This is a genomic window from Paenibacillus sp. GQ49 (genome assembly GCF_059759055.1).
In genome coordinates, this window is record NZ_JCAXEL010000009.1 from 57,672 (window position 1) to 115,342 (window position 57,671).

A 57,671-nucleotide genomic window follows, 5' to 3' on the forward strand; every position below is an offset into this window, starting at 1 on the left:
GGTATCGCCACTCAAAAACCACAACAGTTCATGAATAACCGATTTGAGATGAATTCGTTTGGTTGTTACCAGCGGAAATCCTTCGGAGAGATCATAACGGAGTTGTCTGCCAAATACAGATTGTGTTCCTGTTCCTGTACGGTCTCCTTTATGCACGCCGTTGTTCAGAATATCCTGTAATAAATCGAGATAGTTTTTCATGTTGAAATCCCCTCACTAAAGAATATTTACACTTACCACTCCGATGACAGAACAACCTTCCGATCGCTGTTATCCCCAGATTTTTTTAATCTCCTTTTCCAAAGGTAAAATCCGGGGATAAAGGCGAAGCGTATGCTTCCGATGCAGCTTTCCTTCAGAAAGCTTTTAGCTCCGCTTCTTCAGGTTTTTTCTGTCCTCTACGTTCTCGTGTAAAAGGTTAGTTTAACTAAATATATAGACCGTGATTGGCTTGGAGCCACATCATGACTGATCATTACTACAGTGTACCACAATTGAGTTGTTGATAAAATCAATTCACTGAAACTTATGAGCGTGTAACTTTTCATCATATCACATACAAGAGCATCTTAAATTTCTCGGCTCTTGCTCAGAAAAAAAGAGACGAATAACGCGTTAACGTCATTCGTCTCTTCTGATATACGTATAATGCCGGACGGATCCGAAGCTTAGATGATCTTAACGGGAAATGATGTGGATCGGGTGACCCATAACCAATTCCGCAGCTTCCATCACGATTTCGCCCAAAGTTGGGTGAGCGTGAATTGTGAGAGCCAGATCTTCCAAAGTAGCGCCCATCTCAATTGCCAAACCAAGCTCAGCAATCAGGTTGGAAGCTTCCAGACCTACGATTTGGCAACCCAATACAAGGCCGCTTTCTTCGTCAGCTACGATTTTCACGAAGCCTTCAGCGTGGTTCAAAGATACAGCACGGCCGTTACCCGCATAAGGGAACTTGCCAGCTTTTACTTTGTAACCTTTTTCTTTAGCTTCTTTTTCAGTGTAACCTACGCTGGAACACTCTGGATCTGTGAACACAACAGCTGGCATACATTTGTAGTCAACTACAGATGGTTGTCCTGCGATTGCTTCAGCAGCCACTTTACCTTCATAAGAAGCTTTGTGCGCCAGAGCCAAGCCAGATACGATATCACCGATTGCGAAGATGTGAGGAATGCTTGTGCGACCTTGGTGGTCAACTTTGACAAATCCACGCTCGTCAACGTCAACACCAATCATGTCGAGACCAAGTTCTCCATCCGTGTTTGGACGACGTCCAACAGTTACCAGCAAGTAATCTGCAGTAACTTCTTTGGATTCACCATTTACGGAATATTTAACAGTTACGTCTTTGTCCGTTTGCTCAGCACTTTCTGCTTTTGCACCCGTAACGATTTCGATACCTGTTTTCTTCATGTTTTTAGCCACAAGGCTAGTCATGTCTTTATCGAAACCTGGCAGTACTGTATCCAAACCTTCGATGATTGTTACTTTTGCACCGAATTTAGAGTACATTTGACCAAGCTCAGCACCGATATATCCGCCACCGATAACGATCATGCTTTTTGGTACTTCAGGCAAGTTCAGAGCTTCTGTCGAAGACAGAATGCGTCCGCCAAACGGGAAAGGTTTCAGTTCGATTGGACGGGAACCTGTTGCAATAATTGCATTTTTAAATTTGTAACGTGGAGACTCGTGGTCATTGAATACACGAGCTTCGTTTTCGTTGATGAACATGCACTCACCGTTGAAAACTTCAACTTTGTTGCCTTTGAGCAAACCAGCTACGCCGCCAGTCATTTTCTTAACAACGCCGTTTTTGAACTCTTGAGTTTTGCTGAAGTCCACTTTTACGTTCTCAGCAGAGATACCAAAAGCTTCACCGTGAAGTGCAGACTCATATTGGTGTGCAGCAGAGATCAGGGCTTTGGATGGAATACATCCACGGTTCAAACAAACACCGCCCAGTTCGGATTTGTCTACGATCAATACGCTTTGGCCCAGTTGAGCAGCGCGGATGGCAGCTACATAGCCGCCAGGACCCGCACCAATTACTAATGTGTCGATATTGAGAGAAGCGTCGCCTACTACCATATCTTACACCTCCATAACAAGCAGCTCAGGGTTAGCGAGCAGCTGTTTAATGTAATTCATAAAGTTTTGTGCTGTTGCGCCATCGATGATACGGTGGTCAAAGCTCAGGGAAAGAGCCATTACAGGTGCTGCAACTACTTCGCCGTTTTTGATCACTGCTTTTTCGCTGATACGTCCTGTTCCGAGAATAGCAACTTCAGGGAAGTTGATGATTGGTGTGAAGAACATACCGCCAGCAGAACCGATGTTACTGATGGAGATCGTGCTTCCTCTCATTTCATTCGCGCTCAATTTGCCCTCACGACCACGAGCAGCCAGATCACGGATAGAATCAGCAATCATCCAGATGGATTTACGATCAGCATCTTTGATAACAGGAACGATCAAACCGTTGTCTGTATCTGTAGCGATACCGATGTTGTAGTATTTTTTGTAAACAATTTCGTTAGCTTCTTCATCAATCATAGCGTTCAGAGCCGGGAATTGGCGAGAAGCCGCAACCAGTGCTTTAACGATGAATGGCAGATAAGTAACTTTTGTTCCTTTTTTCTCTGCAATTGGTTTCATGCGAGTACGGAAAGCAACCAATTCAGTTACGTCCACTTCGTCCATGATTGTAACGTGAGGTGCTGTGTAAGCCGATTTAACCATCGCATTAGAGATCGCTTTACGGATACCTTTGAATGGTACGCGCTCTTCTTCAACGTGTTGATCAGCTGCAGCCGCTGCTGGTGCTGCGGATTTTTTCTCTTCTTGAGCCGGAGCTTCGGAAGATGCCGCTGCGGAAGAACCGCCACCGTTTTTGAAGGATTCAACATCTTCTTTGGTTACTTTACCGTTGTTGCCAGTGCCGTTAACCTGAGCGATGTCTACACCTTGTTCGCGAGCAAATTTACGCACGCTTGGTGTTGCCAGAACGTCTTTGGCAGGTACTGCCGGAACGCTGTTGTTGCCGCCTTCTTTAGCTGCATCCGAACTGGAAGCTGCTGCAGAAGAACCGCTTGTGTCAGCTCCGCCTTGAGCTGCATCTTTCTCTTGCTCGCCTTGATCGCCAGCAGGAGCGTCGTCTTGCTCAGGAAGTTCGCCTTCTGCATCGATGATCGCTACAACTTCACCAACGTGGCAGACTTGACCGTCTTTAGCGAATACTTCTGTAACTGTTCCGTTAACCGGACAAGGTACTTCTACAACCGCTTTGTCGTTCTGTACTTCCATGATGATGTCGTCGTCAGTTACTTTGTCACCGACTTTGATGTGCATCTTGATGATTTCGCCTTCGTGCAGGCCTTCGCCCAATTCAGGGAATTTATATTCAAATTTAGCCAACTGAAAAACCTCCTTGATTATGTGCTCAATCCTGAAAACAACCCTTAACTCCAAGAAACAACTGTTACTGCTAATGCAAATAACTGTTACTCAAGGGGCTAATGGCTGTTTACAGTGCAGCTTGCGCTGCGGTGTGAATCACCATACTGCGCCTTGCGGCATGTCAGATGATTAAATTAGAAATTTACGACTTTGTTAACCGCAGCAACGATACGCGCCGGGTTAGGCAGCCATGTATCTTCGATTTGTGCAAATGGATATACAGTGTCCGGGCCAGCTACACGCAGAACCGGTGCTTCCAAGTGCAGGATTGCTTTTTCATTGATTTGGGCAATGACTTCAGCTGCAACACCTGCGCTCTTTTGAGCTTCCTGTACAACAATTGCACGGTTTGTTTTCTTAACGGAAGCAACGATAGTATCGATGTCGATCGGGCTAACCGTACGAAGGTCGATAACTTCAACTTTGATTCCTTGTTTTTCGAGTTCATCTGCTGCTTTCACAGAAGTGTGAACCATCATACCGTAAGTAATGATTGTTACATCAGAACCTTCACGAACAACGTTCGCTTTACCCAACTCAACAACGTAATCTTCTTCAGGCACTTCAGCACGGAAAGCATGGTACAAGTTCAAGTGCTCCATGAAGAATACAGGATCGTTATCGCGAATAGAAGCGATCATCAGTCCTTTTGCATCGTAAGGGTTGGAAGGAACAACGACTTTGATACCTGGTGTTTGCGTGAGCAGACCTTCCAGGGAATCTGTATGCAATTCTGCCGCTTTTACACCGCCACCAAATGGTGTACGGAATACGATTGGAGAATTGTATTTTCCACCGGAGCGGAAACGCATACGAGCAGCTTGCACTACCATTTGGTCAAGAGCTTCGAAGATAAAACCAACGAATTGGATCTCAGCAACCGGACGGAAGCCTTGTACACCCAGACCTACAGCCAGACCACCAATAGCGGACTCAGCCAGTGGAGTATCAAACACACGCTCTTCGCCAAACTCTTTTTGCAGACCTTCCGTTACACGGAAAACGCCGCCTACATTACCTACGTCTTCACCGAAAAGCAGAACGTTAGGATCACGTTTCAACTCCACGCGAAGCGCATCACGGATTGCTTCTTTCATGTTCATTTGTGCCATTTGCTTCATTTCCTCCTTAAACATTGACAGTTCACATTTGAATTCGTACATGTATACCGGGACATTAAAGTCGCGGATGTTTATGCTTTATCGGAAAAAACTTATTGGAAATCAGCTTTTTGCTCTTCCAAGTGCTTAGGCGTTTGTTCGAACATGCTGTCGATCAAGCCTGAAATCGTCATTTTCTCGGTTTTTTCCGCTTTTTTGATCTCTTCATTTACTTTAGCTTTGGCTTCTTCTTTCACACGTGCTGTATCTTCTTCAGTCCAAAGACCTTTTTTCTCCAGATATTTAGCGAAACGTGCGATAGGATCTTTAGCAGACCATTCTGCCTCTTCTTCTTTTGTACGATACTTGGAAGCATCATCCGAAAGGGAGTGAGGACGGAAACGGTATGTTACTGCTTCGATCAATGTTGCGCCTTCTCCGTTACGTCCACGCTCAGCAGCTTCCTGAACAGCTTTGATAACAGCGAAGATGTCCATACCGTCAACTTTAACACCTTTGATACCTGCTGCTACCGCTTTGTGAGCGATGGACAGAGCTGCTGTTTGTTTAGCAAAAGGAGTTGTGATGGCATAACCATTGTTTTGTACAAAGAAGATAACAGGCAGTTTGTATACACCAGCGTAGTTCAGACCTTCATAGAAGTCACCTTCAGAAGAACCGCCATCACCTGTGTATGTGATAACAACTTGTTTTTGTTTCTTCAATTTGTAACCCATAGCGATACCCATTGCATGCAGAATTTGTGCACCAATGATGATTTGTGGCATCAATACATTAACGCCATCTGGAATTTGTCCACCATGTTGGTGTCCACGGGAGTACAAGAATGCTTGATAAAGAGGAAGTCCATGCCATACGAGTTGCGGAATGTCACGATAGCCAGGACATACAAAGTCTTCTTTTTCAATTGCAAATTCACTACCAACCATTGTCGCTTCTTGACCAGATACTGGAGCATAGAAACCAAGACGACCTTGACGGCCCAGGTTTACTGCACGGTCATCCCAAGTACGGGTAAATACCATGCGGTACATAATTTCTTTTAATTGATCATCGGAAAGTGTAGGCATCATGTCTTTGTTAACAATTTCGCCGTCAGGAGACAGCACGGACAGAGCTTCTACATCCTCTGTATACACTTCATAAGGAACCTTGCTCATTTTTTTCTTCACCTCAACAAAAAATTTGAATATCAAGTTCCGCTGTTATAATATTATTATACACCTGTTTCACTCCATACGTCAAAGAAATCCGTAATTTTTTTATGTTTCCTGCCGGATTGTATGTATAACAGGGGCTTAATATTGGTATAACAGCATAATACATGATTGCGTGTTTGACCTAACCCCGCACAAGGGTAATCTTACCGTATTGCGCGGTCGATTGCAAAAAATTAACCGAGAAAGGTGACGTTTTATGACGGATTCCCGCTATTTGAAACGCACGATTGTGAAGGAAGAGATTGAAAGTCGCTATCTCGGAGAGAAGCGAACACTCCGTATTTACCTTCCTCCGGGCTATAACGAATTGCTTAGCTACCCTGTCGTTTATTGTCAGGATGGCGAAGAATTTTTTAATTTCGGACGAATTGCTACAACAGCTAACCAAATTATTCTGGACGAAGGAGCCGAGCCTTTCATTATTGTAGGGGTTCAGGTCGATGTGTCTGTGAGAACGCAGGAATATGCTCCATTTGGAGATCGGTTCAAGGCATATACTGCTTGCTTCGCTGAAGAGATTATTCCCTATATAGAAGAGAAATATCCTGTACGCCGTTCTCCGCAGGAACGCATTCTTGCCGGAGATTCGCTCGGTGGCAGTGTTTCGCTTCATCTTGCTCTGTTATATCCGGATCTGTTCACACGTGTGATCAGCATGTCTGGCGCCTTCTACTCTGCTTCACAGGAAATCTATGCCGCAGCTGAAGATCTGTCCTGGCTCTCGATCTGGATGATCGTTGGTTTGCAGGAGACTGATTTCGAGGCAGACACGGGTACGTATAATTTTGTTCAATTAAACCGGGATACTCGAGAATTGCTCGAAAAACGTGGTGCCCTCGTCTCCTACCAGGAGAAAGACGGAAAACACCAATGGGGTTTTTGGCAGAAGGAATTGCCCGAAGCATTACTTTATTTTCTCCAGGAAAGATAAAAGGACCACTTTAACAGGCGGCTGAAATGCCGCTATTGTTTTTCATTTTAATGATACCGCTTACAATTGTAACCTGAAAAAGAAGCAGGATATCCTGCTTACTTTAAGTGCATGAATTTCGTTTGCTTTTTAGGCTAAGGAATGTTCCGCTTCAATCTTACTCAACAGAACATCGCAGCCTGCGTTAACCAGCTCGTACACCTCTTCAAAATTGCCTGTGTAATACGGGTCAGGTACTTCTCTGAGTTTTTCCTCGGGAAGCATGTCCATGAACTTGATGATGTCCGCCTCAGCTCCGCCTGGAACGTTACGCACATTATCTGCATTCGAATTATCCATACATACAATGTAATCAAATTGAGTAAAATCTTCGCTGGCGAATTGTCTCGCTGCCATATTGGCATAGGAAATCTGGTACAAATCAAGCAATTTTCGAGTCCCTTCATGCGGAGGTTTACCAACATGCCAGTCCCCTGTACCCGCAGAGTCGACACGAATCTGGTGTTCAAGCCCCTTCTCCACGACTTTGTGACGCAGAACGGCTTCAGCCATTGGTGATCTACATATATTGCCCAGACATACAAACAAAACATTAATCATATTAATCCCCCTTGCTTAGCGTACCTTGAAGTACCGACGATGCTGGCTGTGTCACAATGCTCTCCGGCTGAGGACTGACGTTCCCGGTCTCAGACGGCACCAACGAACGACGTGGTAGTTTCCATTTATAATGTACAGAACACATCCGGAAAAACACAACTGCCGCGAAACAAAGCAATAATCCGGCATTTGTTGTCAACCAACCCATACCTATAACAAAACCGGCTGTCATTGCCCATACAGCATAGATTTCGTCACGCAATACAAGCGGTTTACGTCCTGCAAGCACATCACGAATAACGCCCCCACCAATACCGGTCATTACTGCTGCAACGATAACTGCGCTAATAGGATGTCCCATGTTCGCCGCGTAGAGAGCCCCTTGAATTGCAAATGCTGCGAGTCCGATTGCATCAAACAACGCCTCTGTTCGCTTCCAGTGACTAATCCACTTGAGAGGTAATATAAATGCAATCGCTACTGATACTAAGGCTAACATAATAAGTGATCCCTGACTCCACAGTGTCGTTACAGGTATACCTATAAGTACATTCCGGATAATCCCGCCTCCGAATGCCGTGACAAGTCCAAGCACTAGTACACCCAGAATGTCATACTCCTCTTCCATTGCCACGAAGGCACCGGACATTGCAAATGCGATAGTGCCTATAATGCTGAATACTTCAAAAATGTGTAAGTCCAACTGTTCAAACCTCACTTTTCAAGTCATCTCCATGTCGCTCTACCCATTGTATCCGCGAGCACTGAAATTGTGCAACCACATTTTGTGGATTATACTGGTTTGGTGAATATATTTGTACAGGTTCCAACACTATATTTGAACAATGACCTATTTTTCTCTGAATTAGGAAGGATGAAATAAAATGACGGCGAAACGGATTATTATTTTTACAGGCGGAAACTTATCTGTAGAATTACTTCAGGAAATACGAGAAGATGATATGATCATCGCGGCCGATCGCGGTGCATTATTTTTAATTGAACACGGCATTCAGCCACACATTGCAGTTGGTGACTTCGACTCCATTAATGAAAAGGAACGTATTATTGTAAGTAACAATAGCATTCGGTTCATTACATGTGACCCTGTTCATAAGGATCTTACTGATACAGAAATGGCTTTTGAGACAGCGCTAGATTACGAACCTTCTCACATCTTAATGTTAGGTGCTACAGGTACACGTATGGATCACACACTCGCCAATGTACATATTATGGTTCGCGCGATGCAGCATCATATCTCCTGTGCCATTCAGGACAAGCACAATTACATGACACTGACCACATCCAAAGCTGTGGTTGAGCACCGTGACTATAAATATGTTTCTCTGCTCCCCTTGACTCATGAAGTTGCAGGAATAACTCTAGATGGTTTTATGTATCCGCTAGATCAAGCCACCATTCGCATGGGACAATCCTTGGGTGTAAGCAACAAGCTCTTAAGCTCCTCCGGTACAGTCACTATTGATAGCGGCTTATTACTGATTATTCAGAGCAAAGATTGAATCTATTTGCATGCTCCATAGTTATTTATTACGTTTTTGTAACCAGTGATTCAATGAATAAAATAGATTCACACATAACAAAGACCCTTGATATTCAAGGGTCTTTGTTGTTTCATCTTAATTCTTCATCCGTCAACGATTAATTTTTTGACATTTTTAATCATATTTTAATAAACATACCCAAACCATTGTGGCGCAAGGGATTACACTCCTCTATCCAATTTATAGGCTGTTACAAAGCTGTTATACTCGCTCTAGCAACTTAACGAAAACGAATTTTGGAGGTACTAACTAACATGAAAACAAACATCTTTGTCCAAAAGGCCGTAACCGTCGGGTTGTGCGCTACACTAGGTTTTGGAGCTGTACTAATGACTAACGCACCTGTTGCACAGGCAGCAACTGCTTCTGTATCCACAGGTCAACAAATTGTTAACTATGGCAAAAAATTCACTGGAACTCCATATAAATTTGGTGCTTCAACTTCAACAACCAAGGTTTTTGACTGCTCTTCTTTTATGAAATATATTTTCAAAAAGTATGGTGTAGATTTGCCGCGCACTTCCGTGAAACAATCCAAAGAAGGTAAAGCTGTGTCTAAAGCTAATCTGCGTGTCGGAGATCTGGTATTCTTCTCCAGTGGTAGCCGTTCTACCGGTTCCAATGTCACTCACGTAGGCGTTTATGCGGGAAATGGTAAGATTCTGCATACGTATGGATCTCCAGGCGTAACCCTCTCTGATCTGGATTCTGGTACTTGGAAGAGAACGTATGTTAAAGCTCGTCGTGTACTTTAGAATCACATCATAGCTAATCAGTAAGGACCGGAGGTTACTATCCGGTCTTTTATTTTTACCCTCTTTTTGCCACACTCTAAACTGGTGTTTCATGGAACTAACTTCGTAATCTAATTTTTATCATGCAGCATATAACCGATCCCACGCACAGTATGAATCAGTTTCACACTTCTTCCCTTATCCACCTTAACCCTCAAATGTTTGATATACACATCCACAACGTTGGTATCCATCGCATACTCATATCCCCATACTTCCCGCAAAATATCACTCCGGGTACATGCTTCATTCACATGCAGGGCCAGGAATTCCAGCAATTCGTACTCTTTTGGTGTTAATGTTAGGTATTCCCCCGCACGATTTACCCGTCTTGAACGCAAATTCACTTTAAGATCATGAACTACAATTACTTCTTCGCCCTCTGGTGTTGCATTCGCAAAAACACGCAATAAGTTTCGTATTCTGGCAAGCATCACGGTCAAGTGGATAGGTTCCTCCATCACGTCATTAGCTCCGTAATCCAGCCATTCCACGATGAACTGAGGAGATGCATTTGAAGTAATAACCAGTAGAGGTATAACCTGACCTTTATCTATCCATCGTTTTAACTCTAATTTCTGATTCTGACCACAATTCTTCTTCCCCTCTTCCCGGTCTACCAGGATGATTAGGTTAATATGCAGCAACGAAGGCTCGACGGATTGGTTTAGTTCGGACCACTCCATTCGTTTCACCTCATACCCTTCGCTACATAAAACATCCTGAATAAGGCTGACCTGCTCTCCTGCTCCAATCAGCAAAATTGCTGTTTTCACTCTTTTTCACCCGGCCTGTCTCTATCCCCACTGCTCGCAGCAATGGTTGGTACAGATAGCATGCCGTAAAATGAAAAAGTCCATTCCCTCAAGGGAACAGACTTTGCTTCTTTCGTGCTTTAACCAAAGTAGCGATGGACGAGCGTACGTGCTTCAGCTGTGTCTTTTGTTCCGTGTACGAGGACACGTCCATCTTGGAAAATGACCATTCTGTAGACCCCTGTTGTAAAAGAAACCAGAAACGGATTGGATTCCACTTTTCCTTCTTGAAGTCTATCCAGACGTTCCGCTGTTTGTTGAAGATCCAGATTCATGCGCCGTGCAGGTCGGATCTGAACGGTGTCCCTGCCACACAACACATCGGTTTTCTCCAGATTGGACGCAGAAAGATATGGATACGTTGCCGAAGTGCCGCAGGAAGAACAGTCTTGCTTTTTCGCACCATCCACATTGATGGATATGTATTCGTTCCTCCACACGTCAAATGACAATAACTTACGTCTCAATGCATTTGCATTGCCACTAAGTAACTTCATCGCTTCTGCTGTCTGATTTGCCGTTACCATCTGTACCGCTTGAGGTATGATGCCAGACGTATCACAGGTATCTCCACCCAGAGGAACTTCACCCAGCAAACAATTTAAACATGGCGTTTCTCCAGGCATAAACGTATAAGTGATGCCGTAACTACCTACGCATCCTCCATAAATCCAGGGAATACGGTGTTTCTGTGCGATATCGTTAATGAGTAGTCGGGTATCAAAATTATCCGTTGCATCCATGATCAAGTCTGTATGCTGAACGAGTTCTTCCAACTCATCTACTCTGACGTCCAACACTTTCCCTTCCACATGAACCGTGGAATTAATGGCAGATAAACGTTTTTCCGCTGCCATCGCCTTCGGCATCCGCTCAAACGCGTCCTGTTCTACATATAATTGCTGTCGCTGCAGGTTACTCCACTCCACATAATCACGATCCACAATCGTTAGGTGTCCGACTCCTGAACGAACTAACGTTTCTGCAATTCCTGTTCCGAGTGCGCCAGCGCCTACAATTAAAACTCGGCTGTCACTCAATCTGGCCTGGCCTTCCTTGCCAAGTGGCGCGTAACGTTCCTGTCTGGAATAACGATCGGCCTGTTCTGAGGATGTTAATTGATCTGTCATGTATGAACCATTCCTTCCACCGGACTACTGGCTGCTGCATAACGCTTTATGGGAATCATGCCTGCCTCATATGCCAATCTACCCGCTTCTACCCCCAATCGCATCGCTTTAGCCATGCTCACTGGATCCCCTGATCCGGATACGGCTGTATTTAACAACACGCCATCGGCACCAAGTTCCATCGCATAAGCAGCATCTTTTGGGGAGCGCAACCCTGCATCTACAATTACAGGTACAACGGCCTGCTCAATGATGATCTCAAGGTTATAGGGATTGATGATGCCTCTGCCCGCTCCGATGGGAGAAGCGCCAGGCATTACAGCATGTACGCCAAGCAATTGCAGCCTTTTGGCCAGAATGACATCATCTGAAATGTAAGGCAATACCGTGAAGCCCTTTTCAAGCAAAATTTCGCAGGCCGTGTACGTTTCAATCGGATCTGGGAGTAACGTAATTCCATCTCCGATGACTTCGACTTTTATCATATCACAAAGTCCTGAAGCCCGCGCAAGCTCGGCAATTCGCACCGCCTCTTCCGCAGTGGAAGCCCCAGCCGTATTCGGAAGAAGAGTGTATTTGTCCAGATCCAACGTATCCAGGAAATGCTTCTGGTTGCGTTCCTCCAGATTCAGACGACGAACAGCAAAGGTTAAAACTTCCGTTTCAGATGCTTCCACAGCCTGACTTTGCACTTTCAGATCCGAAAACTTGCCTGTTCCGAGCAACAATCTGGACTCAAACGTATATTTACCAATGTTCAACATCATCAACCGCCTCCTACAAAATGTACAATCTCAATTCGATCGCCTTCTCTTAATGCCGTTGACTCATGATACTCACGCGTTAAGATATGCTTGTTCAGCTCAACAACTACAGTCTTAACTTGCAGGTCAAAAGATTGGAGCAATTTATCCACACGATTCAATCTTTCTTCAATCTCCATCCGTTGACCATTAACGATGATATTCACTGCACCACTCCCTTTCTATTCAATCGCTCAGGGCTCAGCTCCTCAATTCCGAGTTCTTCTGAGCTTTTGCCAGCGAGCAACTCAGCGATAAGCCTGCCTGTTATCGCACTAAGCAAGATACCGTTGCGGTAATGCCCAAAGGCGGCGAACAGCCCGGGTATACTCTTGCAAGCACCTATATAAGGCAGTCCATCGGGAGTTGCCGGTCTTACGCCTGCCCACGCTCGTATAAATTGTGCTTCTTTCATCCCAGGCACCCAGTGGGTAGCCGCTGTTAACAGCTTCTGAACACCCTGTACAGAAACGTTCAGATCCGTTCTGCCTGGCAGACTGGTTGCCCCGAGCCAAACTTCTCCATTGGCTTTGGGAACAATATAGATATCCTCTGCATACACCGTTCTGTCAGGTCTGTACCCTGCATGTTCATCTGAGAACTGAACGGCGGCTATTTCACCTTTTACCGACCACACAGGCAAGCTCAGATTCACATGTCTCATCAACTCTTCACTCTGTAATCCAGCCGCTATAATGACATGTTTGCATCTCATCTCACCGATCGATGTGGTGATTCCCTGCACACCGTGTTCGTTTGCTTGCACACGTATATCCTGTATGTCCTCCATAACCCGTGCTCCCATTGCTTGAGCGGATTCGGCGTATGCCTTCGTTAGGTGGACTGGGAGAATTTCACTCTCGTAAGGTCTGTAATAGGCTCCATACGTATCTCTGTTAAGCCATGATGCCTCCTGTTGCACAACGGAACGATCCCACCACACCTCATCAGCAGAAGTAGACAACGCAGACTTCCGATTGTCCTTATAACTACTTAATTCACTGTATGAACGAAAAGGAGTTAGGAATCCCTGGCGTTGCAGACCAGTCTCTACCTCACTGAGTGTAGCCATTAGCACCTGTTGCTCGGTAAGTAACTGTCTACTCTGCCTGGCAAGCTTAGCCATCAAAGGATGAGCAAAATCCTCACTGTCGGCCGCCAGCATTCCAGCTGCTGCGCAAGAAGTGCCTCCTGCAATCACCGAACGCTCCAGCAACAGCACATCCTGTCCACGGGAAGCAAGTTCATATGCAATGGCACAACCAACAACCCCTCCGCCTACAATAATCGTTTCTGCATGAACCTTATCCGGTCTATCAGTAATGATCTTCTTCATCAGCTCATCTCCTTGATTCAGCGGCTCAGACTTTATGTATCAACGATAGCCTGCCTTAATAATGCAGCCGCCTGATCCGGGGAATCGCTCGCCCATACATTCGAGATCACAGCGACTCCCTGTGCGCCTGCAGAGCGAATAGCGTGAATGTTTCCCGGTTCGATGCCCCCAATCGCCATGACAGGAATGGAGACACCAGAGCACACTTCAGCCAGAGCATATAATCCTCTTGGTTCAAGATCAGGCTTACTGTTGGTTGAGAAGACATGCCCAAAGAATAGGTAATCGGCTCCCCGTTCTTCAGCGATTTTTGCCTCATCGATTGAATGAACAGATACACCCAGACGAAGGCGTTGCACATTGCGTATAACAGCAGGGTTATAGTTTCGTATCGCATCTTGCCCCCAATGTACACCGCCATAGATGTCATTCTGTGAAGGCAGCTCTGAACCATTGATGACGATCCGGCAAGATGGAACGCCAATGCTGCGCAGACTTTCAGCCCAACCGATCTTGTCTTGCCATGTGAGTTGTTTTTCTCGTATGTGAATATAGTCCACCCATGGCCAAACGTCCTTTGCAGCTTTTACAAAAGATGCCTGATCCCCTGAACCCGTAGATACAACATGCAGTTCAAATGATCCGTGTACATGTTCATGAGAAAATACCGTACTGTTCATCTCCTTCCAGGCATGAATGCTATGAAAACACAAAAAAGCCACTCCCGTAGGGGAGTGGCTGCGTATTAATTATAGGACCAGATGACTGACTGATACATACAGTTCATTTCGTGCAATAAAGCTATAGACCTTATAGCCATAACGTTATACACGCAACTGCATGTTTCAATTCGTTAAGCAGACGGTTGAAATCCTTTCGAATTGCCGTTTGCTGTCATTCACTGAAACGCGCTCGCCACTTCCCTACGCTGGTATGATCCAGATCAGGTGCAAAGGGTCCGGAATCGCATTCTTCCATCTCAGCCGCATCGTGCGGCCCCCCTAGTGTTCATATGAAGTTGTAGCTTATGTTACCATAGACGGATTTTTTTGTCACTGTCATTTCTGTTAAACATTGTCTTAAATCGTCTAGTTTTTCTCAGACCATTCTTCGACATTCCATGTTTTGGTGACCCAACCCTCGTAAAAATCAGGTTCATGAGATACCAGTAACACCGTTCCCTTGAATTCTTGCAAAGCACGCTGCAACTCCGCTTTAGCTGTGACATCCAGATGGTTTGTCGGCTCATCGAATAGAATCCAGTTGCTTTCACGCATCAAGAGTTTGCATAAACGAACCTTGGCTTGCTCTCCACCACTCAGCATGTTAAGCGGACGGGTAATGTGCTCGTTTTTCAACCCACAGCGAGCGAGATGACCCCGGACTTCGTTTTGGGTCAAATGTGAAAACTCATTCCAGACGTCCTCAATCGGCGTGATATTCCCAGCACGAACTTCCTGCTCAAAATAGGCCGTTTCGAGATAATCTCCCAAAAAGGTCTTTCCACTGAGTGGAGATATTTTTCCCAGGATGGTTTTCAACAGCGTCGATTTACCCACACCATTACAACCTACGATGGCAATTTTCTCACCACGTTCAATTGTCATTGTCATCTTAGGCAGCAAAGGATACGTATATCCAATTTCAAAATCAATGCCCTCAAAGACCGTTTTGCTACTCGCACGGGCATCCTTGAATTTGAATGTTGGTTTGGCCGCTTCATCTGGACGATCAATACGTTCAATTCTGTCCAGCTGTTTCTCCCGGCTCTTCGCTCGACCTGAAGTTGAAGCACGTGCCTTGTTACGCTGAATGAAATCTTCCTGCTTCTTGATGTACTCTTGCTGCTTCTCGTACGCATCAATATGCTGGGCTTTATTCATATCAGCCATCTCGAGGAACTTGTTATAGTTCGCTGCATATCTCGTTAATTTGGCAAATTCCAAATGATAAATGACATTTACGACTTCATTCATGAATTCCGTGTCATGGGAGATTAAGAGAAACGCGTGCGGGTAGTCCTTCAGGTAACGTGACAACCATTCAATGTGTTCTACATCCAGATAGTTGGTCGGCTCATCCAGCAAAAGAGCTGTAGGTTTCTCGAGCAGAAGCTTGGCAAGAAGCACCTTGGTACGTTGTCCACCACTTAGAGCTGCGACATCTCGATCAAGACCAATTGCGGACAAACCAAGTCCATTGGCCATCTCTTCCACTTTTACGTCAATCAGATAAAAGTCGCCCTGTTCCAGTTGTTCCTGAATATCGCCCATCTCTTCCAGCAACTGCTCCAGCTTGTCTGGATCTGCATCTGCCATCTGGTCCGTAATATTCATCATTTCTTTTTCTAATTCAAGCAACGGAAGGAATGCATCCTTAAGAACGTCACGAATAGTTTTGCCTGGGGTAAGCTTTGTGTGCTGATCCAGATATCCATAACGTACCTTAGGTGTCCATTCTACTTTTCCACTATCTTTAAGCAATTTACCGGTAAGGATGTTCATTAATGTGGATTTACCCACACCATTGGCACCAACAAGTCCTACGCGCTCTCCGGCAAGTAAACGAAACGATACATTTTTAAATAACGTGCGATCTCCAAAATTGTGACTTACGTTCTCTACTGACAATAAACTCATAAGATGAGGTTGCTCCTATCTATTAGACATTACTTTTGTTATTGTTCCGAAATCCTATTCTAGCACAGGTCCCGTCTTTTCTGAAAGTAATGTAAACAGTTCAGGAACCTCTTACATGATTTTATCATACAGGCTCCCCTAACGATTAGAGCATTTATATTCAAAATAGCCTTGTGCAGCTGCTTGTCTTGCGTCTGTAAACACCTCTTCAGCACGGTAACCATTACCACATGTGGAGGGGTAATAGTACTTGATACCCGTTAAAGGATCTACCCCACCTACGATGGCCGTTTTCTTCACAAGTCTGCCTCCACCGATCGCATAATTGTTGATCTTTTGGTCACCCACACCTATACCTTGGATAAAGGCCATAATCCCTGTATCGTTAATGGAGTTGTACCAATCTTCCTGCGCAATCAGGGGCATCGTAAACGTATAGGAAATACCGTTCTTTCTGGCAAACTCATTATGGCGGTTAATCACATCAGCCAGATCATCCTGTACAACAGTCACAATCCGGCTTTGTCTAACTTGCTCAAATACGCTAGTATTCTGAAGTAAAGGAATCTGTGTGCTTGAGGCCAGTTCTTTTTGGAATCCCTCAATCCATTTCCCTGCGCTTGCGTCAAAGGCATATACGTAGTCGTCCAGTGTAAAGTTAATACTGTTACCATTAGAATCTGAATATGTATAAGGTTTCTTGGGGCTCCATACTTGCCTGAAAGAATCTTCAAGGTTACCTGTCAACTCTGTTTCTGTGGACAACATATAATAGCCATCATAATCCAGAATAACCACGGCAGGAATGTAATTAAACATGTTTCGAATAGCTGCGGGATCATCCTGAATCCCCATATTCAAAGCCATCGTCTGAGTAAATGTAATCAAGGCAAGCTCCTTGTCTGCTTTAACAAACTTAGTTGAATCATAACCTGCTTCATCATTTTGTTTCTCATTCTGATGCATCACTGCACCTGCATCCATGACTGCAGTTTGAAGTGCAGATCTGTATCGTTGACCTAGATATTGAGCCTCCTCGACATCTTGCGTATGGAGTGAGATGATCCAGAAAAGCGGGAAAAAGATCAGCATGAATACAATGGAAAGCTCAGTAATCTTCATTGAGAACCATACCTCCGTATGTTACAAATACTGCTGAAGCCTGAGCCGTACCACTCAACCATTCACGAATGAGCATGGAAGGTGTACGATTTGTATTTTGGAGAGTCACGGTGAAAAAATCCCCTGTCGTCAACGTATATCTTCGGCCAGGATCATCGACCGGTATCACACCTGAAGATGGGAATAGTCTCTCTCGAATCTGAGCTGCATAATATCCATCCTGCACTACCTCATAGGTCCCGGTAAAACTGTTATTGTCCATCGGGTCTGTATAGTGAGGTACATATTTCTTATGTAAATGTTCCATCGACACCTCATACACATTGCCCGTCTGGGCCAGTTGCTCCTCAAACTCAGCCAACATTCGAGGTGAAATATACCCTTTCGTTCGGACGGCATCAACAAAACGTGTTACATTCTGAATAGCCGTCATACGTGCTATATCATCCTGCCGATCGGCTGTTTCAGCAGCTGGGTACACATAGAGCAAAAGGACTGCGAGCAATACGGCAAGCAGCTTGGATGCGGCATTAATCAATTCACACTGGCCTCCTTCCAAAAAACAATCTTGAGCAGTTCTCCATGTTCATTTCGTACATACTCAGGTCTGTAGGTGGCATCGAGCTGGACAGGAATTGTCGCTGTTTTGTTGACAAGTGGATCAATCACATACGAAGTCCCATCTACCTCCACAGGAATGCCTGTACCAGTCATCTGCCTCACGGTATGCAACACTTCTGCACCACTATACTGATACGGATTGGTGGTATGCAGTGTTGTTGTCAGCCGACCTTCCATGCCTGCTGTTGTCTGTACTCTGTCGTTCAAGGCCGCTGATAAAATCTTAACATTCTGTTGCCCGTACAGGCAGGCTGTCACAAACAGGACAACCGCCGTACAAAACAACATGAGATGCTGTGTATTCCGGGACATGTTAAACCAACTCCTGTCAGGATTGCTGGAAGATCAGCCCTCTCACCACGTTGGATCGGTCTTTTACGATAATGGCTTTGAATTTACCACTTGGATTGACATATTGATTGTCTTTTTCACTCATGGTCTGGTTAATAATCCCCACTTTATCGTCGGGTGCAATAACCGAGCCGTAGTCCGCATTATTGAGATCCTGTGAAATGTTTAATTGATTGCCGTACCATTGACCCGCTTTATTTTTACCTGTAATAACTTGAATACCGAACTGGTCCTTGTCCGCATATTTACGCAGCGCATTCGTTACCTGTGATCCACTGATGGTTGTTCCGTCATATACCGTAAATGCAGCCTGGGACAACTCGGTTTGGATATCAGCAAAATTGTTCTGGGCCGTCTTGGTTGCCTCCTGAGCCGAAATAAACAACAGAACTACAATTGTGATCAAAGCGATTGTTAAGAATATCCCTGCTGCCACCTTTAAAGCGCTTGATGCATTGTTCATGATAAATCCTCCCAAGTTATAAGTTATTAAACTATTTCAGACTGTCACACAGATGAATTGTGCTACAGTTTCTGAATTTGCTCATAATAAATGCTCATCTGTAAGAAACTCATACCGACCAATGGAATGACCAGATACAAAAAGATAAGGGCGTACATAGGTGTAAATCCGATGGTTCTGCCCCATGATGCTTTGACATCTATCATTTTGCTGTACTCCTGCTTGCGTTGTTCAAAATAAAATGCCATCATGCTCTCGAGATCATCGAAGGCTTCACGTATTGAGATTTTGCCAAGGGCAAGCTGTAATTTATCAACCAGTCGCTGGAACTCGGGCAAGCCCGCCTCTTCCTTTAATTGTTCAAGTGCAAGCTCTGGTCCATGTTCAAAATGCAACAAACATTTTTGCAGCGGGCGCTTGAAAATGACGGCAAATCGATTAAGCCACTCCAATATCTCCTCGACTGACATCCGGTCCATCTCACGTAAAATGGAAATCACTGTCTGGAATTGATAGATTTCATGTCGCATATCCAACCTTCGCATTTTCCGCTGAAATAACATGAGCCATACGGGCATGTAGTACCCTGCTACACCCATGAGAATGGCTATAATCATTTCCCACCAGCGTACATATTGCTTGTTATACACCTCAAGTTTCTGCATAATGCGCGCGATCGTCTCAGCCTGAGTATCATGGTCCAACTGAAAGGGAGATAACTGCTGTAACGCTTTGGAGACTTCTTCATATGTAGCTCCTCGGTTCATTTCTACACTTTTCAGCACGGATTGATCTAATGCTGTTTTTTCCTCAGCTTTCCTGAGATCCGCTTCAGCCATTGCACCAAACATTCGATCATCCCGGATCGGATCATGCAAGATGTGGTTACGTTCAACCTGGTGCAACAGCAAGATGCAAGCCATTGTAAGGACCAAACAACCTGCGAATAACATCACTCGTCGAATGGCAAGCCATTCATATTTCAACTCTGAACTGCTCTCCCTCATGAGCCGTATCGTTTGACTGTACTGTGCACTGCCAGGTTTTGCTGCAAACAACATTGCCAATTTCCGTATGAAGGTTTGCCTGTACAGAAACTGATCCAACCATGAATGCTTATGCCCTGACCGGTAACGGGTCTCATCGTATTGCTGGAGCCTTTGCAAAAGCAAATAAGCAAGGATGATGATGACATAGATCGATATTTTGGTAACAAAACCGATTTTGCTGCGATAAAATTCATCCATCGTTGGGAAACTGACTCTGGCCCAGCGTTCGATAGGAGCGGTGAACAATACCGGAGCTAGCGCAATGATATTAAGTCCTTTGAGCAGGTAATCCAATTTATCACGCCGCAAAATCTCCAGATGAATCTCCTGAGTCAGGTTACCCAGTCCTTTAAGATAGATAGAGCCTTGTGCTCTGTCCTTATCCCCAAACTCCATGACCATATAGGAAACGCCAGCGAATCCTTTGAGAAAACGGTTGGGAGCCACTTCATAATAACGCTCAAGTGCTTCATTTGGATCTGGAGAAGTCAGAGCTTCGTAGATCAGTCTTACCTGTTCTGCCGCTTCTCCTGTACCTGCTTCAGCGGCTTCATAGAGCGCTTCCTCAACCATGCCATGCTGATGATACCGATGCCTTACATCTGCGAAGATATCCAACATCTGCACCAGCAACCTTTTCTCCATACGACTGAGGCACATATCTAATACCAGACTGTTTAGCACCACAGCACAGAGTACAGAAAGTATTACAAAAGCGATACCCGGCTGTAGTAAAAACAGAATGACACTTATGCCTCCATAACCTCCAAGAATAATCAGAACCACTGTCATCGTCAGCCTGCGAAGTGAAGGCTCATCCCCAACATGGCGGAATGAAATACGTTTCTGAACCTGTAGAATATAAGCTGATAGCAGTGGCACTTTCATTCCAAGACGGTAGGACTGCAACAAGATTGATCCGAATCCCTTGAATCCCTTCCCGCTAGGAGCAAAAATCACGCCGGATTGAATTGCTGAACCACCTCCTCTGTGACGTAACATACTTAAAACCAGAAGTGTGATCAGCAAACCTCCTGCACAAATACTTAATACGAGGAGCAGAATCCATTTAATTGTCATACTGATCACCCCAGTGTTGCTTCATAAACTGTTCAAACTTCTCAGCATCCTGTAATGTCATCTGGTCTCGCATATCCATCATGCATCCAGAGGAGATTGGAGCTGTTGCAACATACGCTCCATCTCTGTACTCCACAACATTACGAAATGTAAAACCTGCCCTCTCTTCCACGCTGTCACCTTGATTCGCACGAGGAAGACATTCCGTAATCCGTTCGATATATCTTCGTCCCTCAGCATCTTTCTTCATATGAACATCGAAATTGATGACACTCACAACCTGCTCCTCAGCAATATGCTCATGCTGGAACATACCTGTCTTGAGCAAGGAATTACGGAGGGAGAAGACCAGATCACGAAACGTTTTGGCATGGTGGGTAAACAGGGTAAACAGACTGGCAACCTGAGACATTTGAATCATCCATGCGGCCACTTCATCACTCGCTACCTCACCAAGTATATTGACGGTACCATCCGTTTTTTTCTGCAAATCAAGCCCTTGTTGACCTGAAATGTGTTCAGTCTCTCGGAAACTCAAAATATTACGTCGGCTATAGATCCGCCTTAATTGAAGTTCAAACGCCATCTCCTGCACCCGAAGGGTGTACGATGCATAGATGTGTTTCACCATAGCCATAAGCAACGTTGTTTTACCAGAACCCTGTGCCCCGGTTACAGCTGTAATCCGGCTTCCTTTCATGAGGTATTGAAGCAATGTAATTGGCAGATCTGCGTTGTTACCCGTAACCAATTGTTCAAGTGAAGCATTCGGAATATCGAACTTCCGGACGAAGAATGCCCACGATTCTGCAAAAGGAGGTCTAACTACAACGACACGGGAGCCGTCTTTCATCTCGTTCACCTTGTAGCCACTTGCTTCCGACAACTGTCCGGGATAATTGTATTTGTAAATATTCTGGCATACCCTTTTCAGTTCACGAATACTGCCGAAGGACAGAAAGGATAGATGAATGGACTTACCTTTATAGAAAATCCAGACACTTTCCATGCCGCTAAGCGGTTCTTCATGTGCATCATCCTCCAGTCCTTGATCCAGCAAATCATTCCATGATGCCGGTTTTCGAAGTCCCATATTATGAACAGTATCAAGCATACCGCTGACACCACCACTAACGCCGTCAATACGTTGGTCCCTTATCTCATCAACAACCGAGAATCCTTTATAATGTTGGTAGATACGTTGCACGATGATATCAGTCTTTTCTCTGAATCCAAGCTCTCGATATTCGCACTCGAACACATACTGAATATCCTCCTCAGAGATATAATAACTTCCTCCATCGTCCGTACCTTCATCCATTCTCAGTCTGCCAAGATCGTAGGTATCAATCATTCGGGAGAGTGCATCCACACCGAATTGCTGTCGGTACAGATAAAATACAATTTCGAATCGGTCCTGGATCGTCAACAAATCTGGTTCTGCAAACAAAATAACTTCATCTACATTTGATTTGTTCAGCCCTATGCTTCGGGTCAGGAGATCCCCTATCAGATTTTTAACATACGTTTTGTCGCTGACACTGCCTGAGACACAGCCCTTCAGCGCTTTTCTCATCTCGGCACGTTGATTAATTCTCCGACGATATTCTTCTTCATGCAGACCCGCATCCGCGAGCTGACTATGACTAAGCTCATGAAGTGAGTTCTTCACCTTCTCAATCAACATGCCAATCGTGAATGATTCCTGTTCAGGAACACGAGCATTCTTTTCACGAAGAAACGTTCTATACTTGAACCAGATATAAGTCAGGCACAGAATCAAAATTAAACTTATCCATATGGTATTCCAGAGCATCGGAGGTTCAGGCTCCCCTTTCCAGCCTCTTCAGAACTGTGCGCATACCTGCACCGTCCATAATCAGGCGAGCGAGTTCGCTCATGCTTGCAGCAAAACTCCCTTTACGAATATCCTTATCCTCAGTCAAACTTTCCAACTGCAAGTACCTGGCGACATCTCGCCGATTCATTGCATCCAGGTATCCGGTTGTGTACGGTATCGCGGATATCGTGCCTTTATATTTGAACTGTCGCTTAATATTGGAAAGCGTTGCACGGGAATGCAAATCGTATTTGTTAATGACAACATGTATATTCTTATTGTTCATTCGTTCTGGCAGGATCTCTTCAAAGAACAACTCCAGATTTCGCATATTTTGATCGAGATTAATTACAACATAGTCCGCCTGTTGCAGCTTGAGCTGTGAATCAACATCAGCATGATCCGCATCCAGAAGAACCAGATCATAATACTCGTTAGCTACATTTAGCAGCTTTTTCACTGTCTCACCATGTTCCTGCGGGGAACGTTCCATCTCATCCATTCTTCCGGTTAAGAAATCAAGTCTTTCCTTCAGAAGTGGCTTGGTATAATCCCTGAGATTGTGCTTATTCAGACTGCCACTCGAATGCAGCCGTTCAATCGCATCCCAACCACCCTCTTCAAAGGAGAACATAAAATCCGCTGAATCCGTATCTTTGGATGGTAGAGCAGCTTCTGTGCCAGTTCCTGCAAGGCCTGCATTAACAAGTAACACTCTTGTCCTATAGTGAAGTGCCATCGCATAAGCACTAATTAATGTGCTCGAAGTGCAACCTGTACCTGCAAAAGGACTCCAAAAGGTAATGGTGCTCATGCTCTCATCCTCTCTGCTTCTTTCATCGCACGGCGACTGCGAACACTTTCCCAACCTGTTAACTGCTCGACCACGCGACACAACGATTTTTTGTAATTTCGTGACAAAGGTCCAAGATGAACTCGGCGATGATGCTCATTCTCAAGCTTAACCGCAGCTGTTAACTCATCCCAAGGAAGCACTAAGGATTCTCCTGTCCACACAAACGGACTGCCCTCCAGATACGCCCATAGATAACGAGCTTCAAGCTTGCAGTCAACCCCGTTAATTAAGAGCCGCTGAAATGACAGCTCACCAGGTAATGACTGTTCTTCAAGCAACCGCTTCAACCATCCCTTGCCACGTTCCAGATTGTAACGCTCATAATCACTCACCCAGACTCTTACATCAGCGGTTAGCCAGAGATTACGTGAAGCAAAATGCGAGGTCTCCATGTCATATAACACATAGTCATAACTGTCCAATCGCTCTCCATTTACTTCAAGATGATTCTCTACAGCTGCTGAAGTGACAAAATGACAAGCGATATCAAATCCTTCAAATTCAGTAATTCGCAAAGACTGCTGACTGTCACCTACACCGTACCCATACTTCTGTTGTAAGGTTCCATCTACGAGCAAGACCTTGTTGCCTGTTGAAGCCAATATCTTGCAAAGATATAACATCAAATCATTCTTCTCACATAAACCCGCAAAGATCCATGTATGCATAGATGTTACAACTCCTTTCTTTTTCTTAAACTCCCTGTTATCTGAATTAGACTAATGTAAACCTCGATTCGATCTCTATTCTCCGCCCGTTAGCAGGCTCTGCTGTTCATCTGATTGTGAAGCCTGCGCAGAATTATCTGAGCTTCCCAAATCAGCTCCTGCTCCGTTTCCTGAACCATCATTCCACATCACTCCATCCGACGTTGCCGGATTATTTGATGATGGACGACTGTTATAGGTAACTGAGGATTGTGCCACATCCTGTTCAACCCCTTTTGACGGTGCTGTCATGGAGGCGGCCAGTGAACTTTCAAGCGAACTTCGCACCTGTCTGGATAACTCCTGTTCGGCTCGTCGAACAATGTTCGGATCACTCTCCAGCAGTTTTAACACTTCTGAATTGGCAGGATACGTCGCGATTGCAGGTGTCTGAAACTGTGGTTCTACATAGGTTAAGGCATAGATTGAAGCTTTATGTAAATAGGCATCTACAATTGCACTTGAGAGTGACAGAATCTCTTCCTCCGTCATCGTAATCCATAAGGTAGCTGCATTGAGTCGTTCCACTTTTTTCTTCGATAAGAGAACATAGTCTTGTCCGGTAGGGAATTGGATACGAACATCAATAATATCTCCCTTAACAAGTGAGGACGGCAGTAATACAACTTGCAGCTCTCGATTTCTTAAATCAGGCGGAGCCGGTACATCCTCATACACCATCTCGGTGGTAATGGCTGTTCCTTTTTTCAACTCTATTTTGGCCACTTGGCCCTCCATCTGCTTGGTACTGGACCAGAGATTTCGCGGTGCTTGTGCATCCGGAACAGCAATAAGCTTCAGATCCTCCGGTAATATCGGTTCACCTGCTTCAATATCCCGAATCGTAACCCATCCTTGTGCTCCCGAATCCCATTGTTGCTTTAATTCAGCTTCCTTTTCCTCATATGCCGATAAATAACGGGCTTCTACAGCTGACCTGACATCCCCCATCGTTTTGACATTGTAAATAACATATCCTCCGAACACCAACCCTACAGCTCCTGCTCCGATAAGTCCAGCATAGATCAGTTGACGGCTTTGTTTTCTTAATTTAGACAAAAGAGGCTCTCCTTTCGTAATCTTCTAATCATGTACTTTCCTTCTTGAAAAGAATGAACGTTTCTTGGGCTGCTGTGCCATCATATGCGTTAAAATATGAGAAAACACTTTATCCATCTGTGCGTCCTTGTCAAAAGGGTCAATATGTAATGGCAGCCCATACACACTCGATGTATCCAGAGCTTTACGAATGCGCTGAACTGCTTCACTTGCTGCCAGGGGCAGACAATAGATCCATTTCTCTCGTGGATACCGATGATGTGATCGAACAAAAGCACCAATCTCCGCCTGTCTCCATTCGGCACCTGAGCCTATAACAATCGGCAGATCTGCACGAAGGAATTCTTCCAGCCGGTTCTGGTCCTGACCACTACCGAGATCCATCACGATGAACTGATAACTCCCCCCAAGCAAAGACAAAATATCCGCTCGCCCGGATTGTTTCCAATAATGCACACCATCCACTGCAAACTGTCTGCCTACTGGCACCGGTTTACCCGCTTGAGCGATTTGTTGAATCCTTGCAAAGGATTGAGAGCGAGGTGACATTTCAATCACAGCTACTTTGAAGTTTTGCCTTTCGAGATAATGACTGATAGCTATAGCCGTGTGGGTAACCCCTACACCAGATGAAGCACCAGTCAAGGCAATCACTCTTGTTCCGCCATTCAAGGTCATGGTTGTATCTCCACCAGGCGTTATTCCACCGGGTATTCGGAGCAGTTCCTTCCGCACCTCATCGGCAGATTGGAATCGCTCCTCGGCATTATATCTTAACAGTCTTCTTGCCACAGGGATGTACGTCCGCGGAACATCACTCCGGATAGAGCTTTCCACACCCTGAATCCATTCCGTGTAGGCCCCACTTGTCATAAGATACAGCAGCAATGCGCCGAGTCCATATAGATCTGAACGCGCATCAGTCTGACCCGAGCCATACTGTTCAGGTGCGGCAAAACCAGCAGTTCCCAGCTTAACGGTATCTTCGGCACTTTGCGGTTTGTAACTTCTGGCGATGCCAAAATCAATTAATCTTACTTCATGTTCCGGTGTGATCATGATATTTGATGGTTTCAGATCCCTATAGATCACAGGTGGATTCAGATTATGCAAATAACTCAACACATCGAGCAATTGAAGTACAAGCTCCATCAACTGCTCCATCGGGATCTTCCCACGACACTGCTTGAAATACTCACTGAGCGTTAACCCGTCGATGTATTCCATCACCAAGTATGTGTACCCATCTTCATCCGGGACAAAAAAATCAACAATTTGCGGCAATCTTGGATGACGAAGAGATGTTAGCAGAGCTGCCTCCGTCTCCATACTGCCTTCATATGGCATAATCGTTACGCTTTCTTTAATTGCCCATATCTTGCCCGGCAACTTCAGATCCTCCGCCTCGTATACATGGCTCATTCCGCCTGTTCCCAGAATGGATACGATACGATATCTACCTCCCAGCAGGCTTCCGCGTTCCAGCCTGGCCGGATGTCTCATACCAATTCCTCCTTTAATACACAACAAAAAAGGGAAAGCTTCACCGAAGAAGAACAGACCGGATATCCGGTTTTGTTCACTTCGGGATGCTTTCCCTCAGGTTTGTTATGGTTAATATTGGTATCATTATAGTACAGGCAGGAATAGATTGTAAAGCACAAAATAAAATGAGCTTAATCGAATCAATTTCATAATACCTTTAACTGCTTTAATCAAGCTAGATCTCTTAATATTTGACCATATAAAGTGTAATCTCTTCCCGGTTATGGAACAACTGCTTGGAACGTTGAATCTGCATCCGCGAACGCTCAAACGTATCGATAACATCCTTAATGAGTGCGAGCGGTTTTTTATGCAATAACTTCACGGTAACAATCGCTGTTCCTCCGGGTTGCAGGCTATATAGAAGATCCGATACAAGTCGGCTCATCAGCTTCGGACTCCAACTCATATCACATACGAGCAGATCAAATTCTCCTTCGCGGAAACGAACATCCCCTGCATTCTTTTTCAAGAAAGTCAGTTTGGGTGATGCCAGCAGCGTTGCATCCATCTTCGCCGGATCTACCGCCGTTACTTCAAGCCCGCGTTCAAGCAGGAACGAGGTCCATCCACCTGGTGCTGCACCGATATCAAGTGCTTTATGAAATGAAGTAAAGTCAATGCCAAACGTTAGCTCGGCTTCAAGCAATTTGAATTTGGCCCGCGAGATCTGCCCATCTTCTTTTTGAAAACGTACGGCTCCCCCGCTCCAGTCTGACAGGTTCTGTTCAGGTCTGGATATACCAGCATACAACATATCATTCGTTGCAAATACAGAAATGACATATTCAGCATCACGTACAACCCATTCACAGCCTAGCTCATCCAGCTTTTCAGTTAGCAGTTGCTTCAATGAGGCTGCATTTTCTTGCCAAAAGGCCCCTTCTGTCTTCCGTACCTGTAGCACGACAGAGGTACCGTTCAATTCCTTATGATTCAACACAAATGCAATCAATTTCTCAATAGACTGCTCCGAATCTTCAGTATTCTCCTGAAACTGAACAGGTTGAATATGACGTAAAAACGTTGGATACTCTGCCCACAGCTTATCTGCAACTTCTTCCTCCGCTACAGGCAGACCCGCAAGCAGTATTTCTCCTGGTACGAGTACCGTGCTCTTCACCGCACCAAACGTACGGCGCAACTCTTCCTGAGCATAAGGGGCAAAGCCATGATTGGCTGTGCAGATAAAACGGGAGAAGTTGCCTTCTTCCCAAGACGATTGTGTACTCAAATTGTGTTACCCTCCAGAACGTACGCGTATCCACGGACGAGCATTATCCCACTGGATATCGACCGGAACATCGTACGTATTCTTAATTGTATCTTGTGTCAAAACTTCATGTTTGGGGCCAGCTGCCGCAATACGTCCATCGCGGATCAAGGCCACATGTGTAAATAAAGGTACGATCTCTTCAACATGATGTGTTACATACACAACTGTAATGTTACGCTGGCGCAGACGATCAATTTCAGCCAGCATTTTCTCACGTTCATATAAATCTAGGCCAGCACAAGGCTCGTCCATAATCAGCAATTTTGGCTCGGCCATTAATGAACGAGCGAGCATGACTTTTTTGCGCTCCCCTTGGGATAACGTTCCAAGCGGGTTGTTAGCCAGGTTGGCAAAACCCATGTCATCCAGCAAACTAATTGCCTTTGCTTTTACTTCATCCGGAATTGTCTGATAAAAACGCAAAAAAGCATAAGCTCCTGTAGCGACGATCTCCCATACCGGATCTCTGGGTGTGAGTTTCTCAATCAACGTTTGGCTGATATAACCGATTTCCTTACGTACTTCCCTGACGTCACATTGTCCATACAGATTACCGAGCACTTCAATACGTCCCTGGCTTGGAAACATATATCCGTTCATCATTTCCAGTAACGTTGTTTTGCCAGAACCATTCCGTCCCAGAATAACCCAATGTTCGCCTTGTTCGATGCGCAAATGTACGTCATCCAAGATTTGATTCTCTTCTCGTCTAAGTGAGACATGTTCCATCGAGATTATACTCATTTCAGCACCGCCTTCCGGATCTCCGAGAGCAAATGCTCCACAGAGCTCATCCGATAAACCATTTTTGGAACATCTTGCTGGCCGTCAAACAGCATCACTGCTGGTACGCTTGAAATTTGAAATTGTTGTACAAGTTCAGGAATGTCATGAATGTTCATTTCGAATAAAATACCTTCTGGCAGCATGTGCTCAACGACCTCTAACATACGCCGTGCTGCCGCACATGTCCCACATAAAGGGGTATATATAAATACAGCCTGTGGCATGCCTTCCCATACACTGCGCATTAACATTTTGGATGTAATTGGCTTCATTAACTTTCTTCTCCCGCGGCAACACGCAGCATGACCTCACCCGTCATTGGTCCATTATGAATGGTTACCGAATCCGGTTTATTGCTATATAACATCTCGTACATCTGGCGTTTCCCAAACATACTGGACGTATGCAAATAGATCTCGCGCGGAAATAAACCTTCTCGTACAATAGATGCCGCGACCTCACCGCCATTGGGCGAGTCTGGACCAAGCTCATAATCCAGAGATAAAATGTCCACGTCACCTTCTCTTAGCAGCATCAGGCACTCTTCTGCATTTGTTGTGAGAACAAATCCTTTCGGACATGCCCGATAGTCATCCAAAAAAACATGCATACAATCGCTCCTCTCCCCATTATAACCAGGAACGCATGAGCGCTATATCATCACGGTGCGTTCCATCTTCGCCCGTTTCTGTCTCGAGCACAACAACCGCATTTTGGAACTCAGGCGCCTTTAACAATGCTTTCATTGATTCATTTCCGATATATCCCTGTCCGATCCTCGCATGTCTATCCTTACACAAACCAGACGCATATTTGGAATCATTAAAATGGACAGCAGCAACATTATCCCAATACCCGAGCATCCTGCCCTTATCGAGCATCGCCGCTTCGTTGCCTGACGACCACAAACCTGAAGCAAAAGCGTGGCATGTGTCAAAACAAAAAGCAATATGCTCCGGATATCGGCTCAATTTACGAATCTGTATCATTTCTTCCATCGTCGTGCCCATCGGGCCATGATCACCTGCCTGATTTTCAATCAGCACCTTTGAATGTCCATTCCAATTCTCCAAGGCGGTATCCAGACAATGAATGAGGTTCTGATAACCCTCCAGCGGATCGTTTGTTTTGATATGTCCAAAATGGACCACTGTCCCAACAGAACCGCAAGCATTCGAAATTTCAAGATCATTGCGAATAGAAGCTATTATAGCATGAAACCCCGCCTCTCCACGGGTCATGCCCAACGCCGGATTCGTGGGATAGGGTGAATGTGCAATCGAAGCAAGTCCCTGCTGTTCACACCAATCCCTGCACTGCTCAGCATCCTTGAGATCCAGACTTTTCAGACCAAGACTACGCGGGTTCTTCGGAAAATACTGAAACGCCGTTGCCCCCATCGCATGTGCTCTCTTAGCCGCCTGAAGAAATCCACCTCTCGTGCTGACATGTGCCCCGATTCCGATTTTAGGCTTCATGCTGGCATTTCGGACAGAAGAATGCCTTCTTGCCTGTAATTTCCACTCGTTCAATCGTTCCCCCGCAGCGCGGACAAGTCTCGCCTTCCCGATCGTATACGCGACATTGCTCGTCAAAACTTCCTGTCTTCGTATCCCCTTGCATCAGTGGCATTTCCATATAACCACCCTCAGAAGCTGCTTCGCGCAACACGGACTGCATCGAATGGAACAAGCGTTCCGTCAGCTCTGGTGAAGTCGCGATGTTCTGCGTTTTGGAGCTTGGTCTCAGACCGGCAGCAAAGGCAATCTCATCCGAATAACAGTTGCCAATCCCTGCAATGATATGCTGGTTTACCAACGTTGTCTTAAGTGTACCCCGACGACCTTTCAACAGAGAAGCAAAACGTTCCACATTCATCCGTCGATCCAAAGGTTCAGGTCCAAGATCAGACATCGCCTCTTCGGTTTCTTTCGAAGTAAGCAGATGTAAATAACCCAAGCGCAGTCCGATAAAGAACAAAATGTGATCGCCAAACTGAATTTCCACTTGTGTGGAACGATCAGGGCGTTCCTCTTCCGTGCCCCAGAAAATCATACCGCCTAACATGAGGTGCAGCACCAGACGTTTACCATTAGCCAAGTGGAAAATCAGATGCTTCGCTCGGCGCTCAACAAATATGATGCGATTACCTGTAAGTTCATTGATGAACAGATCAGGCTCCGTATTTATCGTTTTATCACGGTTAATTACCACACCTGTAATCAGTAGATCAAGTATTTTCTCGGACAGCAAGGTCCGGTAATTTTCCATTTCCGGTAGTTCCGGCATCGTACATTACCCCTTTTTGGAAGCTTGGTCTGCCTCTTGCGACAGCCACTCCATCAATTTATGCAAATCTTCAAACACATGATCAGGTCGAGCCTTCGCCGCTTGAATGTGTCCATCCATATTATCCCGTGTTGTGATACCGGTAAGTACCAACAGTGTCTCACACCCTGCTGCCACTCCAGCTGCAATATCGGTTCGCATATTATCTCCGATCACTGCCACTTCATGAGACGCCAGGTTTAGCCTGCTAATGGCCGACTTCATTATAACACTCGATGGCTTTCCTATGACTGTAGGATGGACTCCGGTTGCTGCTTCAATTGCTGCTCCAATAGTCCCCGCCCCAGGTGTCAGTCCATCATCGGAAGGAAGCTGCAGATCCGGGTTGGTCATGATGAATTTTGATCCCGCATTAATCCACCTTAGCGCCTTGGTCAGTTTATGATAGGAAAATTCACGATCAATCCCCTGTATCACATATTCTGGCGCATCTTCCGTCAGCTGTAGTCCTGCTTCTTCTATGGCTTGCAGCAATCCTGCTTCTCCGATACATGCCACTGTTGCACCTGGGGACTCTTCAGCAACATATTCAGCAGCTGCCACTGCAGAAGTGCATACTTGAGACGCGTCGGCAGGTATGCCCATCCCGTTCAGATGATCTGCCACACCTTGTGGTGTACGGGAAGAATTATTTGTTACGAATAAATACGGCTTTCCTAGCTCTTGCAGTGTTCGAATAAGCTGATCGGCTCCTTCGATACGATGTCTGCCATGATAGAGCGTACCATCCAAGTCAATCAGATAGGCCTTAATCACACACAGCACTTCCTTTCTTTATTCCATTAACATTTCATGTCCTTAATCATCTACCTCGAACTTGACCGCGAACCTATGTATTCAGGCAAAAAATAATGGCTTGCTGACATATGTACGCAACAAGTCGAACCGGATCGAACACCGACGGTTTAACTCGCGCGTCTTCTGTACAAGCTTGTCATTTCCTGCGCTTTCCCGGAAAATAATTTGAATCATTTCCCTCTTCATATTGCCCATCCTACACGCTTTCTGACCAGATTGCAAAAGGGACCGCGGGAGTTCCTCTCCCTCAGTCCCGTGCAATTACCCGGATCTTTATATGACGTGTTTAACCGTGCACTGGTTCGCAATCAGGGTTAAGATTCTTGCTTGCGATGCACGACAGGAATAAGCTGGTGTTCGTTTGCAAGTCTGGTATTCGGGAATACGGACTGCGCCTCTTCCAAAAGGGGCTGAAGTTGATCCTCATCCTTATAGCGTGAACTGAAGTGAGTCATGATTAGTTGCCCTACATTGGCTGCTCTAGCCGCTTCTGCCGCTTGTTTAGAAGTACTATGATAGTACTCATGTGCTGTATCGGCCAGATCATGCATGAATGTAGCTTCATGTACAAGTACATCTGCATTGATGGAAAGAGGCTGTACATTGTCACATGGACGTGTATCACCCAATATGGTGATTACCATACCACGCTTTGGCGCTCCCAATACATCTTCTGGACGAAGCGAATCACCGTTATCCAACGTAATGGTTTCTCCACGTTTCAGCCGGCCGAACAATGGGCCTGGTTTCAAACCGTATTCCGCCAGTTTGGCTGGGTCCAGGCTTCCTGGGCGATCTTTTTCCGTGATCCGGTATCCATAGCTGTCAATCCGATGCTCAAGCAAAGCTGCTTCCACAATAAAACTGTCATCCTCGAACAGGACGCCGCCCGTATGTTCCACGATATTCAAATCATAGTTAACCCGGGATTGGCTAAGCTCCATTGTTGTACTGATCATTCGTTCCGTACCTGGCGGACCATATACGGTTAATGGTGTGGTGCCACCTTGATAGGCTCTGCTCGAAAGCAGTCCTGGAAGTCCAAATACATGATCACCATGCAGATGTGTAATGAATATTTTCTCCAATTTGCTCAGTTTAAGCGGAGAACTTAAAATCTGATGCTGCGTTCCTTCCCCGCAGTCAAACAACCACAAAGCTCTGCGCTCATCCAACATGCGTAACCCAATGGAAGTTACATTCCGTTGAAGCGTAGGTACACCAGCATTAGTTCCCAGGAAATATAGTTCCATTCTGGATCGCACCTCTTTCTGTTGCCAGCAAAAAACCTCCGACAATGCGGAGGGCTTTGCCTGACACTCTACTGAATTTATGCCTTCTCTACATTAAAATACTTAGCTTGCGGATGGCTGAATACCATCGCTGATACGGAAGCTTCAGGTTCCATCATGAAACCTTCCGTCAATTCCACCCCGATATCCTCAGGCTGCAGCAACTTGAACAGCGGCCCTTGGTCTTCCAAATCCGGACAAGCCGGATATCCAAAGGATACCCTGATCCCTTGATAGCGTGCACCGTGACGTTGCTTCATGGTCATCTGGGCTGAATCCGGGAATCCCCATATATCTCTCATCATATGATGCACACGTTCAGCTAATCCCTCTGCTACTTCAAGCGCTACGGATTGCAGAGCATGCGAGCGAAGGTAATCCCCTTGATCTTTCCACGCAGTAGATAGTTCACGCACACCGTGTCCGGCCGTAACAACCATGAAACCAACGTAGTCCATCTGACCGGATTCAACAGGTTTCAGGAAGTCGGACAGGCACAGGAACGGCTCGACTTTCTGACGTGGGAACGTAAAAGTATGCAAAATATTGCTGGTGTCCTTTGGATCATAGATGATGATGCTGTTACCACTGGACTGAGCCGGGAAGAAACGATACATGGCATGTGCCTGAATAATCCCGTCACGAACAGCCTCTTGCATGATATCATCCACGACTGCTTTCAGGTCGGTAGCCTTCTTATCACCTGAAGCAAGCAGTTGTTCTACTGAACCGCGCAACCCCAGATGATGTCCAAGCAACATCTGCATGTTCACATATGGCAGGATATGTGATAATGGGTAGTTACGCATCGTATGCCGCTCCAGGTCAGGCGGGACAAGAACCGGATTATCTACAGCAATATCCGAACGCTCCACTCGCGTAAGCTCTGGAAGAGCCTGAACAGCTACAGCACTTGAAGCATCAGCTTCTTTTTCTGCTTCCATCTCCAGTTGCATCACTTCACGTGAAACGGGATTCATCAATTTGTTCGCCAGATCCAGACCGTCCATCGCATCTTTCGCATATACAACCATTCCGTTATATTCAGGACGAATACGATTTTTGGTGAATTTACGTGTTAGCGCCGCTCCGCCAACCATAATAGGCACATCAATACCTGCTGTTCGCAAATCCTGAGCGGTAAGAATCATCTGTTGCGCTGATTTTACCAATAGACCCGAGAGGCCGATTGCGTCGACTTTTTCTTCTCGGTATGCCTCAATGATACGTTCTGGTGGTACTTTTATACCCAAATTAATGATTCGGTAACCGTTATTCGACAGGATGATCTCAACCAAGTTTTTACCGATGTCATGCACATCGCCCTTGACCGTGGCCAGAATGATCTTGCCTTTAACCGAAGTCTCGTTCTTCTCCATGAATTGCTCCAGATATGCTACAGAAGCCTTCATAACCTCCGCACTCTGCAACACCTCAGCTACAATCAACTCATTGTTGTTAAAGAGACGACCTACTTCCTCCATCCCCCGCATCAGTGGACCGTTAATCACTTGAAGTGCTGTGTATTTGGCAAGTGCCTGTTCGAGATCCGGCAGCAATCCTTCTTTGCTTCCTTCGACTACATATGAAGCGAGACGCTCTTCTAATGAAAGGTTCGAGATTTTTTCCTTCTTCTCAACCTTCTTGTTACGGAACGCCGCTACGAACGCCGCCAGAGTGTCATCATTCGTGTTATATAAAAGCTCTTCGGAGAGTCTGCGTTCTTCTTCAGGAATGGAGGCATAACGCTCCAGTTTCTCTGTGTTCACGATCGCATAGTCGAGACCTGCTTTGGTACATTCATATAAGAATACTGAGTTCAACACCTCACGGCCCGCTTCAGGCAGTCCGAATGAAATGTTACTGATCCCGAGGATCGTATGACATTCTGGCATCGCTTCCTTAATCACTCTTATACCTTCAATGGTTTCTTTGGCTGAACCGATGTACTGTTCATCTCCCGTACCTACCGGGAACACCAACGTATCGAAAATGAGGTCTTCTGGTTTGAGACCATATTTGTTCACCAGCAAATCGTAAGAGCGCTTGGCTACGTCAAGCTTGTCTTCCCGACTAATCGCCTGACCCCGTTCGTCAATCGTTCCGACAACTACTGCACCACCATATTTATGAAGCAACGGCGTAATCAGCTCAAATTTCTCTTCGCCATCCTCAAGGTTAATGGAGTTAATTATCGCTTTACCTTGCGAGTACTGGAGGGCCAGATCAATTACTGAAGCATCTGTCGTATCGATCATGAGAGGAACTTTTACTTTTTTAACAACCAATTCAAGGAACTTCACCATGTCTTCAGACTCTTCACGGTCCGGGTCTTGTACACACACGTCAACAATGTGCGCTCCATTTTTCACTTGAGCACGAGCAATTTCCGAGGCTTCTTCATATTTGCCCTCTACAATGAGGCGTTTGAATTTCCGTGATCCCAGCACGTTCGTACGCTCACCGACCATATATGGACGATTGTCCTGTTCAATATAGATTGGTTCTATACCAGACAATGCCGGTGGATGTGTTCCGTTCATTTCTCTTGGGGGGTACTGGGCAAGTGTGTCGCGCATCGCCCGAATATGTGCAGGGGTTGTCCCGCAACATCCACCAGCAATATTCAACCAGCCCTGTTCGGCAAAAGCACCAATCTTCTGAGCAAGCGAGTCTGGTGACTCATGGTAATTACCATTCTCATCCGGAAGACCCGCGTTCGGGTAACAACTAACGGCAACCGATGCCATTCCGGAAAGAGAGCGAATGTGATCACGCATGAACTCCGGACCCGTAGCACAGTTTAGTCCTACCGAAATTGGGTTAAGGTGTTCTAAGGATATATAAAAGGATTCGATGTTCTGACCCGCAAGGGTCGTTCCCATCGGTTCGATCGTTCCTGATATCATCAGAGGCAGTGTAACGCCACTCTGTTCGAAGGCCTGCTGAATTCCAATGCTGCCTGCTTTTACATTGAGGGTATCCTGTGAGGTTTCGAGTAGTAGCGCATCAACGCCTCCCTCTATTAAAGCAAGCGCTTGCTCCAAATAACTGTCGATAAGTTCCTGGAACGTTACTCCCCCAGTTACAGACAGTGTTTTGGTTGTTGGTCCCATCGCACCTACCACATAACGTGGAGATTCAGGTGTAGAGAAACGATCAACCGCAGCTTTCGCAATTCTGGCTGCTTCCAGGTTGATCTCGCGTGCCCGATCTTGAATATCGTACTCAGCAAGCACAACGGATGTCGCACCAAATGTATTGGTTTCAATTAAATCGGCGCCAGCCTCCAGATATTCTTCATGAATGCGCTGGATCAGCTCTGGACGAGTAAGCACTAACATTTCATTACATCCATCCAGATCTTCGCCGCCAAAATCTTCGCCAGTCAGATCAACTTGTTGAATCATGGTCCCCATTGCACCGTCGAGGATTAATATTCGTTGTTTTAATGCATCGTGTAGACTAATCTTATCCAATATCTTCACCCCCGCAAAACGTTAGATCTTAGTTTAACAGAAACTAACTTATTGTGAAAGATCGGGTTTGGTCCCGAAAGATGGCGGGTTTGCACGAATATGAACGGAATTTGAGAATCGACAAAAACAAAGCAATCCGATATAATTCAATTAAACCAAGTGGAAAAGAGGGAAAGAACATGGCTGAAATTGTTATCCGAAATACGAACGAACGCATCACTGGCGACGAAAATGTTCGAAATTTCTTGAACAAATACGATGTATTATATGAGAAGTGGGACGCTTCCAAACTGAACACTGATCTGCAAAATAACTTTGGATTAACTGATGAACAGAAAACCGAGGTTTTAGAAACTTACGATTATGAAATCAGAGATTTGGCTGCACGTCGCGGATACCAGATCTGGGATGTCATCACACTGTCCGAACAAACACCAGATATCGAAGAAAAGCTGGCCAAGTTCGAAGAGATCCACACCCACGCTGAAGATGAGATCCGTGCAATTGTCGCTGGTAAAGGAATCTTTGTTATTAAAGCTACAGATGATGTGGGCTACTTTAATGTAGAACTGTCTCCTGGAGACGTTATATCTGTACCTGAGAATACACCGCACTTCTTCACCTTAATGGAGAACAAACAAATTATTGCTGTACGTCTGTTCATCGAAAAAGATGGCTGGATTGCAGATCCATACCCTGATCCTACTTTTATCAAACAAGCCTAAACACTCTCATGTTACAACTTGCTTAACCAAAACCCCTGTTCAATTGAACAGGGGTTTTCGCATATGCATATGGAGAGTAGTATACAACATCGTGCATTATATAAAATAATGCGGGTATTTCGCTTTTATCGATTCCTGTTCAATAACAACTAGTCTAAGATGAGCTTCCATCACCTGCACAGCTTGCTCGGTCTGACGCTCTGTGATAAGACGATAAATCTCTTTGTGCTGGGAGATGATGACCTCCAGGTTGGAGTCCTCCGCTAGACGTAATAAACGCAACCGATTAAACGGAATATTCAGTTGTTGCAACATTTTCCATGTTCTCAGCTTACCCGTGCCCTGGAACAAAATCTGATGAAACTCTTCATCCAGTTCAAAAAGTCGATAGAAATTGTTTTTCCCTATACAAACTTCCTGCATTGCAATGTTGGTTTCAAGTCGAAATCTGAACTCTTCAGGAAAAGAAACACAAGCCAAAGTTACGATTTCCTTCTCCATCTTCTCCCGCATAAACCTGCCTTCTTCCACATGCTCCAGATTAATATGAGAGACAATCGTTCCACTCTGGGGAATAATGTCCAGCAGTTCTTCTTCAGCAAGCTTCATGAATGCTTCTCTCACGGGTGTTCTGCTCACCTGCAGTTCATCTGCAATCTCTTTCTCTGAAATCTTGGTACCCGGCTTAAGTTCCAGGTGAAGAATTCGTTCTTTTAACAGGTTATATGAATATGCCCGGGTCGAGCCTCTAATTTTTTGATTAAGTGACATGCCTAGACCTCTTTCTATCAGCCGTATTCATTCATCTTAGCACAAATTACCGTTCCACTTATATATCGGTGTGAAACGGTAATCTGGCCAGCATCAACTATATTATTGCTTGTTTTCTTTGTAGGCTTTGTACGTGTCATTTGCCAGCTTCAGATAATTGGATAAGCCTTGACTATCCAGCTCTTTGGCAAACGTATCGAATTCAGACAAGTCCCGCTCACCCAAGATAAATTTAAGTGTATTTTGATCCGAATAATCTTTCAGTGGTGTACTCAGAAGTGTCACCCGTTCACGGTCCTCTGAAGAGTAAGGAATTGGTGGTTCTGCCGGGATTACTTCCTTGGTATCCTTCATGTCTTGTTGGAATTTCAACTCTTCTTCACTAAACATCGATTGCAGCAGATCTGTCGTACCACCGTAGGCAAATACTCCACCAGAGAAACCAAAGTCAATACGCAGATCCTTCTTGCCTTTAGGATTCAAGCCATTGTAGTTCACATCTTCTACCAATTTACGTTCTCCGCCCTCTTTGGTAAATGTTTCGCCTTCAACGCCCCATTTGGCAAACTCTTGACCCTCATCACTGTAGTATAACCAATCCACAAATTGCATAATGGCTTTGAAGTTTTCGCTTTTTTGAATTTTCCCGGAGATCATGACACCGTTTTCAAGTCTGGAGCCAGACATTAATTGCCCTTTTGGTCCACCAGGTACTGTAATCTTTGCAACTGAGTATTTACCTTCTCCCAGCGTTTTGTTCATATCATTTCGGTGCAGCACCACCGTTTGGGAATTACCATTAATCATGAATGATTTGCCGGATACAAATTTCTGTACAGCCTGATCATCATCCTGTGTAAAACTCTCCTTATCGAGCAATCCTTCGGATACCAACTTGTTAAAGTACGTTAGCATCTCTTTGTATTCTGGTGTTGTAGCCGTGTACACAAATTCATCCTGATCTTCCTTATACGTCAATCCGTTACCAAAACCCCATCCAGCCTTGGTACCAAAGCCGGTAGCCGCAATACCTAATGTGCTATTAAATTGGAATCGGTCCGAGAACGGAACGGAATCCGGGTAGAGCTCTTTGAGTTTCTTTGCAGCGTCATACAGTTCATCCCATGTGGTTGGGATAGCAATGTTATTTTCTTCAAAAACATCTGTTCTTACGATTAATGTATAATCTGGCCATACTTCTTCATGCAGACCCGGGAGTACATAATACTTGCCATCTTCCTGTCGAAGTCCTTCGATTTCTTCTTCCAATCCCCATTTTTCTACTTTATCCTTGAAGTTGGGCATCAAATCAATATAATCACTAACGGGCAGAATCGCACCGGAAGATACAAAAGCAGATTCTTCACCAGGATAAGTCTTTGGAATAACCAGCGGTGCATCACCAGAACTGATTAGAAGAGATCTCTTCTGAGAATAGTCACTCATAGGAACAATCGTTGGCTCAAGTGTAACACCAGTCATTTCAGTCATCTTTTCGAAAAGCAACCAGTCTTTTTTGTACGGATAGGTAGGTTGATCACTATACAGTATCGATAGATTAAACGGCTCAGTCGCCTTGAATGTATCCCCTACATTGTACGTCTCCATCGCTGCCTTGGTTTGAACTTCTGTGACATCACCTCCAGCTCCGGTACCGCTACTACATGCTGCCAGAACAACGGTCATCATTGATGCCAACACCATTTTACCAACAAACTTACGTGGCTTTTGATTCATTTAGGTTATCCCCCTGAATTTGGTTTAGGTATTCTAGCTGCTACGTATTACTGTTTAACAGACCCTAACATGATACCGGTTACAAAGTATCTTTGGACAAATGGATAGATGGTGAGTATCGGCAAGATGGTTAATACCATCGTTACTGACTTAATATTGGCAGCAATCTGTGTCAGGTTATCAGCTGAGGTTGCACCGGCAGATGCACCGCTTGTCGCTCCTGCAATCATATTGCGCAAATAAATGGTGACCGGGAACAGTTCTTTTTTGTCCAAATACAGAAAGGCTGGGAACCAGGAATTCCAATGACCTACTGCGTAGAACAGCACCATGGTTGCCATAACTGCTTTACTAAGCGGCAATATAATGCGTAGCAAGATCCCGTAGGTGTTCAAACCATCAATGGAGGCAGCTTCCTCCAGTTCTTCAGGCATATTTTCAAAAAATGACTTCATGATCAGCATGTTGTATATGCTAATTGCGCCAGGAACAACAAGTGCCCACATGGTGTTGTTGAACCCAAGGGAATTAATCAACACATAGTTTGGAATCAATCCACCACTGAAGAACATGGTAAATACGGCGAACATCGTCAGAAACTTGCGACCCATCAACCTCTTTTTGGACAGGGCATATGCGAAAATAGTCGTCATAAACATGGAGATTAATGTACCTACTACAGTATAGATAATCGTATTTTTATAATTCGTCCAGAACATGCTGTCACGTGAGATAGTCTTATACGTCTCCACATTGAATCCTCTTGGGAACAGACTAACTTTACCCGAATTAATATAGGACTCACTACTGAAGGATTGTGCCACGACATTTAAAAATGGATAGAGCGTTATAAATACCACGAACAGCAGAAAGATAACGTTGAATACTTTAAATACCTTGTAAGATCTGGATTCCTGCATGGTGCTCCTCCTTTACCATAAGCTTCTTTGTGTCAGTCTGCGTGAGATGGCATTTACGGAGAACACCAGAATCAGACCGATCAGCGATTCGAACAAGCCAATTGCGGTAGCATAACTGAAGTTACTGGATTCCAGTCCCACCCGATACAGGTAAGTGGAGATCACATCAGATGTCTCATAGATAAGCGGATTGTATAAGAGCAAGATTTTTTCAAATCCAACTGCCAGGAAATTACCCATGTTCAAAATCAATAACGTCACAATCGTTGGCAAGATCCCTGGTAACGTTACATGAATCGTTTGCTTCCACCGATTGGCACCATCGATACGCGCAGCTTCATACAAAGAATCATCAATGGTTGTCAGTGCAGCCAGATACAGAATCGCTCCCCAACCCATACCCTGCCATACCTCAGAAGTGATATAGATTGTTCTGAACCACTCAGCCCGCTGCATAAAAGGAATATTGTCTCCGGTGAAGAAAGCCACCAGTCCATTAATGGAACCATTCACTGCTGTCAGCTGCAGGATCATACCTGCAACGATAACGATGGACAGAAAATGAGGCAGATAAGACGCGGTCTGTACAAACTTTTTGAATCGTTTACTCTTCACTTCGTTAAGCATCAAGGCAAAAATGATTGGAACCGGGAATGTAAAGAGCAATGCAAGTCCGCCCAACATCAGCGTATTACCAAATACTCTCCAGAAGGTAGGGTCCTCAATGAACATTTTGAAGTACCTTAATCCAACCCACGTTTCTCCAAATATACTTCCCCCGGGAACAAAACGTCTGAACGCAATCACATTACCAATCATCGGCCCATATTTAAAAATAAGGAGATAGATGATGGGAAGGATTAATAGTGAATACAGCTGCCAGTCTTTGCGAAACAAGGTTGCTGCCGTTCGTAATCTGCTCTCTTTACGTAAAGATGTCATGGTTAACGTTGTTTTAGCGGTTTCCGACTCCATGTGTTTTCACTCCGATCCAGGACTTGATAAGTAAGAGTAATTCATATACAACTCCCATCGTTTCTCCTCTTGTAGAAGACAACAACTCCTTTAAGTTCACCCCCACTACGAAATAGATAATTGCTAAATGTAAGCGATATCAATTTCATGTATTATGTAGAATCACACAATCCAAGGTGCTTCACATCATTCATTAGCACTTACTAAGTGGTGTGATCTCCAAATCGAAAGAAGATATTCTAAATTATTAAGCGCTTACATTCAATCGAAAATAATAAGCAATAACTCCCTGCCTCCATTTAATGTAGTAAGTCAAAAAGAAATTGCTTTAGGACAATCTAAATACTAGTCATACTAGTATGTTAGTTATATTCTAATTCAGCTTCCCCCTAATTTCAATAACTTTTAGCAAAAAAAATGGAGATCTCATTTAACAAGGTAATTTAGTCAACAAGCTCAAATAAAAAAACATTGGTAACTTCAAGAACGACATCATCGTTCATTGAAGCTTCCAATGTTTCAGGGTGCTGAGGAAAGATGTTATAGCTGATCTGCTTAGAAACTAGCAATAAGCTGATTCAATTCCGATAAATGTGTTATTTCATGGTCTGGCGCATACGTTTCGTTGTTGGTCTTATGCTCACGGTTAATCCATACGGATTGGATGCCAGATAATAAAGCACCACGAATATCAGTCGTTAACTTGTCTCCAACCATCATGCTCTCTTCGGGTTTAACACCTAGTTTACTCAAAGCATGTTCAAATATCGACGGATCTGGTTTTCCTTTTCCGAAGTTACCCGAGATAATAATCTCATCAAAGAAAGGAGTCAATTCAGGTACACCATCCAACTTCTCTTGTTGCAAAGCAGGACAACCGTTTGTTAACAACAACAGTTTGTACTTTCCTTGTAACTGACGCAAGGTATCCATCGTTTCTTCGTATACATGAGGTCTGGATCTCCGTTCTACTCCAAACTGTGCGGCCAGTTGTTCAGCAAGATCTTCCCGATCTATACCCAACTTCAACAAGCCAAGACGCCAAGATTCTTTACGGTATACTGGAGCAAGTTGTTCCAACTGACGAAACTCAGGTTGATCCCCACCAGTAAAGTTAGCCCATAGGCCTTCAAACGGATTGATTCCAATCATTTTGGTAAAAGGAAAGGTTTCATATGATTCATACAGTCCACGTGCCTCATTACGAACAGCTTCTTCAAGTTCTTCCGGCTTGGCCCCAGTCTCTTGCGCTGCGATTAGACAAGTCTCATGAAAAGCTTCTCGAACACTACGCTCATCCCACAATAAAGTATCATCTAGGTCGAACAAAATCGCTTTTAACGCCATTCCGATCATCTACCCCTTTATGCAATAATTACTTTTCGACGGTTTCCACGGTGATCTGGTGTGCTTTTGCAAACTTCAGCAAACGTTCTGCAATCGCATCTGTATCGTAACGGTTCAATAACTTGGTAAACACCCATCTTTTCCCGCGACTGTTATGTTCGATAACAACTGTACCTGGTTCAATTCTGAATTTAACGATATCGTCAACCCCAATTGAACGTTCACGATTACCCTTCGTCGTTATAATCCGATTACTGCTAATCTTGATGTATGGACGGCGAAGCATGAAGATGACTGCCAAAAATACGTAAAGCAGCATCGTCACCCAGTCCCAAGTTGTCATTGGAGCTTGCACAAGGAATGTGCTCATAAACAGATACAAAAAGGCGAGACCGATCAAAAATATAGGGAACAAAAGGCTGCGTCCCTTAAAGACTTCTTCACCTGGTGTACCTGTGATTGGTTGACCACTTTTTTTGCGTTGCTGATTTAACTGCTTGGAATTTTTCTTAACCGTTCTCTCGAACGAACGCGACATGAGAATCCCCCTTATGTGTCTTTGTATCGGCTTACATAATTGCAAACCAACATTTCCCCCTATAAATTGCATACTCAAAATAACAGGAAGAAACCTAAATATCATAATGATATCATTAGGTTTCGTTAGTGTTTGAGTTTGCCTTGGTGGCCTTTGTCATTCTCATCATCAACAATCTCAATGGTATCCAGTTGTTGTCTGAAATTACTGCGAATATTGCTCAAATAAATCTCTCTTAGCTCGGCACGTTCAGCAAGTTCTTCCTCCGACAATCCCGTGGACTTTTGCTTACGAGCCAATTCGTTAATGCGTGCTACCAGACTATCTATATCCAAGCTTGTCCCCTCCAAAAATACAAAGTCATATTAACTTTGCCATTATAAAGGCTGCTTGTCAAGCTGACACGCGCTAACACTCATTGATGTGCATTTTATTCTGCAAATTGCGGTAGAGCTAGTACTTGTCCCACTTGGATGGAAGTTGTATGAAGTTGATTCACTTTCTTAATTGCTTCTATATAAATACGTGTGTCCATATTCGTCGGTTTATGTTCCAAAGAAATACTCCATAATGTTTCCCCTTGTGAAACAGCTATCTTTCCTCCAGGCAGAACATCATTCTCATTGCCGGCAAATACAGTTAAAACGGTGCTGCATCCAATAAATATAATCATAGAGGTAATGGCTACCTTTAACATCCATGAAGAAATCTTGAAACGCACTAAAACCTTCTTGTAGTTCCCTATGTTAGACTTCACCAGTTCCGAATTCATTGGTTCATAAATGCTTTGATAAGTAGAATATCTCATTAAATACCCGCCTCCAAACGTTTGTTCCTATCTGTTGAAATCAATATAACACGAACACTTGTTTTGTTCAATAGATTTTCAGAACAATTGTTCGCTTCTTTTTTGAAGGAGAAATATCTTATTTCACTTCCTTTTGCAAAGCATTTGCAGTATTATGCTCTGACTTTTGGACAATTTCTATTCTATAAGTTAAAAAACACTGATTTAATGCTATTTTATTTAGAACTTATGTTTGTACGAACGGAGGTTCTATGTTATAATTTTCCCAAACGTTACTAAAATGGGGTTGATACGGTATGTCGAAGATATCCAGCAGGCAGCAGGCTATTCTGGAGTTTATACGAAATGAAGTCCGGTTGAAGGGGTATCCTCCTTCCGTACGGGAAATTGGTGAAGCGGTTGGACTTGCTTCCAGCTCAACAGTACATGGACATTTGGATCGTTTGGAGAAAAAAGGTTTGATCCGACGCGACCCTACCAAGCCAAGAGCCATTGAGCTTTTGAGCCAGGAAGAATCTGAGCATTCTCATCAATTTGCTCATAGCGTTGCACGTATTCCTGTCGTTGGTAAAGTTACAGCCGGGGTTCCAATCACTGCAACCGAGAACATTGAAGACTACTTCCCTCTTCCTACACATTATGTAGGCGAACAAAAAGTGTTTATGCTTTCAGTAGTCGGAGATAGTATGGTGGAAGCTGGAATCGTTAACGGAGATTACGTTATTGTCCGTCAACAGCAAACTGCTGATAACGGTGATATCGTCGTTGCAATGACTGAAGACGATGAAGCTACAGTGAAAACGTTCTATAAAGAGAAAGATCATATTCGCCTTCAACCGGAGAATGCGACCTTCGAACCTTTACGTTTGAAACACGTTAGTATTCTGGGTAAAGTCATTGGCCTTTTCCGAGATATTCATTAATATTTAACTTGAGTAACAAAACTAGATGTAATGAAATACGAAAGAGGTTGCCCTGATCAACAGGACAACCTCTTTTTTCATTTTTATGTTAGTTTAGCAGCTAATTATTTACTGCGTTTCAGAACACTCTTGTGATGCGAGAACACATCAAAGCTCTGTTGCCCGTGATATGAGCCCATACCGCTCTCTCCTACACCACCAAACGGGAGATAGTGTGAAGTCATATGAGAAAGTGTGTCATTAATACATCCCCCACCGAAGGATACTTGATTCAGAACCTGATCCTGCAGTTGCTCATCCTGTGTGAAGAGATATAGCGCCAATGGTTTTGGCCGGCGAACAATCTCATCCAGTATAGGATTCAGGTCCCTGTACGTAAATACAGGAAGAATCGGACCGAAGATTTCTTCTTGCATGACAGCCGATTCCCAGTTCACATCTCCAAGTACAGTTGGCTCAATAAGCAACTGATCACGTACAGAACGTCCACCAATTAGTACTTTGCCATCTGTGAGGAATCTCGACAACCTATCAAAGTTACGCGAATTAACAATATGCGGGAAATCAGAGTTCTGTAACACATCATCCCCAAATTTATCTTTGATCTCTGCGCTAATCAGATTGATCAGTTCATCATGAACTTGTTCATGCACAAGCAAGTAATCCGGAGCAACGCATGTTTGCCCTGCATTCAGGAATTTACCACGAACAATACGTTGGGCCACCAGCTTCAGATCTGCATCACTATGGACAATAGCAGGACTCTTGCCGCCCAACTCAAGAGTTACAGGAGTCAAGTGCTCCGCAGCTGCCTTCATAACAATGCGACCAACACCTGTGCTACCTGTGAAGAAAATATAATCAAATTTCTCTTTCAACAATGCTGTGCTGACCTCAACTTCTCCTTCCATAACCGCAATATACTCCTGAGGGAAGATCTCCTGAATCAGATCGTACGTTAGACGAGATACGGCTGGTGTTAATTCAGAAGGCTTAATAACTGCACAGTTACCGGCTGCAATTGCTCCAATCAGTGGACCAAAGGCCAGTTGGAAAGGATAGTTCCAAGGTGCAATAATAAGAGCCACTCCGTATGGTTCAGGATAAATGGTACTCACCCCATCCGGCATAGCCGAATTGGTTGGGACTTGTTTTGGCGCAGCCCATTCCTGCAGGTGTTCTAATGCAAAATCCAGTTCACCCAAAACAATGCGAATCTCGGAACCGTAAGCTTCCGCCTCAGATTTGTTCAGATCCGCGTGAAGTGCATCTTGGATTCGTTGCTGATACTTTTCAATTCCCTTTCTAAGCTGTTGAAGAGCATTAATCCGATACTCGATATTTTTAGTTTGTCCTGTATAAAAAAATGTACGTTGTTCTGTCACAAGTTGTTTTGCCTGATCCATATTAACATCTCCAATTAATTATTTAAAATTAAATTGCTCAAAATTTAATTAAAGTATACCTCTTCTATATGAAACTTTCAACATACAAATGAAACATCCATTTGTATTTATTTGAACGATGGTTGGAATTTTGAAAGAGTGAAAGCTAGTATTCCTTTCTATTTCGTGGCTATCAGAATTTCTAAGGAAGTTTGATTTAAATCTTTTGTTTCAGACAGTTTAATGCACTGTAAGAAAGAATTAATTTCAGTTTCTCTTTAATGGGTTACTAGATAATGACAATGGTTTTTGCGCTGTTAATAACATGAATTGATACATTTCTTCAAAATAGGAAATGTTTAGTTACCACATATAAAAAACTCCCCTTTCATTAATGAAAAGAGCGCTTTACGATTATATATCGGTAACGAATGCATCATGTTAAAAGTAAGCCATGGTTACAGACAAACATAGGCTTTTTTGGTGACCCTTTTATCTGCTTCCATCTATATAACTCATCATCAGTTATTTTAAGTTTTCCACGCAATCATGTAACTAGTTTCGTGTTTTTTAAGAATTGCCCATACCTTGATTTGATGGTAATCAACAGGCTCTATTCTTAAACATCCCGGGTTTGCACACTTTCCACCAGTCTCACTAAGAAGTTTTTTTGTTTTTCTAGATACGTTTTTCCTTCTTTATGCAACTCCCTAGGATAATTCGCGTAATAATTACACTATCCTGTCCGTTATCTTAAAACTATTTTTAAGTCTAATTCAGCTGGGCTACACTTAATCGGAAAGAAAACATAATACCTTTTTCACCAAACTTGATTTATAGTCTTAATTGCTACGTTTGGAATCTTTTTAATCGCATTCTTTACAGGTATACTGCCCGGTTTTATACCAGCCTTCAAAATATCTGTAGCAGCTTGTCTGGTAAGACACGAAAAAACCAACGTTTTAACTTCATCATCTTTTGGATTATAACCACGCATGTGAGCAATGGCAACTATCACTCGTATTTGCACGTACATTAATCAGCTGGTTTAGCTACTGGAAGAGTGACAACACCACCTACGCCAGTTAGAAACCTGCTTGTTACTCCTTTAATATTTTGCCAACGGATTAAAGCATCAATTGCTTTATCGGTTGAGCTTTGCTTTTTCGTAAGACCACTCTATCAATTTATTTAGTTTCTGCTAAGTAGTTAAATATTTACTTAATCGGTAATCGAAAAATGAACTTGTACGAATAAAACAAAAAAGCCGCTATAATAGCGACTTTAATGGGATATTTTCTATCCGACATAAATAGATTTAATATTCGTTCACTGGACCACAACCAAAAGGTTGGCAAGTCTGGATTGTCGAAGCGGTATCAATAAAACCGGTATAATCATGATATTTATAATAGTAATGGTCCTTCCTGATGAATAATGTCGCACTAAAATCACTATGCCTAACATCTCTAGTGTATGTTTTTGTTACCCAGTAGGCTCTAGGAGCATCCTTAGAAAGATAATAACCACCGATACTTACAAGTATGCCTGCTATTTTTCCACCTACAGGTCCTCCAATAAAGGAAGCGAGTATACCTGCTATTGCAGAAGCAGTGGCATATATTATCTCAGTGGAAATTTCCACTTTGCCTTTATATACATAACCATCTGCTAATGCTTGTGGCGAGAAAATGAGATCTTCGTGAATAGGTTTTATTTCGTTTGTAGCATAATTCACTTCGCCAGTTTGAAGATTTTCATACTTTACTTTAGTCTCATCAACTTTTGTAATTTTTAACTCATCTTTACCATTTAAATCTGTTGCAATATAATAGCTGTCATATTGAATTAATGTAGAACCGTCTTTAAAAGTGATGGAATTATCGGTTGTACTTTCGACTAGTTCTAAAAGGCTATTTTCCACTTGAAGTGCTGGTAAAGAATTTGCCTGATCTTGAGCGAATGCTGGAATTGAGATAGATGTAGAAAGCATGACTCCGGCTAAAAATGTTTTAGCAATTTTCATTGTTTGTATCATTTTAGTCCTCCATTCAATTCTAATCTTTCTTTTTTCTAAAAAAATCGAATTTGATTACGTAATCAAACAAAGATGTAATCACAATAGCCCCAATTGGAATAAACAAATAAACCCAGAACGGATTATTTGGAGCTTCGCCAGGCGGAGAATCTGTTAAAATAAAGTAAAGAACAATGCAATAGATTATAGCCAATACAATACCTGTTATGTTTCTATTTTTCATAGTTGCTCTCACCTCTTGTTCACAGAATCAAGTATTGTATGTCCAACTCAAAAATATTATGATATAAATTTGGTATATTTTCTCTTATATACCTTAAATTTTTTAAATAATATTTATGATGATAGCTTTAACTGCTCAACAGCTATTTCCAATACTATATTTCGTTTTTTAATATCTGACTCCCTATCTCAGCGTTTCAGTTGCTATATAATAATATGTAACTTCTCATGCGCTAGGATACTAAATGATATTTTCAGTTAAACGCACAATGATTAGACACATCTCTATTCCGACACTTTGTACAAGGTACAAGTTCTGGTCTCGAACTAAGGACATGAACTATAAAGCTAAAGTATGGTCAAATTCTCTGAAATAGGGTAGAGTTGTTCTAGTTACTTTCTCAGCGATAAAACAAATGTAGTAGACTAAACATAACTTTCGGAGCCAAATATGACTCCTGCACAAACGAGCCTTATATACAAAGGCTCGTTTTTTGATGTATCTTGTAAAATATCTTTTCCGTTACTAATTCGAAGATTTTCCTTTTTACATCTTTCAACAACAACATTTTACTGCTCTGTTCGATACTTTGATTAACTTGCGCTTACACCGCTGTAAGGCGGTTTTGCATACACAAAAAAAGAAATAACGTTCTATACAGTACCCGTTCTCTCGACATGTGCCATCATCTCTTATCAGAAGTTTTCCCATCATTCCTACAGCTACCCATTCTGGACGCTCCAACCGAGAAACGTAAGTCTGTAAAGGATCATACTGATGATTGATTAATGCTGTTTTCAACGTGTGTGATGGGACTGTAACCTCCCCGTTCCCATCTTTTCATGGACGCTCTCCTCATTTCATTTAGTGTATCTGAGGTGGCTTCGAGTGTCCAATTGGATTAGGAGGCTTTAAAGATATAAAAGAGGTTCTTAATAAATACATTATGCTAATTCTGCAGAATATGAAGTTTAAAGCTTCACATAATCAATGGTTTGATGCAGCTCTGCCTTCTCCATACTTCCAAAAACATTAAAATCTCTGAGGAACTCATCGAACTTATCCCTCAAATCGATGACCAAGGAGCACTTCGAAGCTCCCCCTCCAGCTTCGTTGTTAACTTTACCGCATACGTACTCTCCGTATAGGACGGATGCTTTCCATATAAAGCTCGACTTCCATAATGCCTCAACCGTATTTGGCATCTCGCTGACCTGAACATCCGGCGCAAACCATCAAGCCCCTAGAAAAGAAAAAAAGACGACCCACCAATTCGAGTCGCCTTCATTCCAACTCAATGCCAGTTTAAAAAATCACGAAACGACCCAAACAGCTCCGTCAAAATACACCCCGAAAATGAAGGGGAACTAGAGTAGCTGAAGAACAATTGGATCGGACAAACTTCATGAATAAGCATAAATCTTCATAATAAACAGAAAAGTTTCAGCGCTAAGTACACAAGTAGATCTTATATAAACTCGAAGTCATAGCTCACGTTTTTAAAACTTGATGATACGAACAAACACTCTAAACAGCGACCTATTGTAAATCATCACCATAAGATATCATTATTTTAGCCCGGTATCGGTTAGTATTAATCCACATTTACAGGCTCGATCACTTCGAATAAAAATGGATTACCATTTAAATATTCTCTTATGTATGCTTGGGCATACTTTTGTTCATCGATTAAACTGGTTGTTTCTCTTGGATCAGAGGAGTGATGGCAGGAGTTCTCGATCATGAACATGACAAAAAAACATTCCAGATCCCGAATATAGTCCGTTTCCAACTTCCTAATACTCTCATAACCTTGGATAAGCATCCATCGATGCTTTGGCCAAAGCTCCAATATGGTGCCTGCCATATCGTAGAGATAATATCCGTACCCACATCTTCCAAAATCAATCGGATAGGGTTGATTATCCTCAAAAACCATATTACCGGTATGTAAATCAGCATGAATGAGCCCATAGTTATGTTCACTTGGATGCATCGTGGTAAGTTGGGATACAACCTTCTCAGCTGCATCTTGATACAGCTTCCATCCCTCTTCTGATAAAAAACGCTCATAGTAACGTTCCAACTTAGCCATTTCACGTTTAAAACTTTCTACTCCCCAAGTAGGTCTTACAAAATCAGAAGGTGGATTGAAATCCTTTGCTGCTCCATGGAGCCTGCTCATTAATACACCTATATTATATGCTTGACTATCTGTAAATTCACCTGTTGCTTTTTCACCCTCTATCCATCGCATCATCGTTATATAAGGGCGCCTATATCCTGTCTCTGTTTCGATGTCCAATACATAAATACCATCACAATTTGCCATCCCTTCTGGTACTTTTAGATCTTTCGATTTGTTCAGTGCTTGTAACAGTAGGAGTTCCGAACGAATTTCCTCTCTGCTTAATCGGTCCGAATGAATGCGAAGTAAATAATTGTTATCTGTACTGGTTTCAATTTTATACGTGATCGTATCGGATAGTTGAATAAACTGGATGTTATCCCATTCTAAGTCATACTTTCGAATTGCAGATAAAGCGACTTTCCTTGCTCTGATTAATAACGCCCGCCGTTCTTCATCAGTATCAAATCTAAAAAAATCATTCATTTGTTATCCCCCTGCAGTTTTTATGAAGTAAATCAACTACTTCTCTTATATGTTATTATAACGATAGTAAAAGCTTGAAAATATGTAGTAAACAATTTAAACCATACTATACACAAAAAAGTCACATCAGAATTTCTTCCAATGCGACTTTTGTTAAACTATTATTTTGTATAAACGATCTTTTTAATAGTATCGCTTGAAAGGCAAAATCGATCTGAAAGTTTCTCGATAGTGTCACCATCGAGAAACTTTCGCCGGATTTCATCATTTCTAAGATTAAAAATTTTCTGCTGCCTGAATTTTCACCCCAATTTTTTACGCAAACCTTTTGATTTAGGGACGTAAACCAATTCACCGTTCATATACTTTTGTATAGTAATTCTTCTGGAAAGATGATGTCGGCATTTACATATCTCAAGATAGCCGCTCCTAAAAATAGTTGAATTTTAAGGTAGCAAAGTCTACACTATAACAATTATCACTATCCCGATTTAAGCGGTTACTTATATTATTAGCTCTATACAAACAACCGCCGTTGTTCATAAAATAGACTTTGCATAGAACATATCTCGAACCTTGTCATAGTGTCTCTCCTTCCTAAATAACATTCAAACTAAAATATGTCTTCATCGGAAATAGAATACTATCTCAATAGTAACATATCACTCCAAGTGGGCGAAGTGTCAACACTATACAATTAAGTCGTTTGAGCTAAACCGTCACATCTCATCTATTCCTTACGGACCATCAATATAAAACACTCCACATGTATCCAGTACGTGAATACTTTAAGCTCCTTCCTGCAAACTCAGCGTTGCCGATGCGATATCCAGTTCAATTCTCAACTTTATCACTAGCGATGTTATGGTTCACCGCAGTTAATCTTAAACTAAACTGCCCGCTAGCTTAATGAATTAGAGCAGTCACAAGTAGTTAAATACTTATCTAATCGGTAATCAGATCATTTCCTTGTCCTTTTCGGCAATCAGTACAAGTTCTGGTCTCGAACCAAGGACAAGAACTTTAAAGCTAAAGTATGGTCAAATCCTCTGAAATAGGGTAGAGTTGTTATAGTTACTTTTCCGCAAGAAACCTCAGCACTAATCCAAACATAGTTATTGGAGCCAAATATGACTCCTGCACAGACGAGCCTTAGTTACCGAAGGCTCGTTTTTTGATGATTTCTTTAAAATATCTTTTCCGACTCTAATTCGAAGCTCTTTCTCCTTTTTCATCTTCAACCCAGAACATTTCACTACTCTGCTCAAAATTGATTAACTTACGCTTACACCGCTGTGAGGCGGTTTTACATATACAAAAAAGAACTATCGTTCTAGTAGGAGGAATGAAATTGGCAGTTTTCAAGAAATTAAAAAGTGGCTGGAGATATCGGTTAAAGTACACCGATCCGTTCACTCAACAACAAAAAGAGAAATCCGAGGCTGGCTTTTGAACTAAACCAGAGGCTGAACTAGCTGCTCCTGAATTTTTAAGGCAGCTAAAGCAAGGGTTCGAACATTCCTTTGGTCGATTACATTCGAAATTGGATAGACAACTACAAAAAAGGTGTTGTAAGAAAGAATACGATCAAACAACATGAAAACAACCTAAACACCCATATCAAACCCTATTTTAAGCGTCTGATGCTCAAAGATTTAAAACCAGATATGTATCAGGTCTTTCTGGACTCTCTATTTAAAAAGGGACTCAGAAAACGCACGGTCGAGATCATTAACTCCACGGTATACTCAGCCATAGAGCATGCGTTGATTCAAGGGAAAATATTACGCAATCCATGTAAAGGTTTAATTATTAAAGGAGAGCACAAAAAGAAGACGATCCAATTCATTGATTCAGAGGACTTTCCCAAATTTCTTCATACAGCTCGAGGAGATGGGTACATTTATTGGATTTTCTTCAAAGTGCTCATTGAAACGGGTTTACGAAAAGGTGAAGCTGCTGCTCTCAGGTGGTCGGATATCAATTTCAAAGAAAAGACGATCCGCGTGGATGAAACACTCGATTTTCAAGCCGCAGACGAGGATGAACTTTTCGGAGATACAAAACCAAAAAATCTACACGCACCATTAGCGTAAGTAACGGCATCATAAATGATTTGAGGTACCATGCTTCATGGCAGAATCAAAATAAGATCAATTTAGGGGAGTCAATGTACAGACACGATTTAAATCTGGTCTTGTGCAGGAATGATGGTAGTCCGATACCTAAATCCAGTCTCTTTAATGCTTCAAAGAGGATTTTGAGAAAGGCTGGTTTGAGTGAGGAATTAACAATTCATTCCTTGAGACACACATATGCTGTACTCATGCTTGAAGCCGGTGCAGACATAAAATTTGTTCAAGAACAGCTTGGTCACGGAAGTGTGCAGATCACCTCTGATATATATGCTCACATCTCCAAAAAGTTAGAGCTACGCAATATTGATAAGTATGAAAAGTATACCGCCAACATTCTTGGTTCAAAAAATCAAAATGGGGGACATTTGGGGGACACTCCTCAATAGAAGTATAATCCCCATTCAAACGTCCCCCATTCAAATCCTCAAAAAACCCCGTAGTTACAAGGTTTATTCAATTAGTACAAAGTAATATATTGATCGCGTTCCCATTGGTGGACTTGTGTACGGTACATATCCCACTCAATTTCTTTCAGCTCATAGAAGTGAGCCAAGGCGTGGTCGCCCAGAGCATCACAGATGACTTCGCTGCGGATCAATTCATTCAATGCTTCTTTCAGGTCAGCTGGCAAGCTTGGAATGCCTTCTTCCACACGCTCTTCTTCTGACATGATGTAGATGTTACGGTCAATTGGAGCTGGTAAGGAAAGCTCACGTTTGATTCCGTCCAGACCTGCTTTCAACAGAACAGACAAAGCCAGGTAAGGGTTAGCAGCCGGATCCGGGTTACGAACCTCAACACGTGTACTCAGACCACGGGAAGCTGGAATACGGATCATTGGGCTACGGTTACTAGCAGACCATGCTACATAACAAGGTGCTTCATAACCTGGTACAAGACGTTTGTATGAGTTCACAGTTGGGTTAGTAATTGCTGCAAACGCACGTGCGTGCTTCAGAGTTCCAGCCATGAAGTGACGAGCAGTTTTGCTCAGACCCAACTCGTCCGACTCATCAACAAATGCGTTCTCATTGCCTTTAAACAAGGATTGGTTACAGTGCATACCGGATCCGTTCATACCAAACAGCGGTTTCGGCATGAATGTAGCATGTAAACCATGCTGACGTGCAATCGTTTTAACAACCAGTTTGAACGTTTGGATCTGGTCAGCAGCTTTCAGAGCATCAGCATATTTAAAGTCGATCTCATGCTGACCTGGAGCTACCTCATGGTGGGAAGCTTCGATCTCAAAGCCCATTTCTTCAAGTGTGATAACGATGTCACGACGACAGTTTTCACCAAGATCCGTAGGCGCAAGGTCGAAATAACCACCTTGGTCATTCAGCTCGTTAGTTGGGTTTCCTTTTTCGTCTGTTTTGAACAAGAAGAACTCGGGTTCAGGACCAACATTAAAGGAAGTGAATCCCATATCTTGGGCTTCCTTCAGGTTTCGTTTCAAGATGCCACGTGGATCTCCTGGGAACGGATTACCATCCGGAAGATATACGTCGCAAATCAGACGTGCAACACGGTTCTCTGCAACCCATGGGAAAATAAGCCAAGAATCTAGATCTGGATAGAGGTACATGTCGGACTCTTCAATACGTACATAACCTTCAATGGAAGATCCATCGAACATCATTTTGTTATCCAGAGCCTTAGTCAACTGACTCACAGGAATCTCAACGTTTTTGATAGCTCCAAGCAAATCAGTAAATTGCAATCGAATGAATCGTACGTTTTCTTCTTTCGAAATGCGGAGAATGTCTTCTTTTGTATAACTCACTATAACCTCTCCCTTTCTTATCTGCGTATTTGGCTTGCCTGTTATATTTGTACATTAGAAAGTTCCACGGGTCAAGGAGTCTCACACCAAAAGTGCATGTTTTCCCCTCACTCGCCAAGTTATGCGAATTTAGTTTTTATTAAAGAATCGGGAAAGCTCTCCCTGAATGAGAGATACTTGTCCTGGTCTCTTACCTGATACAAGCTGCTGCTTCAGCAAGCGGTGCAACTGCGTATCGGACAGCTCTCTGCGTTTAACTTCAGTATCCGGCGTGATCACTGTAGCTTCCTCGGATTCTTTCGAAACAGGATTCATCACTTGTTTGATCCCCGCGATGTTAACTCCTTTTTCAATCAAAGCCTTGATCTCTAGCAATCTCTCTACGTCATTAAAAGAGAATAACCGTTGATTACCTGACGTTCTCGCAGGAACGATCAAGCTGTGCTGCTCATAGTAACGAATCTGACGTGCAGACAGATCCGTAAGTTTCATTACAATACCAATTGGGAATAAGGCCATATTTCTGCGGATTTCATCACCCATGTTCATCAACCTTCCAGTCATCTATTCTTCACCCTATTGTACATTTAGTTATTACCAAGTGTCAATGATGTGTTAGATAAACTCACAATAATTTACGATCTTTCATAGTCTGTAACGCCATCAAAACGCCATATTTGACATGAGAGTACGTTAATCCGCCTTGCATATACCCGATATATGGCTCCCGAATAGGCGCATCGGCTGATAATTCCAGACTTCCACCCTGAATGAACGTACCTGCCGCCATAATGACAGGGTGCTCATAACCAGGCATATCCCACGGTTCAGGAACCACATGGCTGTCCACAGCTGCTGCACGCTGAATCCCCTGCACGAAGGCGATCAGATGCTCGGCAGAGCTAAACTTAACAGCCTGGATCAGATCTGTGCGAGCTTCATTCCAGGCGGGTTTGGTTACAAATCCGGATTCAGCAAACATTGCAGCAGCAAACGTACTTCCTTTGATAGCTTGTCCTACAATTGTCGGTGCCATGTAAAGTCCTTGGTAGATGCCACGTGTTGTCCCCAGCATTGCTCCCACCTCTCCCCCAATTCCAGGGGCTGTCAGACGATAAGCTGCCAACTGTACGTATTGTTCCTTCCCACATATGTATCCACCGGTTTCCGCAATGCCTCCACCAGGATTCTTGATCAGTGATCCGGCCATCAGATCAACTCCGACTTCTGTCGGTTCATGTTCCTCCGTGAATTCACCGTAACAATTATCTACGAATACGATGACATCCTCCTTAAGCGCTTTAACACGCGTAACCATCTCAGCAATCTCAGCAACACAGAAGGAGGAGCGCCAGTCATAACCACGTGAACGTTGAATCCCAATGACTTTTGTAGCCGGTGTAATGTTTTTTTCAACTGCTGCCCAGTCCACTCCACCTTCATCAGTTAAGGCCGTCTCACGGTAACCGATACCAAAATCACGTAATGAACCTGTACCATCACCGGGTCTGCCAATAACTTTATGCAATGTATCATAAGGCTTACCCGTGATGTACAATAATTCGTCCCCTGGGCGCATCACTCCAAAAAGAGCTGTACTAATCGTATGTGTACCTGAAGCAAAATGAGGACGTACCAACGCAGCCTCCGC

53 protein-coding genes, 2 pseudogenes and 1 riboswitch (2 of these 56 cut by a window edge) are annotated in these 57,671 nt (G+C 43.6%); of the genes and pseudogenes, 6 read left to right on the forward strand and 49 right to left on the reverse strand.

What is annotated here, in order from left to right:
- The 5 genes from thyA to pdhA form a co-directional block, all read right to left on the reverse strand.
- Positions 1–201, reverse strand: partial view of a thymidylate synthase gene (gene thyA / locus AC6CIF_RS17015; RefSeq protein WP_498200625.1) — the 5' end (the start) only. 594 nt of this gene lie to the left of the window's left edge; only the first 201 of its 795 coding nucleotides appear in the window; the start codon lies at positions 199–201; the stop codon falls past the left edge of the window.
- A gap of 477 nt (positions 202–678) precedes the next feature.
- The gene (gene lpdA / locus AC6CIF_RS17020) at positions 679–2,094 is read right to left on the reverse strand and encodes a dihydrolipoyl dehydrogenase (protein ID WP_036613658.1); all 1,416 of its coding nucleotides are present in this window, start codon (positions 2,092–2,094) and stop codon (positions 679–681) included.
- Between the two features lie 3 nt (positions 2,095–2,097).
- Positions 2,098–3,420: a dihydrolipoamide acetyltransferase family protein gene (locus AC6CIF_RS17025; RefSeq protein WP_062834876.1), complete on the reverse strand. Its 1,323-nt coding sequence runs from the start codon at positions 3,418–3,420 to the stop codon at positions 2,098–2,100.
- A 176-nt stretch (positions 3,421–3,596) separates the two neighbouring features.
- Positions 3,597–4,574, reverse strand: a complete 978-nt coding sequence (locus AC6CIF_RS17030; RefSeq protein ID WP_076210115.1) for an alpha-ketoacid dehydrogenase subunit beta — start codon at positions 4,572–4,574, stop codon at positions 3,597–3,599.
- A gap of 101 nt (positions 4,575–4,675) precedes the next feature.
- Positions 4,676–5,743, reverse strand: a complete 1,068-nt coding sequence (gene pdhA, locus AC6CIF_RS17035) for a pyruvate dehydrogenase (acetyl-transferring) E1 component subunit alpha (protein ID WP_017688072.1) — start codon at positions 5,741–5,743, stop codon at positions 4,676–4,678.
- A gap of 256 nt (positions 5,744–5,999) precedes the next feature.
- Here pdhA and AC6CIF_RS17040 point away from each other — a divergent pair, with 256 nt between their 5' ends.
- Positions 6,000–6,734, forward strand: a complete 735-nt coding sequence (locus AC6CIF_RS17040; protein ID WP_017688071.1) for an alpha/beta hydrolase — start codon at positions 6,000–6,002, stop codon at positions 6,732–6,734.
- A 129-nt stretch (positions 6,735–6,863) separates the two neighbouring features.
- Here the strand turns inward: AC6CIF_RS17040 and AC6CIF_RS17045 are convergent, their stop codons facing one another.
- Entirely contained in the window at positions 6,864–7,334 is a 471-nt protein-coding gene (locus AC6CIF_RS17045; RefSeq protein WP_498200629.1) for a low molecular weight protein-tyrosine-phosphatase, read from the reverse strand.
- Between the two features lies 1 nt (position 7,335).
- Positions 7,336–8,037, reverse strand: a complete 702-nt coding sequence (locus AC6CIF_RS17050) for a trimeric intracellular cation channel family protein (protein WP_498200631.1) — start codon at positions 8,035–8,037, stop codon at positions 7,336–7,338.
- 181 nt (positions 8,038–8,218) lie between these two features.
- Between AC6CIF_RS17050 and AC6CIF_RS17055 the strand changes: the two genes are divergently transcribed.
- Both AC6CIF_RS17055 and AC6CIF_RS17060 read left to right on the forward strand, forming a co-directional pair.
- Entirely contained in the window at positions 8,219–8,860 is a 642-nt protein-coding gene (locus AC6CIF_RS17055) for a thiamine diphosphokinase (RefSeq protein WP_498200633.1), read from the forward strand.
- Between the two features lie 296 nt (positions 8,861–9,156).
- Positions 9,157–9,657, forward strand: coding sequence for a C40 family peptidase (locus tag AC6CIF_RS17060; RefSeq protein WP_253509110.1), 501 nt, complete (start codon positions 9,157–9,159; stop codon positions 9,655–9,657).
- Between the two features lie 110 nt (positions 9,658–9,767).
- Here AC6CIF_RS17060 and AC6CIF_RS17065 read toward each other — a convergent pair whose 3' ends face one another.
- From AC6CIF_RS17065 to metH, 26 genes are all read right to left on the reverse strand, one after another.
- Positions 9,768–10,472: a winged helix-turn-helix domain-containing protein gene (locus tag AC6CIF_RS17065; protein ID WP_498200635.1), complete on the reverse strand. Its 705-nt coding sequence runs from the start codon at positions 10,470–10,472 to the stop codon at positions 9,768–9,770.
- 119 nt (positions 10,473–10,591) lie between these two features.
- Positions 10,592–11,641, reverse strand: coding sequence for a ThiF family adenylyltransferase (locus AC6CIF_RS17070; protein WP_498200637.1), 1,050 nt, complete (start codon positions 11,639–11,641; stop codon positions 10,592–10,594).
- Positions 11,638–12,405: a thiazole synthase gene (locus tag AC6CIF_RS17075; protein ID WP_498200833.1), complete on the reverse strand. Its 768-nt coding sequence runs from the start codon at positions 12,403–12,405 to the stop codon at positions 11,638–11,640. Before AC6CIF_RS17075 ends, AC6CIF_RS17070 begins: the two co-directional genes overlap by 4 nt.
- A gap of 2 nt (positions 12,406–12,407) precedes the next feature.
- Entirely contained in the window at positions 12,408–12,611 is a 204-nt protein-coding gene (gene thiS, locus AC6CIF_RS17080) for a sulfur carrier protein ThiS (RefSeq protein ID WP_498200639.1), read from the reverse strand.
- Positions 12,608–13,780 (reverse strand): glycine oxidase ThiO, encoded by a 1,173-nt coding sequence (thiO, locus tag AC6CIF_RS17085; RefSeq protein WP_498200641.1) that lies wholly within the window; start codon positions 13,778–13,780, stop codon positions 12,608–12,610. Before thiO ends, thiS begins: the two co-directional genes overlap by 4 nt.
- A 32-nt stretch (positions 13,781–13,812) precedes the next feature.
- On the reverse strand, positions 13,813–14,493 hold the full coding sequence (locus AC6CIF_RS17090; RefSeq protein WP_498200642.1) for a thiamine phosphate synthase: 681 nt from the start codon (positions 14,491–14,493) through the stop codon (positions 13,813–13,815).
- A gap of 190 nt (positions 14,494–14,683) precedes the next feature.
- Positions 14,684–14,793: riboswitch (TPP riboswitch) on the reverse strand.
- A gap of 75 nt (positions 14,794–14,868) precedes the next feature.
- Positions 14,869–16,419 (reverse strand): ABC-F family ATP-binding cassette domain-containing protein, encoded by a 1,551-nt coding sequence (locus tag AC6CIF_RS17095; RefSeq protein WP_036613631.1) that lies wholly within the window; start codon positions 16,417–16,419, stop codon positions 14,869–14,871.
- A 138-nt stretch (positions 16,420–16,557) separates the two neighbouring features.
- A complete protein-coding gene (locus AC6CIF_RS17100) occupies positions 16,558–17,541 on the reverse strand; it encodes a hypothetical protein (protein ID WP_498200644.1) in 984 nt (327 codons plus the stop codon).
- Positions 17,528–18,079: a hypothetical protein gene (locus tag AC6CIF_RS17105; RefSeq protein ID WP_076210104.1), complete on the reverse strand. Its 552-nt coding sequence runs from the start codon at positions 18,077–18,079 to the stop codon at positions 17,528–17,530. The genes AC6CIF_RS17100 and AC6CIF_RS17105 overlap by 14 nt, the downstream gene beginning before the upstream one ends.
- A complete protein-coding gene (locus AC6CIF_RS17110; protein ID WP_498200645.1) occupies positions 18,076–18,474 on the reverse strand; it encodes a hypothetical protein in 399 nt (132 codons plus the stop codon). The genes AC6CIF_RS17105 and AC6CIF_RS17110 overlap by 4 nt, the downstream gene beginning before the upstream one ends.
- A 16-nt stretch (positions 18,475–18,490) precedes the next feature.
- Positions 18,491–18,976 (reverse strand): hypothetical protein, encoded by a 486-nt coding sequence (locus AC6CIF_RS17115; protein WP_062834890.1) that lies wholly within the window; start codon positions 18,974–18,976, stop codon positions 18,491–18,493.
- Positions 18,977–19,038: 62 nt separating this feature from the next.
- Complete coding sequence (locus AC6CIF_RS17120; protein ID WP_498200646.1) at positions 19,039–21,105, reverse strand: hypothetical protein; 2,067 nt, start codon at positions 21,103–21,105, stop codon at positions 19,039–19,041.
- Positions 21,095–22,921 carry a pilus assembly protein CpaF gene (locus tag AC6CIF_RS17125; RefSeq protein ID WP_498200648.1) on the reverse strand — a complete coding sequence of 609 codons (1,827 nt, stop codon included), beginning with the start codon at positions 22,919–22,921 and terminating at the stop codon, positions 21,095–21,097. The genes AC6CIF_RS17120 and AC6CIF_RS17125 overlap by 11 nt, the downstream gene beginning before the upstream one ends.
- 7 nt (positions 22,922–22,928) lie before the next feature.
- Positions 22,929–23,759 (reverse strand): CpaE/TadZ family protein, encoded by an 831-nt coding sequence (locus AC6CIF_RS17130; protein ID WP_076210100.1) that lies wholly within the window; start codon positions 23,757–23,759, stop codon positions 22,929–22,931.
- Entirely contained in the window at positions 23,756–24,469 is a 714-nt protein-coding gene (locus tag AC6CIF_RS17135) for a hypothetical protein (protein ID WP_017688052.1), read from the reverse strand. Before AC6CIF_RS17135 ends, AC6CIF_RS17130 begins: the two co-directional genes overlap by 4 nt.
- 75 nt (positions 24,470–24,544) lie before the next feature.
- Positions 24,545–25,567 carry an SAF domain-containing protein gene (locus AC6CIF_RS17140; RefSeq protein ID WP_076210099.1) on the reverse strand — a complete coding sequence of 341 codons (1,023 nt, stop codon included), beginning with the start codon at positions 25,565–25,567 and terminating at the stop codon, positions 24,545–24,547.
- A 24-nt stretch (positions 25,568–25,591) separates the two neighbouring features.
- Positions 25,592–27,070, reverse strand: coding sequence for a serine/threonine protein kinase (locus tag AC6CIF_RS17145; RefSeq protein WP_498200649.1), 1,479 nt, complete (start codon positions 27,068–27,070; stop codon positions 25,592–25,594).
- A gap of 226 nt (positions 27,071–27,296) precedes the next feature.
- Positions 27,297–28,346 carry an SAM-dependent methyltransferase gene (locus AC6CIF_RS17150; protein ID WP_498200650.1) on the reverse strand — a complete coding sequence of 350 codons (1,050 nt, stop codon included), beginning with the start codon at positions 28,344–28,346 and terminating at the stop codon, positions 27,297–27,299.
- A gap of 6 nt (positions 28,347–28,352) precedes the next feature.
- Positions 28,353–29,132, reverse strand: coding sequence for an ABC transporter ATP-binding protein (locus AC6CIF_RS17155; RefSeq protein WP_498200651.1), 780 nt, complete (start codon positions 29,130–29,132; stop codon positions 28,353–28,355).
- Complete coding sequence (locus AC6CIF_RS17160; protein WP_036673857.1) at positions 29,129–29,446, reverse strand: thioredoxin family protein; 318 nt, start codon at positions 29,444–29,446, stop codon at positions 29,129–29,131. Before AC6CIF_RS17160 ends, AC6CIF_RS17155 begins: the two co-directional genes overlap by 4 nt.
- The gene (locus tag AC6CIF_RS17165) at positions 29,446–29,784 is read right to left on the reverse strand and encodes a cyclic-phosphate processing receiver domain-containing protein (RefSeq protein WP_498200653.1); all 339 of its coding nucleotides are present in this window, start codon (positions 29,782–29,784) and stop codon (positions 29,446–29,448) included. Before AC6CIF_RS17165 ends, AC6CIF_RS17160 begins: the two co-directional genes overlap by 1 nt.
- Positions 29,785–29,803: 19 nt before the next feature.
- Positions 29,804–30,652, reverse strand: coding sequence for a deoxyribonuclease IV (locus tag AC6CIF_RS17170; RefSeq protein ID WP_498200835.1), 849 nt, complete (start codon positions 30,650–30,652; stop codon positions 29,804–29,806).
- Entirely contained in the window at positions 30,642–31,463 is an 822-nt protein-coding gene (locus AC6CIF_RS17175) for an Fpg/Nei family DNA glycosylase (RefSeq protein ID WP_091029323.1), read from the reverse strand. Before AC6CIF_RS17175 ends, AC6CIF_RS17170 begins: the two co-directional genes overlap by 11 nt.
- 6 nt (positions 31,464–31,469) lie before the next feature.
- Positions 31,470–32,279 carry a 5' nucleotidase NucF gene (gene nucF / locus AC6CIF_RS17180; RefSeq protein ID WP_076210094.1) on the reverse strand — a complete coding sequence of 270 codons (810 nt, stop codon included), beginning with the start codon at positions 32,277–32,279 and terminating at the stop codon, positions 31,470–31,472.
- Positions 32,280–32,635: 356 nt separating this feature from the next.
- On the reverse strand, positions 32,636–33,574 hold the full coding sequence (gene rnz, locus AC6CIF_RS17185; RefSeq protein WP_017688042.1) for a ribonuclease Z: 939 nt from the start codon (positions 33,572–33,574) through the stop codon (positions 32,636–32,638).
- A gap of 77 nt (positions 33,575–33,651) precedes the next feature.
- Complete coding sequence (metH, locus tag AC6CIF_RS17190) at positions 33,652–37,092, reverse strand: methionine synthase (protein ID WP_498200656.1); 3,441 nt, start codon at positions 37,090–37,092, stop codon at positions 33,652–33,654.
- A 179-nt stretch (positions 37,093–37,271) separates the two neighbouring features.
- Here metH and AC6CIF_RS17195 point away from each other — a divergent pair, with 179 nt between their 5' ends.
- Positions 37,272–37,817 (forward strand): cupin domain-containing protein, encoded by a 546-nt coding sequence (locus AC6CIF_RS17195; RefSeq protein ID WP_215077752.1) that lies wholly within the window; start codon positions 37,272–37,274, stop codon positions 37,815–37,817.
- 96 nt (positions 37,818–37,913) lie between these two features.
- Here AC6CIF_RS17195 and AC6CIF_RS17200 read toward each other — a convergent pair whose 3' ends face one another.
- The 8 genes from AC6CIF_RS17200 to AC6CIF_RS17235 form a co-directional block, all read right to left on the reverse strand.
- Positions 37,914–38,588 (reverse strand): GntR family transcriptional regulator, encoded by a 675-nt coding sequence (locus AC6CIF_RS17200; protein ID WP_091020712.1) that lies wholly within the window; start codon positions 38,586–38,588, stop codon positions 37,914–37,916.
- Positions 38,589–38,690: 102 nt separating this feature from the next.
- Positions 38,691–40,325 carry an ABC transporter substrate-binding protein gene (locus tag AC6CIF_RS17205; RefSeq protein ID WP_498200658.1) on the reverse strand — a complete coding sequence of 545 codons (1,635 nt, stop codon included), beginning with the start codon at positions 40,323–40,325 and terminating at the stop codon, positions 38,691–38,693.
- Positions 40,326–40,372: 47 nt separating this feature from the next.
- The gene (locus AC6CIF_RS17210; protein ID WP_036613592.1) at positions 40,373–41,245 is read right to left on the reverse strand and encodes a carbohydrate ABC transporter permease; all 873 of its coding nucleotides are present in this window, start codon (positions 41,243–41,245) and stop codon (positions 40,373–40,375) included.
- A 12-nt stretch (positions 41,246–41,257) separates the two neighbouring features.
- On the reverse strand, positions 41,258–42,187 hold the full coding sequence (locus tag AC6CIF_RS17215; RefSeq protein ID WP_339177159.1) for an ABC transporter permease: 930 nt from the start codon (positions 42,185–42,187) through the stop codon (positions 41,258–41,260).
- Positions 42,188–42,775: 588 nt separating this feature from the next.
- Positions 42,776–43,567, reverse strand: coding sequence for an HAD family hydrolase (locus AC6CIF_RS17220; protein WP_498200660.1), 792 nt, complete (start codon positions 43,565–43,567; stop codon positions 42,776–42,778).
- 28 nt (positions 43,568–43,595) lie between these two features.
- The gene (locus AC6CIF_RS17225; RefSeq protein ID WP_017688037.1) at positions 43,596–44,105 is read right to left on the reverse strand and encodes a hypothetical protein; all 510 of its coding nucleotides are present in this window, start codon (positions 44,103–44,105) and stop codon (positions 43,596–43,598) included.
- Positions 44,106–44,230: 125 nt separating this feature from the next.
- Positions 44,231–44,440, reverse strand: a complete 210-nt coding sequence (locus AC6CIF_RS17230; protein WP_017688036.1) for a DUF896 domain-containing protein — start codon at positions 44,438–44,440, stop codon at positions 44,231–44,233.
- Between the two features lie 95 nt (positions 44,441–44,535).
- On the reverse strand, positions 44,536–44,913 hold the full coding sequence (locus AC6CIF_RS17235) for a LysM peptidoglycan-binding domain-containing protein (RefSeq protein WP_498200662.1): 378 nt from the start codon (positions 44,911–44,913) through the stop codon (positions 44,536–44,538).
- 296 nt (positions 44,914–45,209) lie between these two features.
- On the opposite strand from AC6CIF_RS17235, the gene lexA reads away from it, so the two are divergent.
- Positions 45,210–45,836: a transcriptional repressor LexA gene (gene lexA / locus AC6CIF_RS17240; RefSeq protein ID WP_017688034.1), complete on the forward strand. Its 627-nt coding sequence runs from the start codon at positions 45,210–45,212 to the stop codon at positions 45,834–45,836.
- A 104-nt stretch (positions 45,837–45,940) separates the two neighbouring features.
- Here the strand turns inward: lexA and AC6CIF_RS17245 are convergent, their stop codons facing one another.
- From AC6CIF_RS17245 to AC6CIF_RS17265, 5 genes and pseudogenes are all read right to left on the reverse strand, one after another.
- A complete protein-coding gene (locus AC6CIF_RS17245) occupies positions 45,941–47,242 on the reverse strand; it encodes an aldehyde dehydrogenase (protein ID WP_498200664.1) in 1,302 nt (433 codons plus the stop codon).
- 1,297 nt (positions 47,243–48,539) lie between these two features.
- Positions 48,540–49,259, reverse strand: coding sequence for an adenosine deaminase (locus AC6CIF_RS17250; RefSeq protein ID WP_498200666.1), 720 nt, complete (start codon positions 49,257–49,259; stop codon positions 48,540–48,542).
- Positions 49,260–50,037: 778 nt separating this feature from the next.
- Positions 50,038–50,292 (reverse strand): annotated as a pseudogene (locus tag AC6CIF_RS17255) (peptidase G2 autoproteolytic cleavage domain-containing protein); the annotation flags it as partial.
- Positions 50,293–50,453: 161 nt separating this feature from the next.
- Positions 50,454–50,687: a hypothetical protein gene (locus AC6CIF_RS17260; protein ID WP_498200667.1), complete on the reverse strand. Its 234-nt coding sequence runs from the start codon at positions 50,685–50,687 to the stop codon at positions 50,454–50,456.
- A gap of 389 nt (positions 50,688–51,076) precedes the next feature.
- Complete coding sequence (locus AC6CIF_RS17265; RefSeq protein ID WP_498200668.1) at positions 51,077–52,096, reverse strand: phosphotransferase enzyme family protein; 1,020 nt, start codon at positions 52,094–52,096, stop codon at positions 51,077–51,079.
- A 1,351-nt stretch (positions 52,097–53,447) separates the two neighbouring features.
- Between AC6CIF_RS17265 and AC6CIF_RS17270 the strand changes: the two are divergent.
- Positions 53,448–54,609, forward strand: a pseudogene (locus AC6CIF_RS17270) (site-specific integrase); the annotation flags it as partial.
- Positions 54,610–54,691: 82 nt separating this feature from the next.
- On the opposite strand, the gene glnA reads toward AC6CIF_RS17270, so the two are convergent.
- The 3 genes from glnA to AC6CIF_RS17285 form a co-directional block, all read right to left on the reverse strand.
- Entirely contained in the window at positions 54,692–56,020 is a 1,329-nt protein-coding gene (gene glnA / locus AC6CIF_RS17275; protein WP_076210082.1) for a type I glutamate--ammonia ligase, read from the reverse strand.
- A 129-nt stretch (positions 56,021–56,149) separates the two neighbouring features.
- Positions 56,150–56,563, reverse strand: coding sequence for a MerR family transcriptional regulator (locus tag AC6CIF_RS17280; protein ID WP_017687924.1), 414 nt, complete (start codon positions 56,561–56,563; stop codon positions 56,150–56,152).
- An 82-nt stretch (positions 56,564–56,645) separates the two neighbouring features.
- Positions 56,646–57,671: the 3' portion of a methionine gamma-lyase family protein gene (locus tag AC6CIF_RS17285; RefSeq protein WP_498200670.1), read on the reverse strand. 228 nt of this gene lie beyond the right edge of the window; 1,026 of the gene's 1,254 nt are visible here — the last part of the coding sequence; its start codon lies beyond the right edge, outside the window — the gene reads right to left on this strand; it ends in the stop codon at positions 56,646–56,648.

What these genes read in the sequence shown, in the direction of transcription:
- lpdA (WP_036613658.1), bottom strand. Translation starts at nt 2,094, where the DNA reads ATGGTAGTAGGCGACGCTTCTCTCAATATCGACACATTAGTAATTGGT.
- AC6CIF_RS17030 (WP_076210115.1), bottom strand. Translation starts at nt 4,574, where the DNA reads ATGGCACAAATGAACATGAAAGAAGCAATCCGTGATGCGCTTCGCGTG.
- pdhA (WP_017688072.1), bottom strand. Translation starts at nt 5,743, where the DNA reads ATGAGCAAGGTTCCTTATGAAGTGTATACAGAGGATGTAGAAGCTCTG.
- AC6CIF_RS17040 (WP_017688071.1), top strand. Translation starts at nt 6,000, where the DNA reads ATGACGGATTCCCGCTATTTGAAACGCACGATTGTGAAGGAAGAGATT.
- AC6CIF_RS17045 (WP_498200629.1), bottom strand. Translation starts at nt 7,334, where the DNA reads ATGATTAATGTTTTGTTTGTATGTCTGGGCAATATATGTAGATCACCA.
- AC6CIF_RS17055 (WP_498200633.1), top strand. Translation starts at nt 8,219, where the DNA reads ATGACGGCGAAACGGATTATTATTTTTACAGGCGGAAACTTATCTGTA.
- AC6CIF_RS17060 (WP_253509110.1), top strand. Translation starts at nt 9,157, where the DNA reads ATGAAAACAAACATCTTTGTCCAAAAGGCCGTAACCGTCGGGTTGTGC.
- AC6CIF_RS17070 (WP_498200637.1), bottom strand. Translation starts at nt 11,641, where the DNA reads ATGACAGATCAATTAACATCCTCAGAACAGGCCGATCGTTATTCCAGA.
- AC6CIF_RS17075 (WP_498200833.1), bottom strand. Translation starts at nt 12,405, where the DNA reads ATGTTGAACATTGGTAAATATACGTTTGAGTCCAGATTGTTGCTCGGA.
- thiO (WP_498200641.1), bottom strand. Translation starts at nt 13,780, where the DNA reads ATGAAGAAGATCATTACTGATAGACCGGATAAGGTTCATGCAGAAACG.
- AC6CIF_RS17095 (WP_036613631.1), bottom strand. Translation starts at nt 16,419, where the DNA reads ATGAGTTTATTGTCAGTAGAGAACGTAAGTCACAATTTTGGAGATCGC.
- AC6CIF_RS17100 (WP_498200644.1), bottom strand. Translation starts at nt 17,541, where the DNA reads ATGAAGATTACTGAGCTTTCCATTGTATTCATGCTGATCTTTTTCCCG.
- AC6CIF_RS17110 (WP_498200645.1), bottom strand. Translation starts at nt 18,474, where the DNA reads ATGTCCCGGAATACACAGCATCTCATGTTGTTTTGTACGGCGGTTGTC.
- AC6CIF_RS17115 (WP_062834890.1), bottom strand. Translation starts at nt 18,976, where the DNA reads ATGAACAATGCATCAAGCGCTTTAAAGGTGGCAGCAGGGATATTCTTA.
- AC6CIF_RS17120 (WP_498200646.1), bottom strand. Translation starts at nt 21,105, where the DNA reads ATGACAATTAAATGGATTCTGCTCCTCGTATTAAGTATTTGTGCAGGA.
- AC6CIF_RS17125 (WP_498200648.1), bottom strand. Translation starts at nt 22,921, where the DNA reads ATGCTCTGGAATACCATATGGATAAGTTTAATTTTGATTCTGTGCCTG.
- AC6CIF_RS17130 (WP_076210100.1), bottom strand. Translation starts at nt 23,759, where the DNA reads ATGAGCACCATTACCTTTTGGAGTCCTTTTGCAGGTACAGGTTGCACT.
- AC6CIF_RS17135 (WP_017688052.1), bottom strand. Translation starts at nt 24,469, where the DNA reads ATGCATACATGGATCTTTGCGGGTTTATGTGAGAAGAATGATTTGATG.
- AC6CIF_RS17145 (WP_498200649.1), bottom strand. Translation starts at nt 27,070, where the DNA reads ATGAGACATCCGGCCAGGCTGGAACGCGGAAGCCTGCTGGGAGGTAGA.
- AC6CIF_RS17155 (WP_498200651.1), bottom strand. Translation starts at nt 29,132, where the DNA reads ATGAGTATAATCTCGATGGAACATGTCTCACTTAGACGAGAAGAGAAT.
- AC6CIF_RS17160 (WP_036673857.1), bottom strand. Translation starts at nt 29,446, where the DNA reads ATGAAGCCAATTACATCCAAAATGTTAATGCGCAGTGTATGGGAAGGC.
- AC6CIF_RS17165 (WP_498200653.1), bottom strand. Translation starts at nt 29,784, where the DNA reads ATGCATGTTTTTTTGGATGACTATCGGGCATGTCCGAAAGGATTTGTT.
- AC6CIF_RS17170 (WP_498200835.1), bottom strand. Translation starts at nt 30,652, where the DNA reads ATGAAGCCTAAAATCGGAATCGGGGCACATGTCAGCACGAGAGGTGGA.
- AC6CIF_RS17175 (WP_091029323.1), bottom strand. Translation starts at nt 31,463, where the DNA reads ATGCCGGAACTACCGGAAATGGAAAATTACCGGACCTTGCTGTCCGAG.
- rnz (WP_017688042.1), bottom strand. Translation starts at nt 33,574, where the DNA reads ATGGAACTATATTTCCTGGGAACTAATGCTGGTGTACCTACGCTTCAA.
- AC6CIF_RS17195 (WP_215077752.1), top strand. Translation starts at nt 37,272, where the DNA reads ATGGCTGAAATTGTTATCCGAAATACGAACGAACGCATCACTGGCGAC.
- AC6CIF_RS17200 (WP_091020712.1), bottom strand. Translation starts at nt 38,588, where the DNA reads ATGTCACTTAATCAAAAAATTAGAGGCTCGACCCGGGCATATTCATAT.
- AC6CIF_RS17205 (WP_498200658.1), bottom strand. Translation starts at nt 40,325, where the DNA reads ATGAATCAAAAGCCACGTAAGTTTGTTGGTAAAATGGTGTTGGCATCA.
- AC6CIF_RS17210 (WP_036613592.1), bottom strand. Translation starts at nt 41,245, where the DNA reads ATGCAGGAATCCAGATCTTACAAGGTATTTAAAGTATTCAACGTTATC.
- AC6CIF_RS17215 (WP_339177159.1), bottom strand. Translation starts at nt 42,187, where the DNA reads ATGACATCTTTACGTAAAGAGAGCAGATTACGAACGGCAGCAACCTTG.
- AC6CIF_RS17220 (WP_498200660.1), bottom strand. Translation starts at nt 43,567, where the DNA reads ATGGCGTTAAAAGCGATTTTGTTCGACCTAGATGATACTTTATTGTGG.
- AC6CIF_RS17225 (WP_017688037.1), bottom strand. Translation starts at nt 44,105, where the DNA reads ATGTCGCGTTCGTTCGAGAGAACGGTTAAGAAAAATTCCAAGCAGTTA.
- AC6CIF_RS17235 (WP_498200662.1), bottom strand. Translation starts at nt 44,913, where the DNA reads ATGAGATATTCTACTTATCAAAGCATTTATGAACCAATGAATTCGGAA.
- lexA (WP_017688034.1), top strand. Translation starts at nt 45,210, where the DNA reads ATGTCGAAGATATCCAGCAGGCAGCAGGCTATTCTGGAGTTTATACGA.
- AC6CIF_RS17245 (WP_498200664.1), bottom strand. Translation starts at nt 47,242, where the DNA reads ATGGATCAGGCAAAACAACTTGTGACAGAACAACGTACATTTTTTTAT.
- AC6CIF_RS17250 (WP_498200666.1), bottom strand. Translation starts at nt 49,259, where the DNA reads ATGATACAAACAATGAAAATTGCTAAAACATTTTTAGCCGGAGTCATG.
- AC6CIF_RS17260 (WP_498200667.1), bottom strand. Translation starts at nt 50,687, where the DNA reads ATGCCAAATACGGTTGAGGCATTATGGAAGTCGAGCTTTATATGGAAA.
- AC6CIF_RS17265 (WP_498200668.1), bottom strand. Translation starts at nt 52,096, where the DNA reads ATGAATGATTTTTTTAGATTTGATACTGATGAAGAACGGCGGGCGTTA.
- AC6CIF_RS17280 (WP_017687924.1), bottom strand. Translation starts at nt 56,563, where the DNA reads ATGGGTGATGAAATCCGCAGAAATATGGCCTTATTCCCAATTGGTATT.